The sequence below is a fragment of the Pseudoxanthomonas jiangsuensis genome (assembly GCF_010093185.1).
GTDB lineage: Bacteria > Pseudomonadota > Gammaproteobacteria > Xanthomonadales > Xanthomonadaceae > Pseudoxanthomonas > Pseudoxanthomonas jiangsuensis.
Genome location: NZ_PDWL01000020.1, coordinates 1 through 56406, shown reverse-complemented (window position 1 = coordinate 56406; position 56406 = coordinate 1). Strand labels below are relative to the sequence as shown.

Genomic DNA, 56406 nt, shown 5'->3' with positions numbered 1-56406 from the left:
GCAGCGGCGTGCCCAGTTCGACCACCGCCAGCGCCGACGGGTCGAAGGCGGCGGCCGCGGCGGCGCTGCGCAGGTCGCGGTGGCGCAGGACGCTGGCCGGGCGCAGCGGACGGCCGCCGTTGAAGCGCTCGCGCAGGAAGCCTTCGAGGCCGCCGCTGGCCGGGCCGAGCAGCAGCCGGTTCGCCGCGCCCGGCGCGCTGCCGGCCAGCAGCGCCCGCAACTGGGCCAGGTCGATGCGCTTGAGCGGGCTGTCGCGGTGGACCACGACGCGCGCGGCATTGAGCGCGAGCAGGTATTCCTGGTCGGGCGAGGACAGGTCGCCGAGCTGCCAGCCGGCCTCGCGCTCGCGCGCGTCGGGACGACGGGCGAGCATGGCCAGTTCGGCCTGGCCCTCGACCAGCCGGCGGAAACCTTCGCCGCCGCCTTCGCCGCCGATCTCCACCACCAGCGGCACGCCCTCGCGCAGGGCGTGGATCTCCAGCAGGCCAGGCGCGCGCGGCACCCGGCGGATGCCGGTGTACTCCATCGCCCGCAGCCAGTCCTCCACCAGCGCCGGCACCAGGCGCTCGCCCACGGTGTAGGAACCATGGATGCGCAGGCGCTCGGCCTCCTGCTCCTGTGCCCGCGCGGGCGCGGTCGGCACGCCGGCCAGCACGATCGCCAGCGCCAGCATGCGCGCGAACGAGAAACCCATCTGTCACCCCCTGTCGCAAAGCGCGGGAGTGTGGCCAGCGGCGATGACAGGGGCGTGACCCCTGCGCGGCGGCGGTGTGTGCGGCCGCGCAGGGCGTGGTGCGGCACGCCGGGCGGCCGCCCGGCGTCAGTGACCCGAAGCGGCGGCCGCCGGCGCGGGCGCCTGCGCGGCCAGCCGCGCGGCATGCGCCTGCGCCTGGCCGAGGATGCGCAGCACGTTGCCGCCCCAGATATCGGCGATCTGCTGCTCGTCGTAGCCGGCCTGCAGAAGCCGCTCGGTGATCCGCGGGATCTGCGAGATCTCGGACAGGCCGTCCACGCCGCCGCCGCCGTCCCAGTCGGCGCCGATGCCGACGTGCTTCGGCCCGGCGACCTGGAGGATGTGCAGCAGGTGCTGCATGTAGTCCTCGAAGGTGGCCTGCGGCACCGGGAAACGGCGGTCGATCTCGCGTCGGCGCGCGGCCAGCTCGCGCAGCTGGGCCGGGCTGGCGGCCTTCTCGCTGCGATCCCACAACGCGTCCAGCGCGGCCCGGCGCTCGGGATTGGCCGGGGTCTCCACCAGGTAGGCGCCGAACGCGTTGACCTGGATCACCCCGCCGTGCGCGGCCAGTCTGCGCAGGCGCGCGTCGTCGATGTTGCGCGGGTTCTCGTGGATCGCGTCTGCGGAACTGTGCGAGAGCACGAACGGCACCGCCGACAGCTCGATCAGCTGGTCGAACACCGCGTCCGAGGAATGCGACTGGTCGAGCAGGATCCCCAGCCGGTTGGCCTCGGCCACCAGCGCGCGCCCGGCCGGGCTCAGCCCGTGCCACTCGGCGCCCTCGCCCTGGCGCGGGTTGGAGGAGTCGCCGAACTCGTTGTTGCCGATGTGGGTGATGCCCAGCATGCGCACGCCCTGGGCGTGGAAGAACGACAACAGGCTGGGATCGGCCGCCAGCGGCGAGGCGTTCTCCATCGAAATGAACACCACCTTGCGCCCGGCGTCGACGATCCGCCGCGCATCCTGCGGGGTCAGCGCCAGCTCGAACTGCTGCGGATGGCGGGCGAGCATCTCGCGGATCTCCACCAGCCGGCCCAGTGCCTGGTCGCGCGCCTTGAGGTTGGCGGCGGCGCTGCGGTCGCCCTGGCCGGTGTAGATCACCCAGAAGCCGCCATCCAGCCCGCCCTCGACCATCCGCGGGTAGTCGACCTGGGAGTACTCGCCTTCGGCGCGGTGGTCGTCCAGCAGGCTCCAGCCCGGACGCGCGAAGTTGGCCGGGGTGTCCAGGTGGGTGTCCAGGGTCAGGATGCGCTGGTGCAGCTGCCTGGCCTGCGCGCCGACCTCGGCGGCGTGCGCGCCGGGCCAGGCCAGTGCGGCCGCGAGTCCGAGCGCGAGCAGGGAAGGGGCCAGCCGATGCTTGTCGTCCACGGGTTTCCTTTCAGAGCGCGATGCTCAGCGAGACCTGCCAGGTGCGGTCGGGACCGGGCCGGTAGGTGGCCGGGCCGCTCACGACCGGGTTGATCGTGCCAAGGTAGTCGCGGTCGAACAGGTTGTCGACGTTGAAGCGCAGCCGCGCGTTGCGCAAAAGGCCCTCGAAGGCCTCGCCGCCGAGGTCGACGTAAGCGTTCCACACCGCGTAGCCGCCGACCGACTCGGTGTTGACGTAGTTGCTGTAGCGCTGCCCGACGTAGCGCCCGGACAGGTTGAGCACGCCCCAGCGGCCGGCCTCCCAGGTCACCCCGGCCTGCGACAGCCACTGCGGGCTGTCGGGCACGCGGTTGCCGGCGATGGCGAAGGTGGAGAAGTCGTCCTTGAACTCGGCCCGGTTCCAGCTGAGGTTGCCGTTGAACGCGACCCTGTCGCCGAGCGCGCGCGGCTTCCAGATGCCGCTGGCCTCCGCGCCCCAGGCCTCCACCGCGCCCACGTTCTGGAAGAAGGTCTCGGTGGTGCCGCTGCCCGGCACCGGCGAGGCGTAGGACTGCAGGCGGTCGTCGAAGCGCGAGGCGTACAGCGCCAGCACCCCGTTGAAGGTGCCGCGGTTGCTGCGCAGGCCCAGCTCCAGGTTCTCGGCGGTCTCCGCCTCCGGGCCCGGCGCGGCCGGGCTGGCCTGCGAGTAGATGTCGTCGGCGCCCTGCGGCAGGGCCAGGGTCTGCGACCACGACGCGAACAGCTGCTCGCGGCCAAAGCTGTAGACCGCGCCGGCCTGCGGCAGGAAGCCGTCCTTCCAGCGGTCGCGGATCAGCGGCCGGCGCCCGGCGATGTAGTCGGCCGGATTGCGCTGGCCCTCGATCTCGTACGCCAGGTCCAGCGCCTTGACCCCGAACTCCAGCGCCAGGCGGTCGTCGAGCAGGCGCCAGGTGTCCTTCAGGTGCAGCTGGGTGCTGGTGCGGGTGGACCAGAAGTCGCGCTGCAGGTGCACCGGCTGGTCCAGCAGGGGCTGCCCGGCCGGGTTGCCGCCGACCTGGTTGTAGCGCGCCTGGGTGCGGTGGTAACGGTCGCGCTCGCGCCAGGCGCCGGCGTCGATGCTGTGCGCGCCGACCTGCCAGGTCAGCGCCGCCAGCGCGCCCTGGCGGGTGCCGGCGACGGTGGACAGGCCGTATTGCAGGCCCAGCGGCGCGTACAGCCCGGGGACGATCGCGCGCTGCGCGTTGTGGCTGGCCAGCGAGGTGGCGTAGGCCTCGGGCGAGACGCCGTAGCCGTCCTTGTCCTCGTAGTAGAGGGTGGAGCGCAGCTCCAGGTCCGGGCTGAGCACGAACAGGCCGTTGAGGCCGTAGAGGGTGTCGGTGCGCTGGTTGATCGCCTGCTGGTAGTACTGGTTGTAGCCGGTGGCGCTGTAGGCGATCCCGGCCACGCTCGGCGCCAGCGACGGCACGTAGCCCAGGTAGCCGAAGTAGCGGCCCTGGCGCCCGAACGCGTCGTTGGCCGTGCCCAGGTACTGGGCCTTGTTGATCGAGGGCGTGTCGTAGTCGAAGAAGTCGTTGTGCACGACCTTGAAGTCCACGCTGCCGCTGTCCCAGCGGTAGCGGGCCTTGCCCTCGATGTGCTCGCGGTCGATGGTGCCGGGCCCGCGCCACAGCCGGCTGTCGATCTTGGAGCGGCTGAGGTAGCCGGAGAAGCCGCCGTGCTCGCCACTCTCGAGCTTGACGAAGCTGCGGTTGAGGTCGTCCGGGCCGAAGGTCTGCGACAGCTGCACCCCGGCCTCCTCGGCCGGCGCCAGGCTCTGGTGCTGCACGATCGGGCCGAGCGAGGCGTAGCTGGGCGCGGACACGTCGCCGGCGCCCTGCGAGGCGGTCACCCGCCAGGTGTTCTCGTTGTCGACGTAGCGGAACACCGGGCTGCCGCCGAACTGGTCGCTGCGGCCCAGCGGGATGCCGTCGAGGACGAAGCCGATCTGGCGGAAGCCGAAGGCGCGCACGAACACCGAGTTGCCGAACTCGTACAGTCCCAACGCGTCGTTGGCCTGGACGTTGAAGCCCGGCAGCGACTCCAGCATCTTCAGCCCGGAGATGCCGGCCGGCGCCGAGAGCAGGGCCTCGTGGTCGATGGCGATGGTGTTGCGCACCTGGTCGGTGCCGATGGCGATGTCGGCCTCGGCCACCCGCGCGCCGGTGACCACCAGCGAGTCGAGCGTGGTCGGCGTGCGCGGGCCGGCGGCATCGGCGTCGGCCGGGGCGTCGGCGGCGAGGGCAGGCAGCGACAGCGCCTGGGAAATGGCGAAAGCGAGGACGAGCCGGCGGCGCGTCGCGGCCGGGCGAAGGGGCTGGGTCATGGCGGGCGATGTTCGGTGGGGAGGGGGCGGGACCGGCGATTCGTAACGACGGCGTGAACGCCCTCGAATCTAGGCAGTGGCCCCGCGCAGCGTCCATGCCGCAAACCGCTTCCGGTTATGACGATCCGGCAACAGGAAATGCGCGCCCGGCTCCTACGAACGGCGCAGGGCCACCCGCACCACCACGCCGGCCACCAGCCCCCAGAACGCGGCCCCGACCCCGAACAGCGACAGCCCCGACGCGGTCACCAGGAAAGTCACCAGCGCCGCCTCGCGCCCGTCCTCCTCGCCCAATGCCGACGCCAGGCTGTTGCCGAGCGTGCCCAGCAGGGCGATCCCGGCGATCGCCGCCACCAGCGCCTGCGGGAAGGCGGCGAACAACCCGGCCACGGTCGCCCCGAACAGGCCGATGGCCAGGTAGAACACGCCGGCCCACACCGCCGCCCGCCAGCGCCGCGCCGGGTCCGGGTGCGCGTCCGGGCCCATGCAGATCGCCGCGGTGATCGCCGCCAGGTTCAGCGCGTAGCCGCCGAACGGGGCCAGCAACCCGGTCGCCAACCCGGTCCAGCCGATCGCCGGCGACACCGGCACCGCGTAGCCGGAGGCGCGGATCACCGCCACCCCCGGCACGTTCTGCGAGGCCATGGTCACCACGAACAGCGGCAGGGCGACGCCGAACACGCTGGCCAGGCTGAAGGCGGGCGTGGTCCACACCGGCCGCGCCAGTTCCAGGCGCAGGCCGGCGGTGTGCAGCAGGCCCGAGCCGGCGGCCACCGCAATCCCGGCGAGCAGGGTCAGGATCACCGCGTAGCGCGGCCACCAGCGCCGCGCCGCCAGCCAGGCGGCGAGCATCGCCAGCACCAGCGCCGGCTGCAGCTGGACCGCGGCGAAGGCATCGATGCCGAAGCGCAGCAGCACCCCGGCGAGCATCGCCGCCGCCAGCGACAGCGGGATCCGCCCGAGCATCCGCTCGAAGATCCCGGAGAAGCCGGCCACCGCGATCAGCACAGCCGACAGCAGGAAGCCGCCGACGGCTTCCGCCATCGGCACCCCGGCCGCGCTGGTCGCCAGCACCGCCGCCCCGGGCGTGGACCAGGCGGTCACCACCGGCATCTTCCAGCGCCAGGACAGGCCGATGCAGGTCAGGCCCATGCCGATCCCCAGCGCCCACATCCACGAGGCGGTCTGCGCGGGCGTGGCGCCCAGCGCCTGCGCGGCCTGGAACACGATCGCCGCCGAACTGGCGAAACCGACCAGCACGGTGACGAAGCCGGCGGCGATGGCCGAGAGCGGGTTGTCGCGCGTCGCGGGCGCGGAAGCGGAAGGATCCATCGCCGCGATTGTCGCCGGCTCCTGCATGGAGCGCTAACGCCGCCGGCGCGATCCTGCCCCGGCCGGCCTTCCGGCCATTGACCCGGATCAAGGCCCCGCCGCCGCCCGCGGCGCAGGATGTCCTCACCATCCATCCCCGGAGAACAGGCAATGGACAGGACCATGAAGGCCGCGGTGGTGCGCGAGTTCGGCCAGCCGCTGGCGATCGAGGAAGTGAGCGTGCCCAGCCCCGGCCCCGGCCAGGTGCTGGTCAAGATCGAGGCCTGCGGCGTCTGCCACACCGACCTGCACGCCGCCGAGGGCGACTGGCCGGTCAAGCCCAGCCCGCCGTTCATCCCCGGCCACGAAGGCGTCGGCCATGCGGTCGCGGTCGGCCCCGGGGTGACCCACGTGCGCGAGGGCGACCGGATCGGCGTTCCCTGGCTGTACTCGGCCTGCGGCCACTGCGAGCACTGCCTCGGCGGCTGGGAAACGCTGTGCGAGCAGCAGCAGAACACCGGCTATTCGGTCAACGGCGGCTTCGCCGAGTACGCCTTGGCCGACGCCGGCTACGTCGGCCACCTGCCCAAGGGCATCGGCTTCGTCGAGATCGCTCCGGTGCTGTGCGCCGGGGTGACCGTCTACAAGGGCCTGAAGATGACCGACACCCGCCCCGGCGAGTGGGTGGTGATCTCCGGCATCGGCGGCCTGGGCCACATGGCCGTGCAGTACGCCCGCGCCATGGGCCTGAACGTGGCCGCGGTGGACGTGGACGACGCCAAGCTCGAGCTGGCCCGGCGCCTGGGCGCGACGGCGACGGTCAACGCCCGCACCACCGACCCGGCCGCGTTCCTGAAGCGGGAGATCGGCGGCGCCCACGGCGCCCTGGTCACCGCGGTCTCGCCCAGGGCGTTCGAGCAGGCCCAGGGGATGATGCGCCGCGGCGGCACCATCTCCCTGGTCGGGCTGCCGCCGGGCAGCTTCCCGCTGGACATCTTCGGCATGGTCCTCAACGGCATCACCGTGCGCGGCTCGATCGTCGGCACCCGCCTGGACCTGCAGGAATCGCTGGAGTTCGCCGCCGCCGGCAAGGTCGCCGCGACCGTGACCGCGGACCGGCTGGAGAACATCAACGCCATCTTCGCCCGCATGCACCGCGGTGAGATCGAAGGCCGGGTCGTGCTCGACATGGCCGCGTAGCAGGGCCGGAAACCGCCTGAAGAAAAACCCCGGGTTTCCCCGGGGTTTCCTGTTCCGCTTCGACCGCGGCGTGGCTCAGCCCACCGCCGGCTTCGCCACCGGCGCCTGCACCGCCAGCAGCTCGGCGATGCTCTGCGCCGCGTCGCGGCCCTCGGCCACCGCGGTGACCACCAGGTCGGCGCCGCGCACCGCGTCGCCGCCGGCGAACACCCGCGGATGGGTGGTCTGGTACGGCAGGCGACCGCTCCCGTCGGAAGCCGCGCCGCCGGCGACGATCCGCCCGTTCGGCGTGCCCTCGATGCCCAAAGCGGTCATCCACTCCGGCACCTCCGGCGAGAAGCCGAAGGCGATGATCACCACGTCGGCCTCGATCACCGACTCGCTGCCCTCGATCGCGACGGCATTGCGGCGGCCGCGCGCATCCGGCTCGCCGAGCATGGTCTCGACCACGCGCACGCCGCTGGCCCTGCCGTCGGCGCCGGCCTCGATCCCCAGCGGCTGGCGGTTGAACAGGAAGCGCACGCCTTCCTCGCGCGCGTTGGCCACCTCGCGCGCCGAGCCGGGCATGGAGGCCTCGTCGCGGCGGTAGGCGCAGGTGACCTTGCCGGCGCCCAGGCGGATCGCGCTGCGCACGCAGTCCATGCCGGTATCGCCGCCACCGAGCACGACCACGCGCTTGCCGGCCAGGTCGGGCAGGGCGATCTTGTCTTCCCAGCCGGCGATCGGCCGGCCCATGCTCGCGACGAGCTCAGGATCGTTGCCGGTGACGATGCGGCCGTTCTGGACCAGGAACGGCAGCGCCGGCAGCACGCCTTCCAGGTCCTGGCCCGGCAGTCCGCCGTCGGTGTAGCGGTAGGCGCCGGTGCCGAGGAACACCGCGTCGTACTCCTCCAGCAGCTGCTCGACGGTCACGTCGCGGCCGACCTCCACGCCCAGGCGGAACTCGATGCCCATGCCTTCCAGCACCTCGCGGCGCTTGGCGATCACCCCCTTGTCCAGCTTGAAGGTCGGGATGCCGAACTGGAGCAGGCCGCCGATCTGCTCGTAGCGGTCGTAGACCACGGCCTGGATGCCGGCGCGCGCCAGCCGGTCGGCGCAACCGATGCCGGCCGGGCCGGCGCCGACCACCGCGACCCGGCGGCCGGTCGGCACGACCTCCGACAGGTCCGGGCGCCAGCCCTGCTCGAAGGCGGTGTCGACGATGTACTTCTCCACCGCGCCGATGGTGACCGCGCCGAAGCCGTCGTTGAGGGTGCAGCTGCCCTCGCACAGGCGGTCCTGCGGGCAGACCCGGCCGCAGACTTCCGGCAGGGGATTGGTCGAGTGGCACAGCGCGGCCGCCTCGAGGATGCGGTTCTCCTGGACCAGCTGCAGCCACTGCGGGATGGCGTTGTGCACCGGGCACTTCCAGCTGCAGTAGGGGTTGCCGCAGTCCAGGCAGCGGCCGGACTGGTGCTGGGCCTCGGGCAGGCCGAACTTGCCGTACAGCTCGCCCCAGTCGCCGGAGGTGCGCAGCTCCACCGGGATGCGCCGTGGCATCTCGCGCGGCAGGTCGAGGAATTGGAAAACGTGCTTGCGGCTCATCGAAGGATTCCGGCGGTGTCCCTGCATTCGCGGGGACGGGTGACCGGTGTCCGCCGCGGAGCGGGGACACGGGATCCGGCCGCGCGCGGGCGGCAGGTGGATCGGTTCGGTCGTAAGGACCAGGGTCGTCGGGCGGTCGTGCGACCGGAGCGGCGCGCCTGGAGCGGCAGCGGCGGGGCGTCAGCCCCGGCGTGCGGGCGGCACGCCGGAGAGCGCGCGTTTCTTGCGGTTGCCATACAGCAGGGCCACGGCCAGCGGTCCGTGGCGGCCGCAGGAGCGGAGGGCGGAGGCGGAGAAGGGATGCGCGTTCACGCCGCCCTCCTCAGGGTATCGGCCAGCGACTCGATGCTGGCGGCCTTCGGCTTGACCAGCCAGAACTTGCCGACGTAGTCGCGGAACTCGTCCAGGATCTGCTGCGCCCAGATGCTGCCGGTCAGCTCGCGGTGGCGGGTGACCAGGCGGTGCAGGTGCTGGCGGTAGCTCTCGAAGCCCTCCGGGCTGATCCGGTGGATGTCGATCAGCTCGTGGTTGTAGCGGTCGACGAAGTCGCGGTCCTGGTCGAGCACGTAGGCCAGGCCGCCGGTGAAGCCGGCGCCGAAGTTGAGGCCGACCTTGCCCAGCACCAGCACGCAGCCGCCGGTCATGTACTCGCAGCAGTGGTCGCCGGCGCCTTCGATCACCGCCAGCGCGCCGGAGTTGCGCACGCCGAAGCGCTCGCCGGCGCGGCCGGCGGCGAACAGCTCGCCGCCGGTGGCGCCGTACAGGCAGGTGTTGCCCAGGATCGGGGTGTTGCGCGCCTCGAAGCGCGCGCCGCGCGGCGGACGCACCACCAGGCGGCCGCCGGCCATGCCCTTGCCGACGTAGTCGTTGGCCTCGCCCTCCAGCTCCAGGTTCAGGCCGCCGGCGTTGAAAGCGCCGAAGCTCTGGCCCGAGGTGCCGCGGAAGTGCAGGGTGATCGGCGCATCCTCCATGCCGTGGTTGCCATGCGCCTTGGCGATGGCGCCGGACAGGCGGGTGCCGATGCTGCGGTCGGTGTTGTGGATCAGGTAGCGGTGCTCGCCGCCGGTCTTGTTCGCGATCGCGCCGGCCAGCTGCACGTCCAGCTGGGTGGCCAGGCTGTCGGGCGACTCGTACAGGCGCGCGGCGGCGCAGCGGTCGTCGTCGCGTGGGGTCGGGGCCAGCAGCCGCGACAGGTCCAGGCGCACGCCGGCGCGCGGGGCCACGTCCAGCTGGCGCAGCAGGTCGGTGCGGCCGACGATCTCGTCCAGCGAGCGCACGCCCAGGTACGACAGCCAGCCGCGCACTTCCTCGGCCAGCAGCCGGAAGTAGTTCTCCACCCGCTCCGGCAGGCCGGTGAAGTGGTCCTTGCGCAGGCGGTCGTCCTGGGTGGCCACGCCCGTGGCGCAGTTGTTGAGGTGGCAGATGCGCAGGTACTTGCAGCCGAGCACGATCATCGGCCCGGTGCCGAAGCCGAAGCTGTCGGCGCCGAGCAAAGCGGCCTTGACCACGTCCAGGCCGGTCTTCAGGCCGCCGTCGGTCTGCAGGATGGTGCGGTCGCGCAGGTCGTTGGCGACCAGGGCCTGGTGCGACTCGGCCACGCCCAGCTCCCATGGCCCGCCGGCATAGCGGATCGAGCTGATCGGGCTGGCGCCGGTGCCGCCGTCGTGGCCGGACACGGTGATCAGGTCGGCGCCGGCCTTGACCACGCCCGCGGCAATGGTGCCCACGCCGGCGTGCGCGACCAGCTTCACCGAAACCAGCGCCTGCGGATTGACCTGCTTGAGGTCGTAGATCAGCTGGGCCAGGTCCTCGATCGAGTAGATGTCGTGGTGCGGCGGCGGCGAGATCAGGCCGATGCCCGGGCGGGCGTAGCGCAGCCGCGCGATCAGCTCGTTGACCTTGTGGCCGGGCAGCTGGCCGCCCTCGCCGGGCTTGGCGCCCTGGGCGACCTTGATCTGCAGCACCTCGGCGTTGACCAGGTACTCGGGGGTGACGCCGAAGCGGCCGGAGGCCACCTGCTTGATCTTGGAGCGCTTCTCGGTGCCGTAGCGGACCGGGTCCTCGCCGCCCTCGCCGGAGTTGGAGCGGCCGCCGAGGCGGTTCATGGCGATGGCCAGGGCCTCGTGCGCCTCGGGCGAGAGCGCGCCGAGCGAGATCGCGGCGCTGTCGAAGCGGCGCAGCAGGTCCGAGGCCGGGGCGACGTCCTCGATCGGGGTCGGGGTGTCGGCCCGCTTCAGCTCCAGCAGGTCGCGCAGGGCCGACGGCGGGCGCGAATGCACCGCATCGGTGTAGGCCTTCCAGTCCGTGGCCTCGCCCGAGCGGGTCGCCCTTTGCAGGGTCATGACCACGTCCGGGTTGTACATGTGGTACTCGCCGCCGTGGACGTACTTGATCAGGCCGCCCATTTCCGGCTTCTTCAGCTCGTTCCAGGCCGCCGACTGCAGCTCGCGGGCGTCGCGATCCAGGCGCTCGAAGCCGGCGCCGCCGACCCGCGACGGGGTGCCGCCGAAGCACAGGTCCACGACCTCCTTCTCCAGGCCGACGATTTCGAACAGCTGCGCGCCGCGGTAGCTGGCGACGGTGGCGATGCCCATCTTCGAGATGATCTTGGACAGGCCCTTGTACAGGCCCTTGCGGTAGCTGCGGCCGACCTGGGCGGTCTCGCCGCCCTTCTTCAGCTGCAGGATCCCGTGCCGGCCCATGTCGAACAGGGTCTGGTAGGACAGGTACGGGTAGACCGCGGTGGCGCCGTAGCCCAGCAGGCAGGCGACGTGGTGGGCGTCGCGCGCGGTGCCGGTCTCGACGATCAGGTTGACGTCGCAGCGCAGGCCGACGTTGCACAGGTGGTGGTGGACCGCGCCGGTGGCCAGCAGGGCGTGGACCATCGGCCGTTCCGGCACCGGGTAGCGGTCGGACAGCAGGAGCATGACCACGCCGTCGCGCGCGGCCTGCTCGACCTCGCGGCAGATCCGCTCGATCCCGGCCTTCAGCCCTTCCTCCGGGTCGTAGGACAGGTCGATCAGCCGGTTCTTCTCGGCGTACTGCGGCATCTTCATCAGCTGGCGCAGCTTGCGCTGGCTGAGCACCGGCGAGTTGAGGATGACGTGGTTCACCGTCTCCGGGCCGGCATGGAAGATGTTGGTCTCCTTGCCCAGCTGGGTGGCCAGCGACATCACGCAGTCTTCGCGCAACGGGTCGATCGGCGGATTGGTGACCTGGGCGAAGGCCTGGCGGAAGTAGTCGTACAGCGGCCGGTTGCGCTGGCTGAGCACCGCCATGGGGGTGTCGTCGCCCATCGAGCCGGTGGCTTCCTGCTCGGTCTCGGCCATCGGCCGCAGCACGTGCTCGACCTCCTCGGAGGTGAGCTGGAACAGCTTGTGGTAGCTGCGCAGGGTCTTCTCGTCGAACGGCTCCTCGGCCAGCGACGGGTCGATCAGCTCGGTCTGCAGGTAGGTCACGCCCTGGTGCAGCCACTGCTTGTACGGGGCGCGGCCGCGGTTGATCCGGTCCACCGCCTCGCTGTCGAGCAGGTCGCCGCGGCGCAGGTCGATGGCGATCATCTCGCCCGGGCCGAGCTTGCCCTTGCGCACGATCCGCTCGGTCGGCACTTCCCACACGCCGGCCTCGCTGGCGACGATGAAGTGGCGGTCGGAGGTCAGCAGCCAGCGCGAGGGGCGCAGGCCGTTGCGGTCCAGGGTGCAGGCGGCGTAGCGCGAATCCAGCGAGACGATCCCGGCCGGGCCGTCCCACGGCTCGGTGTTGAGGCCGTAGAACTCGTAGAACGCGGCCAGGTCGGCGTCCTTGAACTCCAGCGACTGGGTCGCCGGCGGCACCAGGATGCGCAGGGCCTGGATCAGGTCCATGCCGCCGGTGACCAGCAGCTCCAGCATGTTGTCCAGGCTCTGCGAGTCCGAGCCGTGCATGGACACGATCGGTTCGAGTTCGGCGATGTCGAACTTCGGGGTCTTCCACACCTTGCCGCGGGCCTGGGCCCAGCGGCGGTTGCCCTCGATGGTGTTGATCTCGCCGTTGTGGGCCAGCATCCGGAACGGGTGGGCCAGCGGCCAGCGCGGCATGGTGTTGGTGGAGAAGCGCTGGTGGAACACGATCGCGCTGGAGGCCAGGTCGCTGCGCTGCAGGTCCACGTAGAAGCGCGCCAGCTTGTCCGGCAGAACCATGCCCTTGTAGCCGATCGAGTGCGGCGACAGGCTGACCACGTAGTAGTCGGCGGCCTGGCGCAGGCGCTGCTCGCTGCGGCGGCGGGCCAGGAACAGGGCCAGGGCGAAGGCGTCGTCGTCCTGGCCGGGGCCGGCCTCGACGAACAGCTGCTGGATCGCCGGCAGGGTGTCGCGCGCCAGCTGGCCGCACACGCTTTCGTCGGTCGGCACCGCGCGCCAGCCCTTGACCGCCACTCCGACCCGGTGCAGTTCGCCTTCCAGGGTGTCGCGGCACTGCGCGGCTTCCGCCTCGTCGTGCGGCAGGAACACCAGGCCGGCGGCGAAGCGCGCACTGTCGCCGATGGCGATGTTCGCCTCGTGGGCGAGCGCGCGCAGGAACGCGGCCGGTTTGCGGATCAGCAGGCCGCAACCGTCGCCGGTCAGTCCGTCGGCGGCGACGCCGCCGCGGTGGGTCATGCGCGAGAGCGCGGCGATCGCGGTGTCGACCAGCGCGCGCGAGGGCTGGTCGTCGAGCTGGGCGATCATGCCGAAGCCGCAGGCATCGCGTTCGGAGGAAGAGTCGTACAACCCGTTCTGGACGGGCAGCCCGTGGCGGTTGCGGGGGGCCATGCGTGTTGCCTCGAAAAACATGCGTGCGGGGCGCTGATTCCCGAACGCGAGCGAAGGCGGCACCGCACACAGTTTCTCTCGAAACTTGCGCTACCTGAATGCCACCGGAATTCCGACTAAAGCACAGTTGCTGCGGTGCCGCAACCTGCGCTCATGAGGTCATGACGTATACGCATGAAACCGTCCGTACGGGCGATTTCCCCGGGGTGCCCGCGGGTGCGGACGATGTCCGCCGCGGCTCAGCCGCAGCGCAGGGCGACGACCTTGTCGTCGGCGTCCACTTCCAGGTTCAGGCGGGCGCCGTCGAATTCCATGGTCACCGCCTGGCCCGGCTTGAGCACCCGTGCGCGAGTGGCGCCGGCATCGATCCGCGCCTGCTCGACGGTGGCCTCGTCGGCCGCCTTGCCGACCAGGCCCTGGACCTGGCTGGCGTCGCAGGTGGGCGCCGGCGGTGGCACCGCGGCCGTGCCGTCGGCCGGCGCGGCGGCCGATTCGGCGGCCTGCTGCGCCGCCACCGCGGCCTCGTCGCGCTCGTCCTCGTCCGAAACCGGCGGCCCACCGGCCGAACAGGCGCCGAGCAGGGACAGCAGGACCAGGAGCGGAAGGCGTTGGAGGGTGCGTGCGCGCATGGGGCGGGTTCCGGAAGGCGGCGTCCTGCAACTTTGTATCACGGGCAACGGCCTGCGTTAACCGTTCACGCCACCGGCCCATTGCGCGGGTCGACGGGATCATGCATGCGGTGGCGGCCCTTCGACGCAGGCTTCGCGTCCAGGTGCGCACGACCCCTTGCGCGCTTGACGCGGTCGATGCGCCGCGCAGCCGAGACTGGAGGGAACTTCCGCACCGGCGACCGCATGGCTGCTTCCGCTCCCGTTTCCGAGACCGTGGCCTGCGCCGACCAGGCGGGCCTGCACTATGTCGCCGACAGTGAGCCCGGCATCGCCCGCCGACGCCAGGGCCGCGGCTTCGGTTATCGCGACGCCGACGGCCGGGCAGTGCGCGATCCGCGCACGCTGGCGCGGATCCGGGCCCTGGCGATCCCGCCGGCGTGGCGCGAGGTCTGGATCTGCAACGATCCGTGCGGCCACCTGCAGGCCACCGGGCGCGACGCGCGCGGGCGCAAGCAATACCGTTACCACCCGCAGTGGGCGCGGCATCGCGGCCGCAACAAGTTCGACCGCGTGGTCGCCTTCGGCCAGGCTTTGCCGGCCCTGCGCCGACGCCTGCGGCAGGACCTGGCGCTGGCGGGCTACCCGCGCGAGAAGGTGCTGGCGATCGTGGTCGCGGTGATGGACGAGACCCTCCTGCGGATCGGCAACGAGGCCTACCGCCGGCAGAACCGCTCCTACGGCCTGACCACCCTGCGCAACCGCCACGTCGAGTTCCTCGCCGGCGGCCGCGCCCGGATCGCCTTCCGCGGCAAGAGCGGGCAGGCGCAGGAGGCGGTGATCGACGACGCCCGCCTGGTGCGTCTGGTCCGTCGCTGCCGCGACCTGCCCGGGCAATGCCTGTTCCAGTACCGCGACGAGGCCGGCGAGCTGGTCCCGGTGCAGTCGGCCCAGGTCAACGACTACCTGCGCGCGGCGATGGGCGAGGATTTCACCGCCAAGGACTTCCGCACCTGGGGCGGGACCCTGGCGGCGATGCGCGCGCTGGCCGTGTGCGAGGCGGCAGCCGATGCACGCGAATGCGCCCGGCTGGAGCGCGAGGTGGTGGCCGCGGTCGCGGCCAGCCTGGGCAACACCCCGGCGGTGTGCCGCAGCGCCTACATCGATCCGACGGTGTTCGCGGGCTGGAAGGACGGCGGCCTGCAAAAGCGCTGCGCGCGCTGCCGCGGCCAGCGGCAATGGGAACAGGCGGCGCTGGGCTTCCTGCGCCGCGCGCACCGCGCCGCCGGCTAGCGCACCGCCATCCTGAGCGGAGCGTCAGCCGCCGCTCCGCTCAGCCGCAGCGCATCCCGGTGATGGCGTTGCGGTCGCCGGTCTCGATGGTCAGGCGCGATCCGCCGGCGGACGCGGTGTCGGGCAGGCTGCCGTCGGCCGGGCGCTCGGCCGCGCCGCCGACCACCTGCACCTCGGTGCTGTCGCTGTCGATCCGGGCGCGCTCGACGGTGGCGTCGGACGCGGCCAGGCCGACCGCGCCGCGGACCATGTCCAGGTGGCACTGGCCGGAAACGACGCCGTCGATCGGCTCGACCCGGGCGACGTGTGGCCCGGCGGCGCAGCCGGCGAGGACGAGTGCGGCCAGGACGCTGCCGGCAAGGCGAAGGTGCGGCATGGGAAGTCTCCTCGGGAACGGAATGCCAGCCTGTGCCGGCGGCCGTCGCCGCCGGATGAAGGCGCGGGTCCGCGGCGCCGGACCCGGCGCCGGTTGAAAATCCACGCGCGCCGGGTAACGATACCTCCGCGCTGCGCGCCGCCATGGCACGATGCGCATCCCGGCTGCCTGCCGGGACATCGGCATGCGAGGGGCTTGGGAGGGTCTCGAGAATGCGTAATCCGCTTCGCCGGTCGGCGACGACCGGCCCGGGCCGGCATGGCTTCGCCGCGCCCGCGCCGTCCGCCGCCGTTTTCGTCGCTTCCGCCGCCCATTCCACCCAAGGGGAGTAGTACCGCCATGCATGTCGCAGGACCACAGGATTCCGCCGCCGCCGCCGTGCCCGGTTCGTCGCGGCTTCTGCCGCTGGTGATCGCCCTGTTCTTCGCCTGGGGCTTCTGCACGGTGCTGGTGGACGTGCTGATCCCCAAGCTGAAGGCGACCTTCTCGCTGGGCTACGCCGAGGCGATGCTGACCCAGTTCTGCTTCTTCCTGGCCTACTTCGTGGTCTCGATCCCGGCCGGCCTGCTGATCAGCCGGATCGGCTACCTGCGCGGGATCGTGCTCGGCCTGCTGGTGATGGCCGGCGGCTGCCTGATGTTCGCACCGGCCGCCTCGATGGGCTGGTACCCCGCGTTCCTGGCGGCGCTGTTCGTGCTCGCCGGCGGCATCACCATCGTCCAGGTCGCGGCCAACCCGCTGGCCGCCGGCCTCGGCGACCCGGCGCGGGCGCACAGCCGGCTGACCCTGGCCCAGGCGTTCAACTCGTTCGGCACCATGCTCGGGCCGCTGTTCGGCTCGGCCCTGATCCTGGCCGCCGGCGTGTCCGAACCGAGCCCGGGGATGGATGCGACGGCGCTGGCCGCGTTCCGGGTCGAGCAGGCCGGCCACGTGCGGGTGCCGTACATGATCATCGCCGCGGTGCTGGTGCTGCTGGCCGCGCTGTGCTGGTGGATGCGGCGCTCGCCGGTACCGGAAGTGCGCGCGGTCGGCCACGGCGACTACCTGCGCCTGCTGAAGATCCCGAAGCTGAGCCTGGGTGCCCTGTCGATCTTCCTCTACGTCGGCGCCGAGGTCGCGGTCGGCAGCGCCCTGGTGAACTACCTGATCATGGCCGGGGCGACCTCCAGCGAGCATTCGGCCGGCAACCTGATCTCGGTGTACTGGGGCCTGGCCATGGTCGGCCGCTTCATCGGCTCGTGGGTGCTGCGCTTCGTCGCCCCGGGGCTGGTGCTGGCGGTGTGCGCCACCGGCGCGGCGGTCCTCGGCCTGCTGGCGGCCACCACCCTGGAAGGCACCGCAGCGGCGGTGGCGATCCTGTCGATCGGCCTGTTCAACTCGGTGATGTTCCCGACCATCTTCACCCTGTCGATCGACGGCCTGGGCGAGGACACCCCGGGCGGCTCGGGCATCCTCTGCCTGGCTATTGTCGGAGGCGCGATCGTGCCCCTGCTGATGGGCCTGGCCGCCGACCGCATCGGCCTGGCCCTGGCCTTGCTGGTGCCGGTGGCCTGCTACGCCTGCATCGCCGGCTACGGCCTGCTGGTGCGCGCCGGCGCACTCGACCGGGCATGAGCGTTGCGCAACTGCCGCCGCTGGTGGTCTTCGGCGAGGCGCTGACCGACTTCGTCCGCACCGGCGAGGACGGCTGGCGCAGCATCGCCGGCGGCGCCTGCTGGAACGTGGCGCGGGTGGCGGCGACCCTGGGCGTGCCCACCGGCTGGGGCGGCGCGGTCAGCGAGGACCTGTTCGGCCAGGAGATCGTCGCCCGCTCGCAGGCGGCCGGGCTGGACGCGCGCTTCATGCAGGTGGTGGCCAGGCCGCCGCTGCTGGCGATGGTCCACCAACTGCATCCGCCGCGCTATTTCTTCCTCGGCGAGAACAGCGCCGACCTGGCGTTCGATCCGTCGCGGCTGCCTGCCGGCTGGCAGGCAGCCTGCAGGATCGCCCACTTCGGCTGCATCAGCCTGGTCCGCCAGCCGCTGGGCGCGCGCCTGCTGGCGATCGCCGGAGCGCTGCACGCGGCCGGGGTGCCGGTCAGTTTCGATCCCAACTGCCGGGCGCTGATGGGGGCGGACTATCCGCCGCTGTTCGAGCGGCTGGCCGCGCTGTCCTCGGTACTGAAGATCTCCGACGAGGACCTGCGCCACATCTACCCGGTGTTGGATCCGGACGCCGCCTTGGCCCGGGTCCAGGCGCTGGCGCCGGACGCAGTACTGCTCTACACCCGCGGCGGGGATGGCATGACCGCATACGCGCACGGGCGCCGGATCGAGCAGCCGGCCTTCGCGGTGCCGGTGGCCGACACGGTCGGCGCGGGCGATGCCTGCATCGGTGGCTTCCTCGCCAGCCGTCTTCTGCGGCCGGGCGCGGACCTGGCCGAGCACGTGCGCTTCGCCGCGGCCACCGCGGCGGCGGCCTGCACCCGGGCCGGGGCGCATGCGCCATCGCGCCAAGAGGTCGAGCGGGTGCTGGCGCTGTAGGGCGCCTCAGAGCGCCTTCAGCACTTCGTAGCAGGCGCCCATGGTGTGGTAGTCGGTCTTGCCCGCCGGGCTCTTCTCGTCGGTGAGCTTGCGGTTGTCGCGGCCGAGGATGCGGTACCAGGCGCCGTGGCGGTGGTCGACGAAGTGGGTCCAGCTGTAGTCCCACAGGCGCTGGTACCACTGCCAGTAGCGCGCCTCGCCGGTGCGCGCGCCGAGCAGGGCGGCGGTGGCCAGCGACTCGGCCTGGACCCAGAAGTACTTGTCTTCGTCGTAGAAGCCGCCCTCGCGGTCGTTGCCGTAGACCAGGCCGCCATGCTCGGGGTCCCAGGCCATGGCCACGGCGCGGTCGAACAGGTCGCGCGCGCGCGGCAGGTGGGCGGGGTCGGGCGCATGGCGGTCGAGGATCAGCAGCAGCTTGGCCCATTCGGTCTGGTGCCCCGGCTGGAAGCCCCAGGGCCGGAAGATGTTGCTGCGGTCGCCGCGGTTGTACTCCCAGTCCGGCGACCAGTCGCGGCGGTAGTGCTCCCAGACCAGGCCGCCGGCGAGCGCGGCCTGGCGGCCGGTCATGTTCCGCGCCAGCAGTTCGGCGCGGCGTAGGTAGCGCTCCTCGCCACTGGCCTCGTACGCGGCCAGCCAGGCTTCGCAGGCGTGCATGTTGGCGTTCTGGCCGCGGTAGGCCGAGACGTTCCAGTCGGCGTCGGCCTCGTCCGCGTACAGCCCGTGCCGCGGCTCCCAGAAGTGGCGTTCCATCAGCTCCCAGGTCTCGGCGATCCAGGCGCGCGCCTCCTCCATGCCTGCTTCCAGCGCCTTGGCGTAGGCCAGGACCACGAACGCCAGGCCGTAGCAGTGGTTGGTCGCATCGACCACCTCGCCGTCGCGCAGCAGCCAGGCATAGCCGCCGGTGTCCGGGTTGCGGTGGGCCTGGCGCAGGAAGTCGATGCCGTGCCGGACCGCGTCGCGGTAGGCCGGCTCGCCGAAGTGCTGCCAGGCCATCGAGTAGTTGAAGACGAAGCGGGTGCTGCTCACCAGGTGCCGGGTGTGCGGGTCGTAGACCGTGCCGTCGTCCTTGAAGAACTGGAAGAAGCCGCCGGCCGGATCGATGCAGCGCGGGTGATAGAAGGCCAGGGTCTCGCGGACGTGGCCGAGCAGGAAGTCGCGCGAACGGAAATCGGGCTGGCGAAGCGGGGCGGCCTGTTCCTGGCTCATGCGTGGTCGTTTCCGCGGCGGATCGGGGAAGGAGATGCGTGCCCGGAAACCGCCGGATCGCAGGCAAGGTAAGGTTACCACCGGTATCGCGCACAGGCGTGCGGCAGTGCCGCATGCGGCACCGACGAAGATTCTGCGATCAGGACGAGTGCCGCCCGCGCGCTCAGGCGCCGGCGGGCGCCGAGGACTGGCGCTTGACCAGCGCGTGCTTCATCACCTGGTGCACGGCGTCGTGGTGGCGCCCGCCGCGGCGCGCGCGCAGCTCCTCCAGCATCAGCGACACCGCGGCCTTGCCCATCGCCGTGACCGGCTGGCGGATGGTGGTCAGCTCCGGCCACAGGGTGGTGGCCATCGGCGTGTCGTCGAAGCCGACGATGGTCAGCGCCTCGGGGATGCGCAGGCCCATGCCATGGGCCACGGCCATCGCCGCGGCGGCCATGTCGTCGTTGCTGCAGAACACCGCGGTCGGGCGCTGCGGCAGTTCGAGCAGCTGGCGGGCCGCGCCCAGACCGGAGCGGTAGGTGAACATGCCCACCGCCAGGCATTCCTCCGGCACCGCGATCCCAGCCTCGGCCATGGTGTCGAGGAAGGCCTGGCGGCGCAGCTGCGCCGGGGTGTGGGCCGGATCGCCCTGGATGAAGCCGATCCGGACGTGGCCCAGCTCGAGCAGGTGCCGGGTCATCGTCCGCGCGCCCTGGTAATCGTCGATCCGCACCGAGGACACGCCTTCGACCGGCGCGCCGGTGGCCACCGCGACCACCGGGATGCCGCGCTCGTCCAGCTCGCGCAGGGTCTGCGGCGAATCGCACAGTGGCGGCGGCAGGATCACCCCGTCCACCCCGGCCTCGAGCAGGCGCTCGGTGGCCGCGCGCTGGCTGGCGATGCCGCCGCACTTCTCCACCAGCACCTGGGTGCCGGCCAGGCTGCTCTGCTCGAGGATGCCGAGCATCAGCTCGTTGAGATAGGCCGCCGACGGATTGCTGTAGAGCACGCCGATGCGCGCCGTGCCGGCGGTGCGCAGCGAGCGGCCGGCGAGGTTGGGACGATAGCCGAGGGCCTGGACCGAAGCCTGCACCCGTTCGCGCAGGTCCTGGCCGACCCGGGGATTGCCGTTGATCACGCGCGAGGCGGTCATCGGCGAAACGCCTGCATGCTTGGCCACGTCGAGGATCGTCACCGAACCTGGCTTCTGGCGTTCGCGCTTGGGCATTCGCTCTGGTGGCACGGGTGCGGATGGCGCGCCTGGAGGGATTCGAACCCCCGACCAACGGCTTCGGAAGCCGCTACTCTATCCGGCTGAGCTACAGGCGCGTGGCCGGCTAGTGTAGCGGAAAACGCCGTTCCGGAACGCCGTTCCGTTTGCAGGCGGAGGAACGGGGCGGTGAGTCGATAGAATCCGCCCATGTCCTACGAACGCTACGAGACTCCCGTCCCGGTGCCCGTGCCGCGCTGGCGCGAGCGCCTGGGCCAGTACTGGAAGCTGGTCCGCGGCGACCGCCCGATCGGTTCGCTGCTTTTGCTGTGGCCGACCTGGTGGGCGCTATGGCTGGCCGCGGGCGGGATGCCGCCGTGGTGGACCCTGTTCGTGTTCACCGCCGGGGTCTGGCTGACCCGCTCGGCCGGCTGCGTGATCAACGACTACGCCGACCGCTGGCTGGACGGCAAGGTCGAGCGCACGAAGGAGCGGCCGCTGGCCACCGGCGCGGTCTCCGGGCGCGAGGCGCTGGCGGTGTTCGCGGTGCTGATGCTGGCCGCCTTCGCCCTGGTGCTGACCCTGAACCGGCTGACGGTGTGGCTGAGCTTCGCCGGCCTGTTCCTGGCCGCGACCTATCCCTATCTCAAGCGCTACACCTACCTGCCGCAGGTGTACCTGGGCATGGCCTTCGGCTGGGGCATCCCGATGGCCTTCGCCGCGGTCCAGGGCGAAGTGCCGGCGCTGGCCTGGCTGCTGTACTGCGCCAACATCCTCTGGGCCACCGCCTACGACACCTGGTACGCGATGGTCGACCGCGAGGACGACATCCGCGCCGGGTCGAAATCCACGGCGATCCTGTTCGGCGACTTGGACCTAGTGGCGCAGGGCGTGCTCTACGCGCTGGTGTTCCTGGCCCTGGCCCTGGCCGGGCGCAGCGCCCAGCTCGGTGCGGCGTACTGGGCGGGCCTGGCGTTGGCGCTGGCGCTGGTGGTCTGGGAGTTCCGGATCGCGCGCGGGCGCGAGCGCGGACCGTGCTTCCGCGCCTTCCTGCACAACAACTGGGTCGGCGCGGCGGTGTTCGCCGGGATTGCCGGGCACTACCTGCTGGCCGGGCGCGGCTGAAGATCAGCCGGGCAGCACGATGGCCGCGCGGGCGCGGCGCCGGATCCACCAGGCCAGGGCCAGCTGCAGGCCGCCGTAGACCAGCGCGCCGATCGCGACCCAGAACGCTACGGTCGCCAGGGCCAGCCCCGGCCGGGCCACGAACAGCACCCCGAGCAGCGCGGCCAGCACGCCGCTGAGCGCCAGCAGCCAGTTGCCGCCGAGCAGGTGCCGCAGCTGCACCGCGAATACGATCCGCGACAGCCCGGCGATCATCAGCCACAGCGCCAGCAGCCAGACCAGGACTTCGGCCACCAGGCGCGGGTCCACCAGCGCCAGCACCCCGAAGGCGATCGAACTGGCGGCGTAGACCAGCAGCAGCCAGTTCGGCAGGGCGATGTCCTTGCGGAACACGCTGAACAGGCTGATCGCGCCATCGACCAGGGCCAGCACGCCGAAGCCCATCACCATCACCAGCACGGTCGATTCCGGCTGGAACAGGGTGAACAGGCCGAAGCCGACGGCGGCCAGGCCGTAGAGCGCGAACGGCCACCAGCTGCGGTTCCGGGGTGTGGGGCGCGGCGTCGACATGGCCACGGGATACTCCGCCGTGCCGAAGCCTGTCAAATCCCTCCGATCAAGGCACCCGCGCGCAGACCCAGGCATCCACCCGCGTCACGCCTGCGCGGCGCAGGGCGGTGGCAGCCGCATGCAGGGTCGCGCCCGTGGTCATCACGTCGTCGACCAGGGCCACGTGTGCGGGCAGCGATACACCGCCGGCGACCTGGAAGGCGCCGCGCAGGTTGCGCCGCCGCGCCGCCGCGTCCAGTTCGGACTGGGCCGCGGTGGCGCGGATCCGGCGCAGCGCGCCGGGGTGCAGCGGCAGCTGCAGCCGCCGGGCCAGCGGCCGCGCCAGTTCCAGCGCCTGGTCGTAGCCGCGGCGGCGCAGGCGGCCGCGGTGCAGCGGCACCGGCACCAGCGCCTGCGGCCGTGCGGCCGTGGCGAAGGCGTCGGCCATCAGCCGCGCCAGCAGGCGGCCGGCGGCCAGGTCCTGGTGGAACTTGAAGCGCGGCAGCAGCCGGTCCAGCGGCGGGGCATAGACGAAGGCGGCCTGCACCGCGTCCAGCGGCGGCGGCCGGCGCTGGCAGGTTCCGCACACCCGGTCCGGGTGCAGGTCCGCGGGCGGCAAAGGCAGGGCGCAGTGCCGGCAGGCGTCGCGATTGGACGGCAGCGACCTTCGGCAGGCGGCGCACAGGTCCAGGCCGCCCTCGCCGGGCTCGGCGCAGAGCAGGCAGCGCGGTGGCAGCAGCTGGTCGGCGGCGGCCCGCAGCCACGTGCGCAGGCGCGACCGGATCGGGTCCGTGCCGTAAACCGGAGAAGCGCATCCGTGGTTGACAGGGCTGGGCATGCTTTCCAGACTGCCGGCGCCCGGCCTCGGCCGCCGTCAGGAAACCGCTCCCCGTGACTTCGGAAATCCGCCACGACTGGCGTCGCGAGGAACTGCTCGCGCTGTTCGACCTGCCCCTGCCCGAGCTGCTGTTCCGCGCCGCGGCGGTGCATCGCGAGAACTTCGACCCGGCCGAGGTCCAGGTCTCGACCCTGCTCTCGGTCAAGACCGGCGGCTGCCCGGAGGACTGCGGCTACTGCCCGCAGGCCCAGCGCTACCACACCGGGGTGGACGCGACCAAGCTGATGGACACCGAGCAGGTCCTGGCCAAGGCCCGCCAGGCCAAGGCCGCCGGCGCCTCGCGCTTCTGCATGGGCGCGGCCTGGCGCTCGCCCAAGGACCGCGACATCCCCAAGGTGGCGGCGATGATCGCCGGGGTGAAGGCGATGGGCCTGGAGACCTGCGCGACCCTGGGCATGCTCTCGCCCGGGCAGGCGCACGCGCTGCGCGACGCCGGCCTGGACTATTACAACCACAACCTGGACACCGCGCCGGAGTTCTACGGCGACGTCATCCGCACCCGTCAGTACCAGGACCGCCTGGACACCCTGGAGCACGTGCGCGACGCCGGGCTGAAGACCTGCTGCGGCGGCATCGTCGGCATGGGCGAGACCCGCGAGCAGCGCGCCGGCCTTTTGCAGGCGCTGGCCAACCTGCCGGCGCACCCGGACTCGGTGCCGATCAACCAGCTGGTCCAGGTCGCCGGTACCCCGCTGGCCGGGACCGAGGCGCTGGATCCGTTCGAGTTCGTGCGCATGGTCGCCGTGGCCCGGATCGCGATGCCGCGCTCGATGGTGCGGCTGTCGGCCGGGCGCGAGCAGATGGGCGACGAACTGCAGGCGCTGTGCTTCCTGGCCGGGGCCAACTCGATCTTCTACGGCGAGAAGCTGCTGACCACCGGCAACCCGGACACCGAGCGCGACCAGGCCCTGTTCGCGCGCCTGGGCCTGCGGCCCATGTCGCTCGTCCAGTGTGACCACGATCACGGAACCGAATCGGTTGCGGGCGGTACCGTGCATGCCGACATCACCGCCCCGGCGCCGGCCTGCGAGCGCGCCGCCTGAGCGGCCGCACGGCTCCCGGGGGGGAGGGACCCACATGGCGCGCACCGACATCCACGAACGCATCCTCGCCCAGCGGCGCCTGCGCACTGCCCAGGGCCGGCTGCGCCAGCGCCGCACCGTCGCCCGCCGCGACGGCGTGCGCCTGGAGGTCGACGGCCGCTGGCTGACCGGCTTCTGCAGCAACGACTACCTGGGCCTGGCCTCGCAGTTCGAGGTCGGCGCGGCGCTGCAGGATGCGGCCGCGCGCGAGGGCGCCGGCTCCACCGCCTCGCACCTGGTCTGCGGTCACCACGCCCTGCACGAGCAGCTCGAGCGGGAAATGGCCGACTGGCTGCAGGTGCCGCGCGCCCTGCTGTTCGGCAGCGGCTTCGCCGCCAACCTGGCGGTGCAGCAGGCGTTGCTGGAGGACGAGGACGTCTGCGTCCAGGACCGGCTCACCCCCGCCAGCCTGATCGACGCCACCCGCCTGGCCGGCTGCCGCCTGCGCCGCTACCCGCACCTGGACCCGGAAGGCGCGATGCGCCAGCTGCGCAACGCCCCGGGCGGCGCGGCCATGCTGGCGACCGACGGCGTGTTCAGCATGGACGGCGACGTCGCGCCCCTGCGCGCGCTGTCGCTGGTGGCGCGCACCCAGGAGGCCCTGCTGTACGTGGACGACGCCCACGGCATCGGCGTGCTCGGCCCGCAGGGCCGCGGCACCGTGGCCGAGGCCGGGCTGGGCGTGCGCGAAGTGCCCTTGCAGCTGGCGACCCTGGGCAAGGCCCTGGGCGGCTACGGCGCGGTGGTCGCCGGCGACGCCGACCTGGTCGAGCACCTGGCCGGCAGCGCGCGGCCCTACCTCTACACCACCGCGTTGCCGCCGGCGCAGGCCGCCGCCTCGCTGGCCGCGCTCAAGCTGGCCCGCCGCGACGACTGGCGGCGCGAGCGCCTGCGCGAGCTGATCGAGCAGTTCCGTACCGGCGCCGGCCGCCTCGGTCTGGACCTGATGGCCTCCTCGACCCCGATCCAGCCGGTGCTGTGCGGCGACGAATCGGTGGCCACCGCGATGTCGTCCTCGCTGGAGGACGCCGGTTTCCTGGTCACCGCGATCCGCCCGCCGACCGTGCCGGAGGGCCGCTCGCGCCTGCGCGTGACGCTCTCGGCCCTGCACACGCCACAGCAGGTGCAGGCGTTGCTGGTGGCGATCGCCGACGCCCGCGAGCGGGCCGACCGCGCCGCCGCCTGACGGCTTTCCCTTCCCCTGCGGGGTAAAGGCGTGTTGCTTGCGAGCCAGTGGCTCGCACACGCCTGAACGGCCGGCGCGCTGCGCCGGGCCGGGGCGCGGATCGAGGTGCTCCGAAGGGGCGGATGAGGGCCGGGCGTCCTGCGACAATGCGCGCATGCACATCGAAACCCATGGCCAGGGCCCGGACCTGGTCCTGATCCACGGCTGGGCCCTGCACGGCGGGGTGTTCGCGCCGCTGGTCCAGCGCCTGACGCCGCGCTTCCGCCTGCACCTGGTCGACCTCCCCGGCCACGGCCACAGCCGCGATCCGGACGAGAACCTGGACCTGCCCGCGGTGGTCAGCGCGATCGCCGCGCGGGTGCCGCCGGCGATCTGGCTGGGCTGGTCGCTGGGGGGCCTGTTCGCGCTGCGCGCCGCGGCCACCCTGCCGACCGTGCGCGGCCTGGCCATGGTCGCGGCCACGCCGCGCTTCGTCCGCGGGCCGGACTGGCCGCACGCGGTCGAGGCCAGCGTGTTCGCCCGCTTCGGCGAGGAGCTGGGCCGCGACTACGCCGGCACCCTGGACCGCTTCATCGCCCTGGACACGCTCGGTTCCGAGCATGGCCGCGCGGAACTGAAGACCCTGCGCGCGCTGCTGCACGCGCGCGGCGAACCGGATCCGGCCGCCTTGCGCGCCGGCCTGGCCCTGCTCGACGGCAGCGACCTGCGCCGCAGCCTGCCCGGCTTGCGCGTGCCCAGCCTGTGGCTGGCCGGCGGCCGCGACCGCCTGGTAGATCCGAAGGGCATGGCCGCGGCGGCGGCACGGGCGCCGGAGGCGCGCTTCGTCGAGCTGGCCGGCGCCGGGCACGCGCCGTTCCTCGGCCATGTCGACGCGGTGGCGGCGGAACTGGCCGCGTTCGCCGACAATATCGGCCCCTGAGTCCCGGCCGCACCGCTTTCCCGATGGAATCCCTGTTCGATCCCCGCCAGGTGCGCCGCGCCTTCTCGCGCGCCGCCGACGGCTACGACGCGGCCGCGGCGCTGCAGGCCGAGGTGCGCGCGCGCCTGCTCGAATCGCTGGAATACCTCGACGGGCGGGTGCCGACGGTGGCGCTGGACCTGGGCAGCGGCACCGGCCATGCGGCGGCGGCGATGAAGAAGCGCTGGCCGAAGGCGCAGGTTGTCGCCATCGACCTGGCCCTGCCGATGCTGCGCCAGGCCAGGCAGCAGGCCGGCTGGTGGAAGCCGTTCTCGCGGGTGTGCGCCGATGCGCGCGCCCTGCCGCTGGCCGAGGGCAGCGTGGACGTGGTCTTCAGCAACCTGTGCCTGCAGTGGGTCGAGGACCTGCCGGCGGTGTTCGCCGGACTGCGCCGGGTGCTCAAACCGGGCGGCCTGCTGCTGTGCTCGAGCTTCGGCCCGGAAACGCTGGCCGAACTGCGCGAGGCCTTCGCCCAGGCCGATGCCGCCCCGCACGTCAGCCCGTTCGCGTCCATCGCCCAGTTCGGCGATGCGCTGATGGCGGCCGGTTTCCGCGATCCGGTGCTGGACCGCGACCTGTTCACCCTCACCTATCCGGACCTGCCGGCGCTGATGGGCGAGCTGCGCGCGATCGGCGCGACCAACGCCCTGGCCAGCCGCCGCCGCAGCCTCACCGGGCGGGCGCGCTTCGCCGCGGCCGCGGCCGCCTACGAACCCCTGCGCGACGCCGAAGGCCGCCTGCCCAGCAGCTGGGAAGTGGTCTACGCCCAGGCCTGGGCGCCGGCGCCGGGTGCGCCGATCCGCGAGGGCGGCCACGAGATCGCGGCGGTGCCGCTGTCGGCGATCCCGATCCGCCGCCGCCAGCCCTGAGCGGCGACCGTCAGCCGGAAACCTGAGCGATCCAGTCCTGCAGGTTGTAGTAGTTGCTGACCCGCGCGATGCGCTCGCCGCGGATGTCGAAGAACGCGCCGCCGGGCAGCACGTATTCCTGCCCGCGCGCCGGCGGCAGGCCCTCGTCGTCCTTCAGGTACTGGCCGTGGACCACGTACTCGGCCGCGGCGCGGTCGCCGTCGGGCGAGGCCAGGACCACGATGTCCTCCAGCCGCTCGCGGTAGCTGGCGTCCATGCTCTGCATGAAGGCGGCGAAGGCGGCCTTGCCGTTCTCGCGCGCGCCCTGGTTGAGGTCATGGACCACGTCGTCGGCGAGCAGGGCGAGCATGGCCTGGCGGTCGCCGCGGTTGAACGCGGCGTAGTAGGCCAGCACCAGCTCGGTGGCGCGGTCCTGGCGGCGGGTGCCATCGATCCTCATGGAGCAGCGCCTGCGTGCGTGGGGGCCGACATGATAGCCCCGCGGCGCCGGCTCAGGCCGCGCGCAGGACCAGGTCGCGGTGGAAGAAGTAGACCTCCTGCAGCAGGAACTTCCACTGGGTCTGCACGCTGCGGAAGCGCGTGCTCGGGGTCGGCGAGCCGACCGCCTCGATCCCCAGCTGCCGGCACAGGCGCAGGGCGCGGGCCATGTGCAGCGGATCGCTGACCACGATCGCCCGGCGCAGGCCGTGCTCCTGCATCAGCGTGCGCGCCTGCTGCAGGTTCTGCAGGGTGGTGCGCGAGCTGGCCTCGATCAGGATCGCCGACTCGGGGATGCCGTGGCGCAGGGCGTAGCGGCGCGCGACCTGGGACTCGGCGAAGCGCGCGCCGGTGCCGTAGCCGCCGGTGAACAGCAGCACCGGCGCATGGCCGCGGCGGTACAGGTCCAGGCCGTGGCGGATGCGTTCCTCGAACACCGGCGAAGGCCGCGCGTCGTAGGCCGCCGCGCCCAGCACGATGATGGCGTCGGCCGCGCCGGCCTGGTCGCGCTGGCCGACCCAGACGATCCAGGCCGCCACCGCCGCCAGCCACAACAGCAACAGCAGCGCCAGCCGCCATAGCCAGCCCAGGGCGCCGCGGCGGCGCGCCCGGTGGCCGCGGTTCAGTGCCGCCACGGCAGCGCCTCCAGGTCGACGTTGCCGCCGCTCAGGACCACGCCGACGCGGCGCCCGGCGAAGCGCGCCGGCTCGGCCAGCACCGCCGCCAGGGCGATCGCCGACGAAGGTTCGACCACCTGTTTGAGCACCTGCCAGGCCAGCTTCATCGCCGCCACCGTGGCCGTGTCCTCGACCACCACCGCCTCGGCGCCGGCGGCGCGCAGCAGGGCGAAGTTCGGCGCGCCCAAGGCGCCGCGCAGACCATCGCAGAGGGTGTCGGGAACGAAGTCCGGATCGCGCGCGCCGGTGGCCAGGGCATGGGCGGTATCGGCGGCCCCGGCCGGTTCGGCCAGGACCAGGCGGCAGCCGGGCGCGACCGCCGCCAGCGCCAGCGCGGTGCCGGCGGCCAGGCCGCCGCCGCCGACCGGCACCACCATGATTTCGGGCGCGCCGGCCTCGCCGACCAGTTCCAGGGTCGCGGTGCCCTGGCCGGCGATCACCTGCGGGTCGGCGTAGGGATGGATCAGGGTGGCGCCGGTGGCGGCCTGGACTTCGGCGCAGGTGGCCTCGCGCGCGGCCTGGGTCGGCTCGCAGCGCCACAGGGTGGCGCCATGGCGCTGGATGTTGGCCAGCTTGGCGGCCACCGCGCCGGCGGGCACGACCACGTGGCAGGGGATGCCGCGGCCGCGTGCGGCCAGGGCCAAGGCCGCGCCGTGGTTGCCGGAGGAGTGGGTGACCACCCCGCGCGCGGCCACGTCGGCGGGCAGCGCCCACACCGCGTTGCAGGCGCCGCGGAACTTGAACGCGCCGCCGCGTTGCAGGTGCTCGGCCTTGAACGCCAGTTCGCAGCCGGCGATCGCGTCCAGGCTGTGCGAACGCAGCACCGGCGTGATTTGCGCGTGCCCGGCGATCCGCGCGGCGGCGGCGAGGACGTCGTCGGGAACGGGCAGGTCGGGAGCCATGCACGAAGGTTAACGTATCGGCGGCGTCGCCCAGAATGGAACGGCGGCTGTACCGTTCATGGCGGGTACGCCCGCGCAGGAAGGGTTAAGCACGGATTCAATGCCTGGCGCCGAAGCTGCAGGCTCGAGGCAAAGGGGGATGTCCCATGCGATTCCGACCGTTGACCGCGCTGGCACTGACCCTGGCGCTGGGCGGCTGCGCCACTTATGGCTACGTGGACGATGGCGGCGGCTACTACCGCGGCCAGCCTTCCACCGTCTACCGCTACTACGACGAATACGGCAATCCGTACGCCGGCCCGTACTACGGCTACAGCCCGGGCGTGTCGTTCGGGCTCAGCTATGGCTATCCCTCGTACTACTACCCGTACCGGGGCGGCTACTACGGTCGGCCGCCGATCTACTACCCGGTGCAGCCGCGCCCGCCGCGCCCCCCACGCCCGGATTACGGCCACGGCCACGGCCAGAACCACGGCAACGGACCGGACCGGCCGCCGCCGCCGGTGAGCGGCAACAACCGGCCGCCTCGCCCCGATCGCGCGCCCTGGCGCGACCTGGACCGGCTGCGCCGGGCCGACGGCCCGGGGCCGATGCCGCGCCAGGCCAACAGCCCGGGCCGGGCCGTGGTTCCGGCCAGCGTCCCGGCGACCCGGACCCTGTCCGCCCAGCCGCGCCCGTCGTCGGTTCCGCCGGCAGCCGCGCCGGTCCGGGTGCAGCGTCCGGCCCCGGCGATGGCGCCGCGTCCGGCGCAGCAGTCGCGGGCCGAACCGGCGAGGCCACGCAGCGCGGATCGTCCGGCCCAGTCGCGGCCCGAACCGCGTTCCAGGACTGTGAATCGCGACTCGCTGGAGCGCTGAAAATCCCCTTGCGTTGGCCTGCGTCTGGACGCAAGCTAATCCGCAGTGACCATGCGCGTCAGCTTCTGACCCGTCTGGCTGGTCCATGTCGATGTCCGGCAGGGAAATCTGGATCCCCCCTGTTCCGGCCCTGTCGGACGTCGGCACCCTTTCGCAGCCCGGCTTCGGCCGGGCTGCGTCTTTCCGGGATACCGCGGGCAAAAAAGGGGCCGGCAGTCCCCCGACTACCGGCCCCCGTGCTTCCCCGCCGCGCGCGTGGCTGGCCCCTGTTCCAATTCCAGCCGCGCCCCTGACGCATGCCGCGGCGGGTGCATGAGGGTTTCAGCAGGAACCATGCCAACCCGCGCGGGCGGAGCCGGGGGACACCGGCGGTAAAATCCCCGGCCTCCGGCCCGCCGCCGCTTCCGCCCCTTCATCCCGCGCCGTACCGCCATGCCCATGAACGACTTCCACCGCTACGACGTGATCGTGATCGGCGGCGGCCACGCCGGCACCGAGGCCGCGCTGGCGGCCGCGCGCAGTGGCACGCGCACCCTGCTGCTGACCCACAACATCGAGACCGTGGGCGCGATGAGCTGCAACCCGGCGATCGGCGGGATCGGCAGGGGCCATCTGGTCAGGGAGATCGACGCCCTCGGCGGGGCGATGGCGCACGCCGCCGACCTGGCCGGCATCCAGTGGCGCACCCTCAACGCCAGCAAGGGCCCGGCGGTGCGCGCCACCCGCTGCCAGGCCGACCGCGCGCTGTACCGCCAGGCGATCCGCCGGATCGTGGAGAACCAGCCTAACCTGACCGTGTTCCAGGCCGCGGTGGACGATCTGCTGATCGGCGAAGGCGCGGGCGACGCCGTGCGCGGGGTCGTGACCCAGACCGGCCTGCGCTTCGAGGCGTCCGCGGTGGTGCTGACCGCCGGCACCTTCCTCGCCGGCAAGATCCACATCGGCCCGACCCAGTACGCCGCCGGGCGCATGGGCGACCCGCCCTCGACCACCCTGGCCGCGCGCCTGCGCGAGCGCCCGTTCGCGATCGACCGGCTCAAGACCGGCACCCCGCCGCGGATCGACGGGCGCACGCTTGATTACTCGGTGATGGAAGCGCAGCCGGGCGACGATCCGCTGCCAGTGATGTCGTTCCTCGGCCGGGCCGGGCAGCATCCGCGCCAGGTGCCGTGCTGGATCACCCACACCTCCGAGCGCACCCACGAGATCATCCGCGGCGCGCTGGACCGCTCGCCGCTGTACAGCGGCCAGATCGAAGGCATCGGCCCGCGCTACTGCCCCTCGATCGAGGACAAGGTGGTGCGCTTCGCCGAGAAGGCCAGCCACCAGATCTTCGTCGAGCCCGAGGGGCTGGACGTGGCCGAGATCTATCCCAACGGCATCTCCACCTCGCTGCCGTTCGACGTGCAGCTGGAGCTGGTGCGCTCGATCCGCGGCTTTGAGCGTGCGCACATCACCCGGCCCGGCTACGCGATCGAATACGACTTCTTCGACCCGCGCGGGCTCAAGCCCACCCTGGAGACGCGGCTGGTGCCGGGACTGTTCTTCGCCGGCCAGATCAACGGCACCACCGGCTACGAGGAGGCCGCCGCCCAGGGCTTGCTCGCTGGCCTCAACGCCGCCCGCCACGTGCGCGGGCAGGACGGCTGGTCGCCGCGCCGCGACCAGGCCTACCTGGGCGTGCTGGTCGACGACCTGATCACCCACGGCACCAGCGAGCCCTACCGCATGTTCACCAGCCGCGCCGAGTACCGGCTGCAGCTGCGCGAGGACAATGCCGACCTGCGCCTGACCGCGATCGGCCGCGACCTGGGCCTGGTCGACGACGCGCGATGGGCGCGCTTCTGCGCCAAGCGCGAGGCGATCGAGGCCGAGACCGCGCGCCTGCGCGCGCTGTGGGCGACGCCGGGCAACGCCCTGGGCCGCGAGGTCGAGGCGCAGCTGGGCGTGGCGGTGAGCCGCGAGACCAATGCCCTGGACCTGATCAAGCGTCCCGAGCTGGGCTACGCGATGCTGATGACGGTGCCGTCGCTGGGCCCGGGCACGGACGATGCGCAGGTGGCCGAGCAGGTCGAGATCGGGGTCAAGTACGCCGGCTACCTCGAGCGCCAGCGCGAGGAGATCGCGCGCCAGCGCCGGCACGAGGAGACCGCGATCCCCGAAGGCTTCGACTACGCCGGCGTGCGCGGCCTGTCGGCCGAGGTCCGGCAGAAGCTCGAGCGCGTGCGCCCGCTGACCCTCGGCCAGGCCCAGCGCATCCCCGGCATGACCCCGGCGGCGATCTCGCTTTTGCTGGTGCACCTGGAGCGGGCGCGGCGCAGCCGGGTGGCCTGAGCGGCGCCGGGCCTGCCGCGACTTATGATGGCCGGGTCCGTCGCCCGGCCGGCGACGCCCTGCGGAACCGCCGATGTACAGGCTCTACGTCGCCAACCGGAACTACTCCTCGTGGTCTTTGCGGCCGTGGCTGCTGCTGCGGGTACTGGACATCGCCTTCGAGGAACGGCGGGTGCCGTTCCACGACGCCGCGGCCTGGGAGCGCCTGCGCGCTCTGGCCCCCAACGGCAAGGTGCCGTGCCTGGTGGACGGGATCACGGTGGTCTGGGAGTCGCTGGCGATCGTCGAATACCTGGCCGAGCGCCACCCCGGGGTGTGGCCGCAGGACGCGGTGGCCCGCGCCTGGGCGCGCAGCGCCGCGGCGGAGATGCACGCCGGCTTCGGCGAGCTGCGCAGCCGCTGTTCGATGAGCTGCGGGGTGCGCATCCGCCTGCACGAGACGCCGCCCGCGTTGCTGCGCGACCTGGCCCGGGTCTCGGCTCTGTGGAGCGAGGGCGTGGCGCGTTTCGGCGGGCCGTTCCTGGCCGATGCGGCGTTCAGCGCGGTGGACGCGTTCTACGCGCCGATAGCCTTCCGTTTGCAGACCTTCGGCCTGGAGCTGCCGGATCCGGAGGCCAACGCCTACGCGCAGCGCCTGCTGGAGCTGGAGCCGATGCAGGACTGGTACGCGCAGGCGCTGGCCGAGGACTTCCGCGACGCGCCGCACGACGCCGAGCTGGCCGCATCCGGCGTGCTGCTGCAGGACCTGCGGGTGGCCGAAGCCGGCTGAAGGGACGCCGGCGCCGCGGCCTTCAGCCGGCCGGCGCGCGCCAGCGCCGGTTCCACGGCATCCGCGCCAGCAAAAGGGCCATGCCGCAGAAGCCGGACAGGCCGGCGAACATCAGGCCGGCGCCGAGGAAGCCGGTCAGCAAAAGGAACCACGGGGACGCCAGCGCCGCCAGCACGCTGCCGAGCAGCAGCAGGCCGCCGACCGCGATCTGCACCTGGCGGTTGAGTTCCAGCGGCGCGCCGGCATCGGCCGCGACCGGCAGGCCGGCGCGCTTCCAGGCGTCCAGGCCGCCTTCGACGATGTAGGCCTCGCAGCCGTTCGCGGCCGTTTCCAGCGCTGAAGCATGCGCCTGGGTGCGCAGGCCCGAGCGGCAGTGGAACAGCACGGCGCGGTTGTCGGGCCGGGCCAGCTGCGGCGCTCGGTCCAGCTGCGCCAGCGGGATGCAGTACGCGCCGGGGATGCGCTCGCGCGCATGTTCGTCGGCGTTGCGGATGTCCACCAGCAAGGCGCCCTGGTCGAGCAGGGCGCGGGCGGCGTCGGGAGCGATGGTCTTCATCGATGCAGCTCGCGGTTCGGGGAGGAGGTGGAACGGGGAAGCGGCCGGTGCCCCGGCCCGCTCAGGGACAGAACACCGACTTGAGCGCGGCCACCAGGGTTTCCACCCGCGGGTCGGCGATCCGGTAGTGCATCGCCTGGCCCTCGCGGCGGCAGGCGACCAGGCCGTCTTCGCGCATCCGCGCCAGGTGCTGGGACAGGGCCGACTGGCTCAGCTCGACCTGCTCCAGTAGCTGGCCGACGGTCAGCTCGCCGTGGCCGATCAGCAGGCACAGCACCAGCAGGCGCTGGTCGTGGCCGAGGGTGCGCAGCATCGCCGCCGCTTCGGCGGCGCCCTGCTGCATGAACGTGCGGTCCTTGCGGGTGATGGGCGGGCTCATGTGGCTAGTATATTAGAAATATCTAATTTAGGATAGTCTAAACAAAGAGGCCGCCACTGCGGTCGCCACGAACCAGGAGAAGTGATGAGCACCCCGTCCTACCAGGAACTGACCCGCGACATCTCCCGCAACCTGACCGGGTTGCGCACCCACAATGCCGACGTGATGCAGGGCTTCGGCGCGCTGAGCAAGGCGGCGATGGCCGCGGGCGTGCTGGACGAGAAGACCAAGGAACTGATCGCCATGGCCATCGGCGTGGCCAGCCGCTGCGACGGCTGCCTGGGCTTCCATGCCAAGGCGCTGGTGCGGCTGGGCGCCACCCCGGAGGAGTTCCGCGAGATGCTGGGCGTGGCGGTCTACATGGGCGGCGGCCCGTCGCTGATGTACGCCGCGCACGCGCAGGCGGCGTACGACGAGTTCGCCAAGGCCGCGGCCGGCTGAGCGCAGATCGTCATCCCGTGCAGGAGCCGCCGGAACCGGCTCCTGCGGGAACAACCGGCCCTCAGGACCGGCGCAGGCCCTTCAGCGCATCGGCCATCGCGCTGTTGAACGGCGCGGCCTGCGGCTGCGGACGCGCGGCGCCGCCACGGCTGCGGTCTTGGCCGCGTGGATCGCGCTGCGGCGCGCCCGGCCGGCCGCCGTCGCGGCGTCCATCGCGCTCGCCCGCCGGACGTGCGGCCGGCTGCCCCGGTTCGTCGTCCAGGCGCCGGGTCAGGGCGATGCGCTTGCGCGCCACATCCACCTCCAGCACCTTGACCTTGACGATGTCGCCGGCCTTGACCACCTCGCGCGGATCCTTCACGTAGCGGTCCGACAGCGCCGAGATGTGGACCAGGCCGTCCTGGTGCACGCCGATGTCGACGAAGGCGCCGAACGCGGCGACATTGCTGACCACGCCCTCCAGGACCATGCCCGGACGCAGGTCCTTGATGTCCTCGACGCCGTCGGCGAACTTGGCCGCCTTGAACTCCGGGCGCGGGTCGCGGCCGGGCTTCTCCAGTTCCTTCAGGATGTCGCGCACGGTGGGTTCGCCGAAGCGCTCGTCGGTGAACTGGGCCGGCTTGAGCGAGCGCAGGAAGGCGGTGTCGCCGATGATCTGCTTCACCTGCCTGCCGCCAGCGGCGAGGATGCGTTCCACCACCGGATAGGCCTCCGGGTGTACCGAGGACGCGTCCAGCGGCTGCTCGCCGTCGGCGATGCGCAGGAAGCCGGCGCACTGTTCGAAGGTCTTCTCGCCCAGCCGCGGCACCTTGAGCAGGGCCTTGCGCGAGGGGAAGGCGCCGTTCTGGTCGCGGAAGCTGACGATGTTCTCGGCCACGGTCGTCGACAGCCCGGAGACCCGCGCCAGCAGCGCCGCCGAGGCGGTGTTCACGTCCACGCCCACTGCGTTCACGCAGTCCTCGACCCGGGCGTCCAGCGCGCGCGCCAAGCGGTACTGGTCGACGTCGTGCTGGTACTGGCCGACGCCAATGGCCTTGGGTTCGATCTTCACCAGCTCGGCCAGCGGATCCTGCAGGCGCCTGGCGATCGAGACCGCGCCGCGCAAGGAAACGTCCAGGCCCGGGAATTCCTTCGCCGCCAGTTCCGAGGCCGAGTACACCGAGGCGCCGGCCTCGCTGACCACGATCTTCTGCGCCTTCAGTTCCGGCACCAGCTTGAGCAGGTCGCCGGCCAGCTTGTCGGTCTCGCGCGAGGCGGTGCCGTTGCCGATCGCGATCAGCTGCACGCCGTGGGCCAGGCAGAGCTTGCGCAGCGAGGCCAGCGAAGCGTCCCACTGGCGCCTGGGCTCGTGCGGATAGATCGTGTCGGTGGCGACCAGCTTGCCGGTGGCGTCGACCACGGCGACCTTAACCCCGGTGCGCAGGCCCGGGTCGAGTCCGAGCACGGCCTTCGGCCCGGCCGGCGCGGCCAGCAGCAGGTCCTTGAGGTTGTCGCCGAACACGGCGATGGCCTCGGCCTCGGCCTTCTCGCGCGCCTGGTTGAACAGGTCCAGCAACAGGTGCAGGTGGATCTTGGCGCGCCAAGCCAGGCGGCAGGCATTGCGCAGCCAGGCGTCGGCAGGACGGCCGCGCTCGGCGATGCCGGCGTGCAGGGCGATCCGGCCTTCGGCGTAGGCATTACCGGCCTCCGCGTCGCTGCCCGGGTCGAGCTCGAGCTGCAGGAATTCCTCGCGGCGGCCGCGGAACAGGGCCAGCAGGCGGTGCGAAGGGATCTTCGCCAGCGGCTCGGCGTGGTCGAAGTAGTCGCGGTACTTCTCGCCGGCGGCCTCCTTGCCCTCGACCACCTTCGAGCGGATCACGCCCTCGCGCTCCAGCCAGCCGCGCAGCTCGCCGAGCAGGGCGGCGTCCTCGCCCCAGTGCTCGATCAGGATCGCGCGCGCGCCTTCCAGCGCGGCCCTGGCGTCGGCCACGCCCTTGTCGGCGTCGACGAAGCCGGCGGCGAACTCCTCCGGCACCCGCGCCGGATCGGCCAGCAGGCCGTCGGCCAGCGGCTCCAGCCCGGCCTCGCGCGCGATCTGGGCGCGGGTACGGCGCTTGGGCTTGTACGGCAGGTACAGATCCTCCAGCCGCGACTTGCTGTCGGCGGCCTCGATCTCGGCGCGCAGCTCGTCGCTCAGCTTGCCCTGTTCGTCGATGCTGGCCAGGATCGCGGCGCGGCGTTCCTCCATCTCGCGCAGGTAGCCCAGGCGCACTTCCAGGTTACGCAGCTGGGTGTCGTCCAGGCCGCCGGTGACCTCCTTGCGGTAGCGCGCGATGAAGGGCACGGTCGCGCCCTCGTCGAGCAGGCCGACGGCGGCCTGCACCTGCTGGGTCTGCGCGCCGATCTCTTCGGCGATGGTCTGGGCGATCTTGCGCGCGAGCGCGGCGGACATCTGGGTCATGGACGGCGGTTTCTGCGGCGGAAGAGCGGAGGCCGATTGTGGCAACCGCGCCGCGGCGATCCAAGCCGTTGACAAGCCCGTACGGAGCTCAGCGCCCCGCGGCCTGCGCCTCCGGGGCCAGGGTCTGCACCACCTTGCCCTGGGCGTCGAGGAACTCGATCGCGCCGTAGCCCTCTTCGGTGACGGTCAGGCGCAGGCGCGGCCGGTCCTGGCGGTCGGCCAGGGCGATCGCCGGGGTGCCGTCGGCGGCCACGGTCAGGGCGATCCGGGTGGCGGCGTCGGTGCCGGGCACGATCCGGTCGCCGAGCGCTGCTTCGCGGCGGATCGTGGCGCGCTGGTTCATGCTGAAGGCGATCGTGCCGTCCGGCATCACCCGCCAGCCGACCGCGTCGCCGTTGACGTGGTCCTGGGCCAGCACGGTGGCGCTGCCCTCGATGTCGGCCACGCCGTAGCCGCCGCGTTCGTTGCCCTGGGCGTCGAACACCACCATCCCGGCCACCGGGAAGGCGCGCTTGTACTGGATGCCGTCGATGATCGGCGCCGGGGTCGGCGAGGCCAGCGACAGCCGGATCACGTTGTTCTCGTCGACCACGTCGATCCGCCGCACCACCAGGCGTTCCTGGTCCACCGCCTCGACCCGGGTCTGCGGCGTGCGGTCGGCGATCATGCCTTCGAGCTTCTCCAGCGGGATGGCGCTGGGCGGATCGCCGGCCCAGGCGGGTGCCGAGGCGGCCAGGCAGAGGCCGGCGAGGGCGAGACGGAACGGGCCGGTCATGGGCATGCGGATCTCCTTGTCGTTGGAATTAACGCGGGCGGTCGCGACGGGACGCTCAACCGTCCAGCCCCATCTCGCGCAGCACGTGCGGTGCCGGATACACCTTCTCCATCAGCCAGCGCATGTAGCGCAGGTCCACGTGCACGGCGCGCTTGTAGCGCGGATCGAACCACCAGCTGGCGCTGACCGCCTCCCAGTTGCTGTCGAAGTTCAGGCCGATCAGTTCGCCCTTGGCATTGACCACCGGCGAGCCGGAGTTGCCGCCGGTGGTGTCCAGGTTGGTGAGGAAGTTCACCGTCTGGGTGCCCAGCGCCGGATCGACGGTGGCGCCGAAATCGCCGGCGGCGATCGCGTCCAGCAACGGCCGTGGCGCGTCGAACGGCACCTGGCCGGTGTTCTTCTCCACGATCCCGGCCACCGTGGTCACCGGAGCGAAGGCGACCGCATCGCGCGGCGCCAGCGCTTCCAGGCGGCCGTAGCTGACCCGCAGGGTGCCATTGGCGTCCGGATAGACCGCACCGCCGGCGCGCTGGCGCCAGGCAGTGAGCGCACGCATGTAGGCCGGACGCAGGCGCAGCTGCTCGCCCTCGCGCGCCTTGCGCTCGGCTTCCAGGCGCAGCTGCGCCGGCACCAGGCGCGCGGCCAGCGCCAGCAGGGGATCGGCCTCCATGGGCCGCGCCTGGCGCGCGGCTTCCAGGCGCGACAGCCGCGCCTGCTCGGTGCCCAGAGTGGTGGCGCCATACAGCGCATCGAGGGCCTGTTCCAGTTCTTGCGGAGTGCGGCCGAAGGCTTCGTCGAACTCGGCCACGCGCTGCTCCGGCGGCAAGGCCTGGTAGCGGCCGAGCAGGGTGGCCAGCAGGGCCTTCTCCACCTGCGGGTCGTAGCGGCGCTGGACTTGCTTCAAGGTGCCCTCGAGCAGGGCCAGGTCGCGCGCCTGGTAGCCGCTCTCGCGTCCCGCGTCGGGCTTGGCCGATTCGATCCGCAGCCGTTCCAGCAAGAGGGCCGAGCGCAAAAGCTGGGTCTGGCTGGCGACCAGGCCTAGCAGGAAGTCGCGCTCACGCACCTGCGAGCCCTGGGCCAGCACCCCGGCCAGGGCCTCGATGGCGCGGCGGTCGCCGCCGCCGGTCGCGGCGAGCATCGCCTGCTCGTCGGCCGCGCGCAGGCGGGCGGCGTCGCTGCGGCGCAGGCCGTCCAGCTCGCCGGCGGCGCGCTTGCGGTTGTTCTTCAGCGATTGCACCTGTGAGGCGTAGCGGGTGGCCGCTTCGGCATCGCCGGCGCTGCCGCGCCCGATCGCTTCCAACAGCTGGTCGAACACCGCGACCCGGGTCGGCAGGGTCCACTCGACCTGCTCGGCGAACTCGGCCGCGGTGCGGTGGCGGTAGGTGATGCCGGGATAGCCGGCGAGCATGGCGAAGTCGCCCGCCTGCGGCCCTTCGCGCGAGACCTGCAGGTGCGACGGCGGCTGGTAGGGCACGTTATCCGGGGAATACGCGGCCGGCCTGCCGTCGCGGCCGACGTAGGCGCGCAGCAGGGTGAAGTCGCCGGTGTGGCGCGGCCACATGAAGTTGTCGATCTCGTCGCCGTAGTTGCCGATCGCCCGCGGCGGCGCGTAGACCAGGCGCAGGTCGCGCAGCTCCAGCTGGCGGATGCGGTAGAACGCGGTGCCGTAGTACATGTTGGCCACGCTGCAGCGGATCCCGGCCTCGCGCTCGCAGTCGGCGACGATGCGCTTGCTGGCCGCGTCCACCGCTTCGTAGTAGGCGCGTCCCTTGAGCCCGCGCGCGCCGGCCAGGACCTGGCCGCTGACGTCGTCGAAGCCGACCGTGACCAGCACCCGGAAGTCGGGGTTGGCCGGCAGCTCGCCGGCGCGGTCGGCGGCGACGTAGCCGTTGTCGATCAGGTTGCGCTGCGGGCTGCTGTTGTACTGGATCACGCCGTAGGCGACGTGGTGGTTGGTCAGCACCAGGCCGTCGGCGGAGACGAAGGCGCCGGTGCCGCCGCCGGCGCGGACCACCGCGTTGAGCGGCGCCGCGGTGAGGTCGGCCAGCGTCGCCGGGTCGCCGGCATAGCCGGCCTGGCGCAGCTGCGCGGCCAGCTGCGGCAGCTGCGAGGGCATCCACATGCCTTCGTCGGCATGGGCGGCGGCACCCGTGCCGGCGAGCAGCAGGGCGGAAAGCAGGGTGACGCAACGACTGGGCGACATCGGCAAGTCCATCGGAATGCAGACCGGGGACGGTAGCGGCGCACGCCGGCGCGGACAACCGCCGCAGGTCACGGTTTCGACGGCGGCGGCCAGCCAACGTGAAGCATGCCGGTGCGATGCCTGCCGACGGGGGCCTACTTCTCCCGCCGCCAGTTGACCGAGCCGCGGGTTTCCACCGTGCTCGATTCGATCTCCAGGTCGAAGCCCTTGCGCAAAAGGTACTTCAGGATCAGCACCTGGCCGCTGCCGACCAGCGACACGCCGTAGCCGACGTAGAGCTTGGGCGAGAGGTACTTGCCCACGCCCACCACCGAACCGCCCAGCGCGCGCGACTGGGTCACGCCGGCGTCGTCGAAGCCCAGCCGCGAGCCCAGCTGCGCCGCCAGCAGGCCGGTGCCGGCCGACATCGCCGCCGAGGCCGCGGTGACCTGGTTGGCCTGGTCGCGGGTGGCGCCTTCCAGGCTGCGGCCGAGCATCAGGTAGGACAGCGCCTCGGACTGCGGCATCGACGGGTTCGACCACACCTCCACCCGCGGCTGCATCGCGTTGCCGGTGACGTCGATGCCGGCGCTGACGTCGCCGACCCGGCGCTCGGCGCGCAGGTTCACCCGTGGATCGCTGACCAGGTTGTTGCTCCAGGTCATCTGCCCGCGGGTAATCTGCAGCTCCTGGCCGTAGGCCTTGTAGCGGCCGTCCACGTCCAGCGCGCCGGTGGCGGTCATCTCGCGGCCGGGGCGCGCGCGCACCTGCAGCCGTCCCTGCAGGCCGCCGGCCAGGCCGTAGCCGGTCAGCTCCACGTCCTCGCCCAGGACCAGGGCCAGGTCCAGGTCCAGCGGCGCGTCGGGCGTTTCCTCCGGATCGACCGGGTCGAGCACGACCACGTCCTCGGATACCTCCACGCCCTGCTCGAAGCGTTCCAGGTTGATCCGCGCGCTGGGCACGGAGACCTCGCCGCGCAGGAGCATGGTCTTTCCCTCCAGGCTGAACTGCAGGTCCGGATCGGCCACCGCGTGCAGCATCGGCGTGTCCGCGACCAGCACGTTGCGGCCGTGGATGTTCAGCTGCAGGGGCGTGGCCTGGCCATACCAGGACAGGCCGCCGTCGACGTTGAGCGTGCCCTCGCCGGACTTCACCGAGGCGGCGATCCGGGCCGAGCCGTCCGGCTGCGCGTCCAGGCTGCCCTGGCCTTCGCTCAACGCCAGGCCCAGCACCGGCAGCTCGCCCTTGAAGTCCTCCAGCAGGAGCTGCCCGCCCAGCGAAGGCTGGCCACGGGTGCCGCGCAGGCTGACGTGGCCGCGGAGCACGCCCTGCGGGCGCACCAGGTCCGGCGAGAACAGCTCCAGCCAGAACAGCTGCGACATGTAGGTGTACAGCTCGCCGGTCAGCGGCGAGTAGTCCTCCCAGCCGGTGTCGAAGGTCGCGTCGACATAGCCGTCGCCCTTGAAGCCGCTGCCGAGCCGGCCCTGGATCTTCTGCGGATCGAAGTTCAGGTCGAGGCTGAAGTTGTCGTAGCGCACGATCTCGCGGCGGGTGCGATCGCCCAGGCGCAGGCCGCCGTCGGGCGAGGCCAGATGGACCTCGCCGGTCCAGCGGTTGGCCTGCGGGCGGACCGTCGCGTCCAGGGTCAGGTCGCCGCGCAGGATCAGGCTGCGGCCCTCGTTCTTCGGCAACCAGGGATGGACCAGGGTCAGCGGCAGGCGCTCGCTGTGCAGGCTCAGGCCCTGGCGCGGCCAGTCGGCCTGGGCGCACAGCGAGGCATCGCCGTCGCCGCCGGTGACCGCCAGGCAGGCCGGCTGCAGCTGGAAGCGGCCCTGGCCGTAGGCGAAGGTCGCCGGCGCCTGCAACGACCACGGCTGCCCACGCAGGGGTGCGATCCGCAGCCGTTCCACCTCGCCCTGCCAACCGGCGCCACGGCGGCGCAGCTGCCCGGCCAGGGCCAGTCGCGCGGCCTGTTCGCTGTCGACCTCGGCGTCCAGGCGCAGGTCCTCGACCGCGCCCTGCGCGCGCACGGCGATCCGCTGTACCGCCACACCGGCCTGCAGATCGCTGCCCTGCAGGGCCAGGTCGCCGCCGGTGCCGCGCCAGGGCAGGCGTCCGCGCAGCGAGACCGTGCCGGCGCTCCAGTCTCCCCAGCCCAGGCCCGAGCCCTGCAGGTCGCTTTCGATATCCGGGGTGGCGCGCGCGCCGGACAGGCGCAGGGAGCCCTGCAGGGTGCCGCGGGCCTCGGGCAGCAGGTCGTCCAGGCGCAGGGGCTGCAGCCGCGCGCTGACGTCGATCCGGTCGCCGACGCTGCCGCGGGCGTCGATCCGGCTGCCGCCCAGGGCCAATGCCAGCTGGCCTTCGCCAGCGTCGCCGCGCAGGAGGAAGCGGCCCGAACCGTCCAGCGCGCGTCCGCGCAGGCGGCCGCCGAGGTCTTCCAGTTCGACCTGAGCATCGAAGCCGTCGCCGCCATCGCGTGCGCGGCCGCGGCTGGCCAGGCGGCCGTTGACCTGGCCGTCCCAGCCGGGAAGGAAATAGCCCGGATCGAAGCCGTCCAGCGCCAGCGCCAGGTCCCAGTCCAGCACCGGATCCCAGCCGGCCTCGCCGCTGGCGTCCAGGGTGCCGGTCGGCATCCGCGCATGCAGGGCGTGGATCCGCGCGCGCGCCTGGTCGCCGCGCACGTCCAGATCCAGGGTCGCCCGCTCGCCTTCGCGCTGCAAAGCGGCCTCGCCGTAGGCGGCCCACAGCCGGGTGCCGCCGGCCAGGCCCAGCGCCGCATCCACGCGGACCGCGGGCGCGGCCGGGTCTGCGCCGCGCAGCTGCAGGCCCTCGGCATTGAGCGCGAAGCGGAAGCGCGCGTCCTGCGGATCGGTGAAGTCGGCGCGGCCGCGCAGCCGCACCCGGCCCTCGTACAGTTCCAGCGCCAGCGGGTCCACGTCCAGCACCTGGTTCTCCAGGCGCAGGTTCGAAGGTGCGATCACCGCTTCCTGCGCGCCCTGGCGGACCGTGCCTGACAGCTGCGCGGCGCCGCCGGTGCCCTGGGCGAGCAGGTCGAACACGAAAGGCTCGGCGATCGGCTCGCCGCCGGTCAGCAGCGCCGGATCCAGGCCTTCGCTGCGCGCGTGCAGGCGCCAAGCCGGCGCGTCCTCGTCGCCGCCCAGGCTGAGGGTGGCGCGCAGGGGCTGCGGCGCGCGGCCGCCGATGCCGACCTCCATCCTCGCCAGGTCGCCGCGCGCGACCAGGCCCAGCCGCGCCGGGCTGCGGCCCTGCGGCGCCGGGAACACCGCGGTCAGCTGCACGTCGCTGCGGTAGTCCTTGGCCGGTTCGTAGTCGCCATGCACGGCGAACAGGCCCAGGTCGCTGTCCACCTGCAGGCGTTCGGCATGCAGGGAACCGTTGGCGATGTCGATCCCGCCGCGCAAGCGGCGCACGTCGATCATGGGCTCGCCGCCGGAGCGCACCTTCAGTCCGTCGATCACGATCCGGTCGGCCTGGATCGCCAAGGGCATCTCGATCGCCGGCAGCGATTCGGGCCAGCGCGGCAGCTCGAACGGCTCGTCGCTACGGGCCAGGTCGAGTTCGGCGTCTTCCAGCTCGAATGCGTCCAGGCGCAGGCGCTTGCCCAGCAGGGGACGGATGTCCGGATCCAGGTAGGCGCGGCGCGCGCGGAAGCGGTAGTCGTCGTAGCGGAAGTCGAGGTTGTGCAGGGTCAGCGGCCCGGCCAGCGGGCCTTCGGCCTTTTCCCAGGTCAGGCTGGCGCCGATCGGCAGGCGCGCGACGATCTGCGCCAGCAGGACGTCGCGTCCGGCCACGGTCTGCAGCAGCCAGTACAGTAGCACCAGCGCGCCCAGCACCAGCGCCAGCACGCCCAGCCCGGACCAGGCCCAGAACCGCCGGCGCCGGTAGAAGCGCCGGCGCGGCGGTGGCGTGGCGGGCGCGGCCGCGCTCACAGGTTGGCCCCGAGGCTGAGATAGATCTGGAAGCCGGAGTCGGGATGGTCCAGGCCGTGGGCGATGTCGATCCGCACCGGGCCCACCGGCGAGCGCCAGCGCGCGCCGATGCCCACGCCCACGTGCGGGTCGAATTCGTCGTCGAAGGCGTCGCCGGCATCGACGAACACCGCTCCGCCCCAGGGGCCGCCGCCGAAGTAGCGTTCGTACTCGACCGATCCGGTCAGCACGTTCTTGGCGCCGAGGGCGAAGTCGTCGGCCGTGCGCGGGCCGACCTCGCGCCAGGCGTAGCCGCGGATGCTGCGGTCGCCGCCGGCGAAGAAGCGCAGGCTCGGCGGCATCGCCACCAGCTCGCTGGTCCAGGTGCTGCCGGCCTCGCCGCGCACGATCAGGCGGTCGCTCTGGCCCAGGCCCTTGAACCAGGTGGCGGTCAGCTGGCCCTGGATGAAGCTGGTGTCGGAGCCGACGTTCTCCACCCCGCCGCGCAGCACCGCGGTGGCGCTGATCCCGCGCCGCGGGAACAGGCGGTCGTCCACGTCGACGTAGGTGGCGGTCAGTTCGGGATAGAGCAGGGTGGAGTAGGTGTACAGGCGCTGGCCGGTGGCCAGGTCCATGTCGTAGCTCCAGCGCTCGCGCAGGGCGTTGAGCGAGGCCACCGCGGTCCAGTGCTGGTTGATCTCGCCGCTGCGGCTGGCGCTGAGCTTGACGTTGCGCAGGTCGATGTAGTCGGTCTGCTCGTCGTAGGCGCCCAGCGAGAAGGCGTACCAGCCGTCCAGCCAGGCGAAGGCCGGGATCCGGTACTGGGTGAGGAAGGTCTTGCGCTTCTGCGCCCAGTCCATGTCCCAGTTGAGCTTGTGGCCGCGGTCGTTGACGTAGCGCCGCTCCACCCCGAAGCGCACGCCGGTGCCGCTTTCGGTGCCGTAGCTCAGGCCGGCGGTGTAGATGTTGCGCTTGGCCAGCACCAGGTTCACCTCCACCGGCACCCGCAGGTCCTCGTCGGCTTCCTCCGGCTTGACCTGGATGTCGATCGCGCTGAAGTAGTCCAGCCGCACCAGCGATTCGCGCAGCCGGTCCAGCTTGCCCTGGTGGAAGTAGCTGCCTTCCTCCCAGGTCACCAGCTTGTCCAGCAGCCCGGGCCGGAAGTAGTCCTGGTGGAAGGTGGTCGGGCCCATGTCGTAGCGGAAGCCGCTGTCCCAGACCAGGTCGATGTCGGCGCTGGCGTCGGCACGGGTCACCCGCACCTGGCGCTGCATGAAATCGGCGTCGAAGTAGCCGCGCTCGGCCAGGCGTCGGGTGATGCCGTCCTTGTGGCCCTCGTACACGCCGTGGTCGAAGACCTCGCCGGGGACCGGATGGAAGGCCTCCAGGTCGCGCCGCAGGTACTGGTCCTCGCCGCCGGGGCCGACGATGGCCACGTGCGCGTCGCGCACCTTCACCGGCTCGCCCTTGTCGATGTGGATCGTGACCACGATCCGGTCGCCTTCGTCGCGCGGGGCGTCGACCCGGATCTGCGGCGAGTAGTAGCCGAACGGCTCCAGCGCCTGCCGCGCCTCCTTCTCGGCGCGCAGCAGCAGGTATTCCAGGCGCGATTCGCCGTGGACCTGGCCGAGGGTGTCGTCCAAGCCCAGGGCCAGGCGCACGTTCTGCTCGATCGCCTCGTCGCCCTCCAGGCCGACGATCTCGACCCGTTCGATGCTGCCGCGCGCCAGCGCCGGCAGGGCCGGGGCGAGCAGCAGGGCGAGGGCGAGGAGGCCGTTGCGGAGGATCGGGGGAAGCCGCATCGCCGCAGGATACCGGGAACCCGTTGCGGCAGGCTGAAGGGCGCGCCCATGGCCGGGGAACCGCATCCCGTGCCGCCAGAACCGGTACGGACGGCGCGCACCGCCAGACGCGGGGGACAGCCCCCGCCGCCGCCAGGCGGCTTAGGCCGACAGCTGCCCGATCGCCGCCACCGCGCCGAAGCGGTCGGCCAGGCGCTTGAGCAGGGCCAGGCGGTTGCCGCGGATGGCCGGGTCGTCGGCGTTGACCATCACCTGGTCGAAGAACGCGTCCACCTGCGGCCGCACCCGCGCCAGGCGCTCGAGCACGCGCACGTAGTCGCGCTGGTGCAGGGCCGCGGTGGTGTCGTCCAGGGCCGCTTCCACCGCCTCGCCCAGGGCGCGCTCGGCGGGCTCGGCGAACAGCGCCGGGTCCTCCATCGCCGGGATCGCGACGTCGGCCTTCTTCAGGATATTGCCGATGCGCTTGTTGGCCGCGGCCAGGGCTTCAGCCTCGGGCAGCCGGGCAAAGGTGCCGATCGCGTCGATCCGGGTGTCGAAGTCGTACAGCGAGGCCGGCTTCAGCTCGGCCACCGCGTTGAAGTGCGCGGCCGGCACGCCCTTGTCGGCGTAGTAGCCACGCAGGCGGTCGAGGATGAAGTCGTAGAGTTCCCCGGCATCGGCCTTGGCGGTGGCGCCGTCCTTGCCGGCCGGCAACGGGCCGATGGCATCGATGGCGTGTTCGAGCAGTTCCTTGAGCGAAAGGTCGTAGCCGCTCTCGATCACCGTGCGCGCCAGCCCCAGCGCATTGCGCCGCAGGGCGAACGGGTCCTTGTTGCCGGTCGGCTTCAGGCCCGCGGCGAAGCCGCCGGCCAGGGTGTCCAGGCGTTCGGCGATCGCCAGCACCTTGCCCAGCGGCGAGAGCGCGATGTCGTCGCCGGCGAAGCGCGGCTGGTAGGCCTCGTCGATCGCCAGCGCGACCTCGGCCGGCTCGCCGGCGGCCAGCGCGTAGTGGCGGCCCGCAATACCCTGCAGCTCCGGGAACTCGTTGACCATGCGCGACTGCAGGTCGTTCTTGCCCAGCTGCGCGGCGCGGCGCGCCAGCGCCGGGTTGGCGCCGACCTGGGCGGCGATGGACTCGGCCAGCGCCGCCACCCGCGCGACCTTGTCGGCCACGGTGCCCAGCCTGGCCTGGTAGGTGACGCTCTTCAGGCCGTCGCCCATCGCCGCCAGGCCCTGCTTGAGGTCCTCGTCGAAGAAGAACTTGGCGTCGGCGAAGCGCGGCCGGATCACCCGCTCGTAGCCCTTGCGCACCTGGGCGACGTCGCGCGACTCGATGTTGGCGATGCCGATGAACTTCTCGGTCAGCCTGCCGCCAGCGTCCAGCACCGGGAAGAACTTCTGGTTGATCTCCATGGTCTCGATCAGCGCTTCCTGCGGCACCGCCAGGAATTCGCGCTCGAAGCCGCACAGGACCGCCGCCGGCCACTCGGTCAGGCACACCACCTGCCCGAGGTTGTCGTCGGTGATCCGGGCCTGGCCGCCCGCTTCCGCGGCGGCCTTCTCCACCTCGGCCACGATCCGGGCGCGGCGCTCGCTCGGGTCGACCAGCACCCGCGCCGCGGCCAGGGCGGCGATGTAGTCGCCGGGCTGGCCGATCCACACCGGCTTGTCGTGCTCGAAGCGATGGCCGCGGCTCATCCGGTCCGAGGCCACGCCCAGCACCTGAGCCGGCACCACCTGGTCGCCCAGCAGCAGCACCAGCCAGTGAACCGGGCGGGCGAAGGCATAGTCGTGGCCGCCCCAGCGCATCGGCTTGGGGATCGGCATGCCGGCGATGGCCTCGGCCACCACCTCCGGCAGCAGCTGCGCGGTCTGCGCGCCAGCGCGCCGCGAGCGGTGCACGAAGCGCTCGCCCTTGGCGTCGCTGGTGCGCTCAAGCGCGGTCCACTCGACCCCGGCCTTGGCGGCGAAGCCTTCCAGCGCCTTGGTCGGCCGGCCTTCGGCGTCCAGGGCGATGTTGAGGTACGGCCCCAGCACCTCGGAGGCCTGCTCGGGCTGCTCCACGGCCACCGCCGGCAGCAAAACCGCCAGCCGCCGCGGGGTGTACAGCGGCCGCGCGTCGCCGGTCTCCAGGGCGATGCCGCGCTTCTCCAGCGCGGCGACCACGCCGTCGAAGAAAGCCTGGGCCAGGCCCGGCAGCGCCTTGACCGGCAGTTCCTCGGTGCCCAGTTCGATCAGGAGGGATTTCTGTTCGCTCATGTCGGTGATGACCTTGCTTTTCCCTTCTCCCTCCGGGAGAAGGTGGCGCGTAGCGCCGGATGAGGGTGCGGGGAGGGGCGGACCGTCGGTCGCCGACCCTCTCCCTGTCCCCTCTCCCAAGGGGAGAGGGGCTTACGCTGTTTCTGTCTTCAGCCCCGGGAACCCGAGCTTCTCGCGCTGGGCGTGATAGGCCTCGGCCACGCCTTGGGCCAGCTTGCGCACGCGCAGGATGTAGCGCTGGCGCTCGGTCACCGAGATCGCACGGCGGGCGTCGAGCAGGTTGAAGCTGTGGCTGGCCTTGGTCACCTGCTCGTAGGCCGGCAGCGGCAGGCCGGCCTCGACCAGCTTCAGCGCCTCGGCCTCGCAGGCGTCGAAGCGGTGGAACAGCTCGGCCACGGCGGCGTGCTCGAAGTTGTAGGCGCTCTGCTCGACCTCGTTCTGGTGGTAGACGTCGCCGTAGGTGACCACACCCTGCGGGCCGACCGTCCACACCAGGTCGTAGACGTTGTCCACGTTCTGCAGGTACATGCACAGGCGCTCGAGGCCGTAGGTGATCTCGCCCAGCACCGGCCGGCACTCCAGGCCGCCGGCCTGCTGGAAGTAGGTGAACTGGGTCACCTCCATGCCGTTGAGCCACACCTCCCAGCCCAGGCCCCAGGCGCCCAGGGTCGGCGATTCCCAGTTGTCCTCGACGAAGCGCAGGTCGTGCACCCGCGGGTCGATGCCCAGCGCCTTCAGCGAGCCCAGGTACAGCTCCTGGATGTTGTCCGGGTTGGGCTTCATCACCACCTGGTACTGGTAGTAGCGCTGCAGGCGGTTGGGGTTCTCGCCGTAGCGGCCGTCGGTGGGACGGCGCGAAGGCTGCACGTAGGCCGCGTTCCACGGCTCCGGGCCGAGCGCGCGCAGGAAGGTGGCCGGGTGGAAGGTGCCGGCGCCCACCTCCAGGTCGAGGGGCTGGATCAGCACACAGCCCTGTTCGGCCCAGTAGGCGTTCAGCGCCTGGATCAGTCCCTGGAAGGTCGGTCCGGTCATCGGCATTTATTGCGGTGCGGAAAAGCGGGCTAGTATAGGGCGCAGCCCCGCCGCCATGCGGGTTTGCGCCGTTTCAACCGCCACTTTCCGCTGGTTCGCCCTGCCCGTGAACGCCGCCCGCCGCGCGCCCTTCCTGATCGTCGAGACCGGCCAGCCGGTGGACAGCCTCAAGCGCTATGGCCGCTTCCCGCACTGGATCCGGGTCGCCGCCGGGCTGGCTGCGCGCGAGGTGGTCGAGGTCAACGCCGAGCGAGGCGACCCGTTGCCTTCGCCGCAGGACCTGGCCGGGGTGATCGTCACCGGTTCGGCCGCGTTCGTCACCGACCGCGCCGAGTGGAGCGAGCGCACTGCCGGCTGGATCCGCGAGGCGGTCCAGGACGGCACCCCCCTGCTGGGCATCTGCTACGGCCACCAGCTGCTGGCCCACGCCCTCGGCGGGCAGGTCGACTACAACCCGGCCGGGCGCGAGTCGGGCACGGTGTTCATCGACCTGCATCCGCCGGCGTTCGAGGACCCGCTGTTCGCGGCTATGCCGGCGCGCTTCGCCGCCCACGCCACCCACCTGCAGACCGTCCTGCGGCCCCCTGAAGGGGCCACGGTGCTGGCCCGTTCCGAGCAGGACGGCTGCCACGCCTTCCGTTGGGGCGGGCAGGCCTGGGGGGTGCAGTTTCACCCGGAATTCGCCACCCACCACATGCGCGGCTACGTCAACGCCCGCGCCGAGTGCCTGCGCAACCATGGCCGCTGCCCGCGCACGGTCGCCCGCGAGGTCAGCGCCGCGCCGCAGGCCCGGCAGCTTCTGCGGCGCTTCGTCCAGCATGCGCGCGGCACCCCCGGGCGCCAAGGCCGGGCGTGAACGCTTCCGAAGCCGATCGCCGATAATCCCACTGCCGCCGCTTGAGGCCGGCATCCCTCTCGCAACAACCCGCGCCTGGCGACCAGGCGCAGCAACGGAACAGGAATGGACACGATTCGCAGGCTGCCGGCTTCGGCCGGCGCGGAATGGCTGCTCGGCGGCTTCGCCCTGCTGCGGCAGGCGCCGCTGGCGCTGGGCATGCTCGGCGCCCTGTGGGGCGTGCTCGGTGCGCTGGTGATCGCCTTCGCCCTGGCGGTGCCGGCGCTGGCGGCCGCGTTGCAGCTGTTGCTGGCCCTGGCCGGGCCTTTGCTGTTCGCCGGCCTGGTCTGGGCGGTGCGCGAGCTGACCCAGGGCCGGCCGCCGCAGCCGGGCCATCTTCTGCACGGCCTGCGCGAAGGCCTGGTGCCGCCGCTGCTGGCGACCCTGCTGCCGCAGCTGGCCGCCGGCCTCTTGCTGGGCGTGCTGCTGCTGGTCCTGATCGGCACCGACCAGCTGCAGCAGATGTACGCGGTCAGCGAGGAGCTCAATGCCCTGGCCCAGTCCGGCGCCCAGCCCAGCCCGGAACAGGTCGAGGCGCTGGTGTCCGGGTTGCCGGCGGGGCGGATCCTGCTGTGGCTCCTGCTGGGCCTGGTCGCCGCGGTGATGGTGGCGATGACCGTGTTCGTCTCGGTGCCGCGGATCGTGTTCGACCGCCGTGGCGGCCTGGCAGCGATGGGCGACAGCCTGCGCGCCAGCGTGCACAACCTGCCGGCCCTGCTGGTGTTCTTCCTGCTGGCCTTCATCGCCCTGTCGGCGATCTACTTCGCCGTGCTGCTGTTCAGCCTGGTCCTGCAGTTGCTGGCCGGCCCGCTGCTGGCGGCCTGGGTGGCGCAGATCCTGATGATGGCGGTGATCATGCCGCTGCTGGCCGGCGCGGTGCTGACCGCCTGGAGCCAGCTGTTCGGCGATCCCGGCGCCGCAAGGGCGGTGGCCGCAGACCCCGCCGTGTCCGGCCACTTCGAAGCCTGAGCGCGCCGGCTCAGTCCACGCGCCGTTCCACCAGCCGGGCCGCCAGGATCCCGGCCTCGTACAGCAGGCACATCGGCACCGCCAGCAGCAGCTGCGAGACCACGTCCGGCGGGGTGATCACCGCGGCCAGGACGAAGATCCCGACCACCGCGTAGCCGCGCCCGGCGCGCAGCTGGTCGGGAGTGACCCAGCCCAGCAGGACCAGGATCACCAGCGCCACCGGCAGCTCGAAACTGGCGCCGAAGGCCAGGAAGATCACCAAGACGAAGTCCAGGTAGGCGTTGATGTCGGTCATCATCGCCACCCCGTCGGGCTTGATCGCGGTGAGGAAGCCGAACACCGACGGCAGCACAACGAAGAACGCGAACGCGCAGCCGGCGTAGAACAGCGCCACCGCCGACGCCAGCAGCGGCACCGCCAGCCGTTTCTCGCGCTGGTACAGGCCCGGGGCGACGAACGCCCAGGCCTGGTACAGCAGCCATGGCGCACTGGCGACCAGTGCGGTGAAGAACGCAAGCTTGATCGGGGTGAAGAACGGCGAGGCCACCTCGACCGCGATCAGCTGGCCGCCGGCCGGCAGCTTGTCCAGCAGGGGCGCGGCCAGCAGGGCGTAGAGCTTGTTGGAGAACGGCAACAGCGCCAGCAGCACCACCATCAGCCCGGCCAGCGCCCGCATCAGCCGCGAGCGCAGCTCCAGCAGGTGCTCCATCAGGCTGCTTTCGGCCTCGTGTTCAGGGCTGGCGGGGTTCATCGCCTTCCTTCGCGCCGGTGTCGGGGGAGGGGGCCGGAGTGCCCGCCGCATCGATCGGGTCGGCCGGCAGCGAGGCCGCGTCCTCGACCTCGCGGCGCATGCCTTCCAGGCCCTGGCGCGCGGTCTCGGCCTCCTCGCGCAGGGAAGCCTCGGCCTGGCGCAGCGAGGCCTGGGTTTCCTGCAGGCTGCGCTTGAGTTCCTCGGCTTCCAGCTCGCGTTCCAGCTCGGCCTTGACCGAGTACCACTGCGCGCGCGCGCGCCGTACCCACAGCCCGGCGAAGCGGGCCGCCTTGGGCAGCCGCTCCGGGCCCAGGACCACGAGGGCGACCACCGCGATCAGCAGCAGTTCGCCGAAACCGACGTCGAACATCCGCGCGCGACCGACGCGGGCTCAGTGCTGGGCGCGGTCGCGTTCGGACTCGTCCTGCGACTCGGCCTTGCGCTCGCTGCCGAGCTGGCCGGCCGGCTTGTCCGGGTCGCGCATGCCTTCCTTGAAGCCCTTGACCGCCTCGCCGAGGTCCTTGCCGGCGTTGCGCAGGCGCTTGGTGCCGAAGACCAGCAACACCACCACCAGCACGATGATCCAGTGCCAGATGCTCAGACCGCCCATGGCGCGCTCACACGTCTAGAGGAACAGGGACACAGGATAGCGCGCAGGCGGGCCTGGCGGGCGGCGCGGATCAGGGCAGCGGCTCGCTGCGGACGGTGTCGTCCACCGGCTCGAAGCCCTGGCTCGGCGCCGGACCGGTCGTGGCGGCGGGGGCCGGCTGCGCCGGCGGGATCGCCGAGGTGGTCGTCCCGGGCGCCTGCACCACCACCGGGCCCGAGACCGGCGCCACCGCGCCGCCGGCCGTGCCGCGGGTGACCCGCGCGCTGTGGGTGGCCTCCTCCAGCTGGTCGCGGAAGGCGACGACCGCCGAATCCGGGGCGGTCGCGAGGCGGTCCTCGAACACCATCCGCGGGGTGGTGCTGCCGCCGTAGACGGCCGTCTGCGCGTCGCGGTCGATCTGCAGCACCGCGCCGTCCAAGGCCACGCCGGCGAACAGGCCGCGGGCGCGCGACCACGACCAGATCTCGGCCTTCAGCTGGCCGTCGGTGGCCGCGGCGGCATTTCGCCCGACCGGGCCGGCGGCCACCCCGGCGTCGGCGCCGAGGGTGAACTTGCCGTTGACGATGTCGTCCAGGCTGCGGTCGTTGCGGAACACCAGGACCACGTCCGCCGACTGCACCCCGACCTGGAAGCCGATGCTGCCGCCGGTCAGCTTCACGAACACCGGGTTGGACCAGGTGCCGTCGGCGGCCTTGACCGCCATCAGGCCGTGGCCGCGGCGGCCGCCCAGGACCAGGCCGGCCTTGATCGTGTCCGGGATCACCACGATCCCGCGCGCCTCGTCCAGCAGCTTGTCCGGGATCGCCTGCTCCGGGATCTGCTGGATCTCGGTCAGCACGCGCAATGCGTTGCGGGCGCGCTCGCTTTCCTCGGGGCCGGCCACCGCCTGCCCGGCGGCGACCAGCAGGGCCAGCGGCAGCAGGAAGCGGATCATCGGGCGCGGCATCGGCATGGGGGGGACTCCTGTCGGTTCGGACGGGCGGCGGCAGCCGCAGATACCGCGAACTTAGAGACGCCGGAATGAATCGCCGCTGAGGCCGTGCGGGCGGGGCCGGGGCAGGAGCGGCGGGCGGTTGCAGTCTGTCAGAATGGTGGGATGCACGAAGCCGCCGACACCGCCCTGCTCGCGGTCAACCTGGGAACCCCCGACGCGCCCACCGCGCCCGCGGTGCGCCGCTACCTCGGCGAGTTCCTCTCCGATCCGCGGGTGGTGTCGATCCCGGCCCTGCTCTGGAAGCCCCTGCTGTACGGCCTGATCCTGCCGCTGCGCAGCCCGCGCTCAGCCGCCAACTACGCCAAGGTGTGGATGCCGGAAGGTTCGCCCCTGCTGGTCCACACCCGCCGCCTGGCCGACGCCCTGCAGGCGCGGCTGCCGGACTGGCAGGTGCTGCCGGCGATGCGCTACGGCCAGCCCGCCCTGCGCGCGATCCTGCGCGACCTCCGCGCGGCCGGGATCCGCCGGCTGGTGGTGCTGCCGCTCTATCCCCAGTACTCGACCACCACCACCGCCTCCGTCGCCGACCTGGTGGCGGAGGAGACCCAGGGCATGGACGTGACCCTGATCGAGGACTATTCGGTCGATGCCGGCTGGGTGGCGGCGGTCGCCGCCTCGATCCAGGCCCATCGCGCCCGGCACGGCGCCGGCGGCCACCTGCTCTTCTCCTTCCATGGCCTGCCGCAGAGGATCGCCGATGCCGGCGACCCGTATCCGCAGCGCTGCCAGGACAGTGCCGCCGCCATCGCCGCGGCGCTGGGCCTGGAGGCCGGGCAATGGTCCTTGTCCTACCAGTCGCGCTTCGGCCGCGAACGCTGGCTCGAACCGTCCACCCTGTCCGAACTGGACCGGCTGGCCGCCGCCGGGGTACGCCAGGTGGACGTGGTCTGCCCGGGCTTCGCGGTCGACTGCATCGAGACCCTGGAAGAGGTCGCCCTGGGCCTGGCCGAGCACTTCCAGGCCAAGGGCGGCAGGCTGGACTACATCCCCTGCCTCAACGATGCGCCTGCGCATGCCGATGCGCTGGCCCACCTGGCCCTGTGCGCCGCCGGCAGCGAAGCATGACCCCGCGCGAGGTCGAGTACCCGGTCGCCTGGGGCCGGCTGGCCGGGCTGCGCCTGGAGCGCCCCGGCCGGCCGCGCGTGATCGCCCTGCATGGCTGGTTGGATAACGCCGCCAGCTTCCTGCCGCTGCTGCCACATTTGCCGGAACTGGACCTGCTGCTGCTCGACCTGCCCGGCCACGGCCGCAGCGGCCATCTCCCGGCAGGCGCGGAGTACAGCCTGGCCACGCATCTGCATGCCGTGCTGGACGCGGCCGATGCCCTGGGCTGGGAGCGCTTCGATCTGCTCGGGCATTCGATGGGCGCGGCGATCGCCGCCCTGGTGGCGGTCGCGGTGCCGGCGCGGGTGGGGCGGCTGGCGCTGATCGAAACCTTCGGGCCCCTGTCCGAGGCCGTCGGCAACACCGCCACCCGCCTGCAGCAGGGCGTGGCGGCCGCCCGCGCCTTGCCGGGCAAGTCCCTGCGGGTGTTCCCGGACCTGGCCGTCGCGGTGCGGGCGCGGATGCAGGCCAACCAGCTCTACGAAGCCAGCGCACGCCTGCTGGTCGAACGCGGGACCCGGCCGGTCGCCGCCGGCCACGTCTGGTCCAGCGATCCGCGCCTGACTCTGCCCGCCGTGCAGCGCTTCGCCGAGGCCCAGGTCCTGGACCTGCTGGCGGCGATCGCCTGTCCGGTGCGCCTGCTCTATGCCGATCCGGCCCAGCCCTATTTCCCGGACGACCTTCGCCGTGCGCGCCTGCAGGCACTGTCCGGCCTGGAGCCGACCGTCCTGCGGGGTGGCCACCACCTGCACATGGACCAGCCGGCCGCGGTGGCGGCGGTGTTCGAGCGCTTTCTGGGCTGAACATCGACAAGCCGTGCCGGCGCGGGCGAGGATGCGGGCCGATGCATGGCACTGGACGAGGCCCCATGGCGCTCTACCCGCTGTTCGCCGATCTGTCCCGGCGCGAGGTCCTGGTGGTGGGCGGCGGCGAAGTGGCCGCGCGCAAGATCGCCGCCCTGCTCCGCGCTGGCGCGGCGGTGCGCGTGCATGCGCACGCGATCGAACATCCCGACATCGCGGCGGCCCTCGATGCCGGCAGACTCGTGCGCCTGTCGGGCGATTTCGACCCGGCCTGGCTGGATGCCGTCTGGCTGGTGGTCGCGGCCACCGACGATGCCGCGTTCAACGCCGGCCTGGCGGCCGAGGCCGGCCGCCGCCGCCGCCTGGTCAACGTGGTCGACGATGCGGTCCTGTCCACCTTCCAGGTGCCGGCGGTGGTCGACCGCTCGCCGCTGGTGGTCGCGATCTCCTCCGCCGGCGCCGCGCCGATGCTGGCGCGGCGGGTGCGCGAGCGGCTGGAGACCCTGCTCGATCCCGGCCTTGGGGTCCTCGCGGGGCTGTTCGGACGCCACCGCGAACGCATCCGCGAAGCCCTGCCCGACCTGGCGATGCGCCGGCGCTGGTTCGAGCGGATGCTCGACGGCCGGCTGGAGGCGGCGCATGCCGCGGCCGGCACGGAGGGCGTGGAGGCATCGTTCCTGCACGAACTGCGGGCTGCCGCAGACGGACTGTCCGCCACGGGCTGGGTGGCGCTGCTGCCCGCCAGCGGGGACCCGGACCTCTATACCCTGCGTGGATTGCGCGCACTCAACGAGGCCGATGCGATCCTGCTGGCCCCGGGCCTGGACGACGCGGTGCTCGAGCCGGCACGTCGCGATGCGCACCGCTACCGGCTGGAGGCCGGCCAGGCGGCGGCGCATGCGCTGAAGCTGGCCGCGGAAGGCGCCCGGGTGGTCTACCTGCACACCATGTCGGACGGCACCGACGCAGCGGATACGCCCGACGCCGTGCAGCGCGCCTGCGCGGACGCGGGCATCGCCTGCAACCGCATCCCCGGCGTACAGGCAGGCGCGGCCCCATCGCGTTGAATCGTTCGCTGCGCGGCGTGCGCCAAGGGGCTTCCCAACCCTGGCGCATCCATGCACAATTCGCGCCCCTTGCAGCGGTGTCTTCTTCGGAAGCGGGGCTGCGGGGTTGGAGGAAGGCGGCACATCGGCATGACTGAGGTGTTGCAGTTCTTCGGAAGGGCCCTATAATGGGCGGCTCCCCGGCGGCAACGGACTTCGGTCTAACGCTGGGGCGGTTCGAAAGGCCTCATCACGA

General features: G+C 72.3%; 46 protein-coding genes, 1 tRNA gene and 1 pseudogene (1 of these 48 only partly in view). 18 read left to right on the top strand and 30 right to left on the bottom strand.

Annotated features, from left to right (window positions below; all coding sequences use genetic code 11):
- The 4 genes from CSC62_RS12675 to CSC62_RS12660 form a co-directional block, all read right to left on the bottom strand.
- Positions 1-694: the 5' portion of an OmpA family protein gene (locus CSC62_RS12675; protein WP_162406939.1), read on the bottom strand. The gene continues 623 nt to the left of window position 1, outside the view; 694 of the gene's 1317 nt are visible here — the first part of the coding sequence; it begins with the start codon at positions 692-694; its stop codon lies off the left edge, out of view.
- A 126-nt stretch (positions 695-820) separates the two neighbouring features.
- Positions 821-2101 (bottom strand): dipeptidase, encoded by a 1281-nt coding sequence (locus CSC62_RS12670; protein WP_425502029.1) that lies wholly within the window; start codon positions 2099-2101, stop codon positions 821-823.
- A gap of 10 nt (positions 2102-2111) precedes the next feature.
- Complete coding sequence (locus tag CSC62_RS12665) at positions 2112-4442, bottom strand: TonB-dependent receptor (protein ID WP_162406937.1); 2331 nt, start codon at positions 4440-4442, stop codon at positions 2112-2114.
- A gap of 153 nt (positions 4443-4595) precedes the next feature.
- Entirely contained in the window at positions 4596-5774 is a 1179-nt protein-coding gene (locus CSC62_RS12660; protein WP_162406935.1) for a benzoate/H(+) symporter BenE family transporter, read from the bottom strand.
- Positions 5775-5924: 150 nt separating this feature from the next.
- Here CSC62_RS12660 and adhP point away from each other — a divergent pair, with 150 nt between their 5' ends.
- The gene (gene adhP / locus CSC62_RS12655; protein ID WP_162406933.1) at positions 5925-6953 is read left to right on the top strand and encodes an alcohol dehydrogenase AdhP; all 1029 of its coding nucleotides are present in this window, start codon (positions 5925-5927) and stop codon (positions 6951-6953) included.
- Positions 6954-7028: 75 nt separating this feature from the next.
- Here adhP and CSC62_RS12650 read toward each other — a convergent pair whose 3' ends face one another.
- The 4 genes from CSC62_RS12650 to CSC62_RS12640 form a co-directional block, all read right to left on the bottom strand.
- Positions 7029-8537, bottom strand: a complete 1509-nt coding sequence (locus tag CSC62_RS12650; RefSeq protein WP_162406932.1) for an FAD-dependent oxidoreductase — start codon at positions 8535-8537, stop codon at positions 7029-7031.
- A 180-nt stretch (positions 8538-8717) separates the two neighbouring features.
- Entirely contained in the window at positions 8718-8849 is a 132-nt protein-coding gene (locus CSC62_RS18190; protein WP_281353320.1) for a hypothetical protein, read from the bottom strand.
- Complete coding sequence (gene gltB, locus CSC62_RS12645; protein WP_162406931.1) at positions 8846-13324, bottom strand: glutamate synthase large subunit; 4479 nt, start codon at positions 13322-13324, stop codon at positions 8846-8848. Before gltB ends, CSC62_RS18190 begins: the two co-directional genes overlap by 4 nt.
- A gap of 239 nt (positions 13325-13563) precedes the next feature.
- Positions 13564-13953, bottom strand: coding sequence for an I78 family peptidase inhibitor (locus CSC62_RS12640; protein ID WP_162406930.1), 390 nt, complete (start codon positions 13951-13953; stop codon positions 13564-13566).
- A 105-nt stretch (positions 13954-14058) separates the two neighbouring features.
- Between CSC62_RS12640 and CSC62_RS12635 the strand changes: the two genes are divergently transcribed.
- Positions 14059-15225: a DNA topoisomerase IB gene (locus CSC62_RS12635; RefSeq protein ID WP_425502028.1), complete on the top strand. Its 1167-nt coding sequence runs from the start codon at positions 14059-14061 to the stop codon at positions 15223-15225.
- Positions 15226-15265: 40 nt separating this feature from the next.
- On the opposite strand, the gene CSC62_RS12630 is transcribed toward CSC62_RS12635, so the two are convergent.
- Positions 15266-15601, bottom strand: a complete 336-nt coding sequence (locus tag CSC62_RS12630; RefSeq protein ID WP_162406928.1) for a hypothetical protein — start codon at positions 15599-15601, stop codon at positions 15266-15268.
- Positions 15602-15940: 339 nt separating this feature from the next.
- On the opposite strand from CSC62_RS12630, the gene CSC62_RS12625 reads away from it, so the two are divergent.
- Both CSC62_RS12625 and CSC62_RS12620 read left to right on the top strand, forming a co-directional pair.
- Positions 15941-17215 carry a sugar MFS transporter gene (locus tag CSC62_RS12625; RefSeq protein ID WP_162406927.1) on the top strand — a complete coding sequence of 425 codons (1275 nt, stop codon included), beginning with the start codon at positions 15941-15943 and terminating at the stop codon, positions 17213-17215.
- Positions 17212-18123: a carbohydrate kinase family protein gene (locus tag CSC62_RS12620; RefSeq protein WP_162406926.1), complete on the top strand. Its 912-nt coding sequence runs from the start codon at positions 17212-17214 to the stop codon at positions 18121-18123. The genes CSC62_RS12625 and CSC62_RS12620 overlap by 4 nt, the downstream gene beginning before the upstream one ends.
- Positions 18124-18129: 6 nt before the next feature.
- On the opposite strand, the gene CSC62_RS12615 is transcribed toward CSC62_RS12620, so the two are convergent.
- From CSC62_RS12615 to CSC62_RS12605, 3 genes are all read right to left on the bottom strand, one after another.
- Positions 18130-19329, bottom strand: coding sequence for an AGE family epimerase/isomerase (locus tag CSC62_RS12615; protein WP_162406925.1), 1200 nt, complete (start codon positions 19327-19329; stop codon positions 18130-18132).
- A gap of 163 nt (positions 19330-19492) precedes the next feature.
- Positions 19493-20539: a LacI family DNA-binding transcriptional regulator gene (locus CSC62_RS12610; protein WP_162406924.1), complete on the bottom strand. Its 1047-nt coding sequence runs from the start codon at positions 20537-20539 to the stop codon at positions 19493-19495.
- 24 nt (positions 20540-20563) lie between these two features.
- Positions 20564-20640, bottom strand: a tRNA-Arg gene (locus tag CSC62_RS12605).
- 91 nt (positions 20641-20731) lie between these two features.
- Between CSC62_RS12605 and ubiA the strand changes: the two genes are divergently transcribed.
- Positions 20732-21646, top strand: a complete 915-nt coding sequence (gene ubiA, locus CSC62_RS12600) for a 4-hydroxybenzoate octaprenyltransferase (RefSeq protein WP_162406923.1) — start codon at positions 20732-20734, stop codon at positions 21644-21646.
- A gap of 3 nt (positions 21647-21649) precedes the next feature.
- On the opposite strand, the gene CSC62_RS12595 is transcribed toward ubiA, so the two are convergent.
- Entirely contained in the window at positions 21650-22216 is a 567-nt protein-coding gene (locus tag CSC62_RS12595) for an HdeD family acid-resistance protein (protein WP_162406921.1), read from the bottom strand.
- Between the two features lie 46 nt (positions 22217-22262).
- A complete protein-coding gene (locus tag CSC62_RS12590; protein ID WP_246194408.1) occupies positions 22263-23033 on the bottom strand; it encodes a ComF family protein in 771 nt (256 codons plus the stop codon).
- 53 nt (positions 23034-23086) lie between these two features.
- Here CSC62_RS12590 and bioB point away from each other — a divergent pair, with 53 nt between their 5' ends.
- The 4 genes from bioB to bioC all read left to right on the top strand — a co-directional run bounded on the left by bioB (position 23087) and on the right by bioC (position 27188).
- Complete coding sequence (gene bioB / locus CSC62_RS12585; protein WP_162406919.1) at positions 23087-24136, top strand: biotin synthase BioB; 1050 nt, start codon at positions 23087-23089, stop codon at positions 24134-24136.
- A 34-nt stretch (positions 24137-24170) separates the two neighbouring features.
- A complete protein-coding gene (gene bioF / locus CSC62_RS12580) occupies positions 24171-25361 on the top strand; it encodes an 8-amino-7-oxononanoate synthase (protein WP_162406917.1) in 1191 nt (396 codons plus the stop codon).
- A 154-nt stretch (positions 25362-25515) separates the two neighbouring features.
- Entirely contained in the window at positions 25516-26280 is a 765-nt protein-coding gene (bioH, locus tag CSC62_RS12575) for a pimeloyl-ACP methyl ester esterase BioH (protein ID WP_162406915.1), read from the top strand.
- Positions 26281-26303: 23 nt separating this feature from the next.
- Positions 26304-27188, top strand: a complete 885-nt coding sequence (gene bioC / locus CSC62_RS12570; RefSeq protein ID WP_162406913.1) for a malonyl-ACP O-methyltransferase BioC — start codon at positions 26304-26306, stop codon at positions 27186-27188.
- Positions 27189-27198: 10 nt separating this feature from the next.
- On the opposite strand, the gene CSC62_RS12565 is transcribed toward bioC, so the two are convergent.
- The 3 genes from CSC62_RS12565 to CSC62_RS12555 are packed head-to-tail and all read right to left on the bottom strand — an operon-like array spanning position 27199 to position 29244.
- A complete protein-coding gene (locus tag CSC62_RS12565; RefSeq protein ID WP_162406911.1) occupies positions 27199-27627 on the bottom strand; it encodes a ketosteroid isomerase-related protein in 429 nt (142 codons plus the stop codon).
- 52 nt (positions 27628-27679) lie between these two features.
- Positions 27680-28291, bottom strand: coding sequence for a YdcF family protein (locus tag CSC62_RS12560; protein ID WP_162406969.1), 612 nt, complete (start codon positions 28289-28291; stop codon positions 27680-27682).
- Complete coding sequence (locus CSC62_RS12555) at positions 28288-29244, bottom strand: pyridoxal-phosphate dependent enzyme (RefSeq protein WP_162406909.1); 957 nt, start codon at positions 29242-29244, stop codon at positions 28288-28290. The genes CSC62_RS12560 and CSC62_RS12555 overlap by 4 nt, the downstream gene beginning before the upstream one ends.
- A 146-nt stretch (positions 29245-29390) precedes the next feature.
- Here CSC62_RS12555 and CSC62_RS12550 point away from each other — a divergent pair, with 146 nt between their 5' ends.
- From CSC62_RS12550 to CSC62_RS12540, 3 genes are all read left to right on the top strand, one after another.
- Positions 29391-30101 carry a hypothetical protein gene (locus tag CSC62_RS12550; RefSeq protein WP_211369001.1) on the top strand — a complete coding sequence of 237 codons (711 nt, stop codon included), beginning with the start codon at positions 29391-29393 and terminating at the stop codon, positions 30099-30101.
- Positions 30102-30539: 438 nt separating this feature from the next.
- A complete protein-coding gene (gene mnmG, locus CSC62_RS12545; RefSeq protein ID WP_162406907.1) occupies positions 30540-32435 on the top strand; it encodes a tRNA uridine-5-carboxymethylaminomethyl(34) synthesis enzyme MnmG in 1896 nt (631 codons plus the stop codon).
- 73 nt (positions 32436-32508) lie between these two features.
- Entirely contained in the window at positions 32509-33204 is a 696-nt protein-coding gene (locus CSC62_RS12540) for a glutathione S-transferase (protein ID WP_162406905.1), read from the top strand.
- Between the two features lie 22 nt (positions 33205-33226).
- On the opposite strand, the gene CSC62_RS12535 is transcribed toward CSC62_RS12540, so the two are convergent.
- The gene (locus CSC62_RS12535; RefSeq protein ID WP_162406903.1) at positions 33227-33760 is read right to left on the bottom strand and encodes a rhodanese-like domain-containing protein; all 534 of its coding nucleotides are present in this window, start codon (positions 33758-33760) and stop codon (positions 33227-33229) included.
- Positions 33761-33821: 61 nt separating this feature from the next.
- Positions 33822-34139: an ArsR/SmtB family transcription factor gene (locus tag CSC62_RS12530; RefSeq protein WP_162406901.1), complete on the bottom strand. Its 318-nt coding sequence runs from the start codon at positions 34137-34139 to the stop codon at positions 33822-33824.
- Between the two features lie 84 nt (positions 34140-34223).
- Between CSC62_RS12530 and CSC62_RS12525 the strand changes: the two genes are divergently transcribed.
- Positions 34224-34580, top strand: a complete 357-nt coding sequence (locus CSC62_RS12525; protein ID WP_162406899.1) for a carboxymuconolactone decarboxylase family protein — start codon at positions 34224-34226, stop codon at positions 34578-34580.
- A 61-nt stretch (positions 34581-34641) separates the two neighbouring features.
- Here CSC62_RS12525 and CSC62_RS12520 read toward each other — a convergent pair whose 3' ends face one another.
- From CSC62_RS12520 to glyQ, 7 genes are all read right to left on the bottom strand, one after another.
- Positions 34642-37020 carry a Tex family protein gene (locus tag CSC62_RS12520; RefSeq protein WP_162406897.1) on the bottom strand — a complete coding sequence of 793 codons (2379 nt, stop codon included), beginning with the start codon at positions 37018-37020 and terminating at the stop codon, positions 34642-34644.
- An 88-nt stretch (positions 37021-37108) separates the two neighbouring features.
- On the bottom strand, positions 37109-37801 hold the full coding sequence (locus tag CSC62_RS12515) for a hypothetical protein (RefSeq protein WP_211369000.1): 693 nt from the start codon (positions 37799-37801) through the stop codon (positions 37109-37111).
- 49 nt (positions 37802-37850) lie between these two features.
- Positions 37851-39998 carry a S46 family peptidase gene (locus CSC62_RS12510; protein ID WP_162406895.1) on the bottom strand — a complete coding sequence of 716 codons (2148 nt, stop codon included), beginning with the start codon at positions 39996-39998 and terminating at the stop codon, positions 37851-37853.
- Positions 39999-40132: 134 nt separating this feature from the next.
- Positions 40133-43927 carry a translocation/assembly module TamB domain-containing protein gene (locus CSC62_RS12505; protein ID WP_162406893.1) on the bottom strand — a complete coding sequence of 1265 codons (3795 nt, stop codon included), beginning with the start codon at positions 43925-43927 and terminating at the stop codon, positions 40133-40135.
- Complete coding sequence (locus CSC62_RS12500; RefSeq protein ID WP_162406891.1) at positions 43924-45708, bottom strand: autotransporter assembly complex protein TamA; 1785 nt, start codon at positions 45706-45708, stop codon at positions 43924-43926. The genes CSC62_RS12505 and CSC62_RS12500 overlap by 4 nt, the downstream gene beginning before the upstream one ends.
- A gap of 141 nt (positions 45709-45849) precedes the next feature.
- Positions 45850-47946, bottom strand: coding sequence for a glycine--tRNA ligase subunit beta (glyS, locus tag CSC62_RS12495; RefSeq protein ID WP_162406889.1), 2097 nt, complete (start codon positions 47944-47946; stop codon positions 45850-45852).
- A gap of 132 nt (positions 47947-48078) precedes the next feature.
- Positions 48079-48978 (bottom strand): glycine--tRNA ligase subunit alpha, encoded by a 900-nt coding sequence (glyQ, locus tag CSC62_RS12490; RefSeq protein WP_425502027.1) that lies wholly within the window; start codon positions 48976-48978, stop codon positions 48079-48081.
- 106 nt (positions 48979-49084) lie between these two features.
- On the opposite strand from glyQ, the gene CSC62_RS12485 reads away from it, so the two are divergent.
- Both CSC62_RS12485 and CSC62_RS12480 read left to right on the top strand, forming a co-directional pair.
- Positions 49085-49834: a glutamine amidotransferase gene (locus CSC62_RS12485; protein WP_162406885.1), complete on the top strand. Its 750-nt coding sequence runs from the start codon at positions 49085-49087 to the stop codon at positions 49832-49834.
- Positions 49835-49939: 105 nt separating this feature from the next.
- Entirely contained in the window at positions 49940-50842 is a 903-nt protein-coding gene (locus CSC62_RS12480; protein WP_162406883.1) for a BPSS1780 family membrane protein, read from the top strand.
- A 10-nt stretch (positions 50843-50852) separates the two neighbouring features.
- On the opposite strand, the gene tatC is transcribed toward CSC62_RS12480, so the two are convergent.
- The 4 genes and pseudogenes from tatC to CSC62_RS12460 form a co-directional block, all read right to left on the bottom strand.
- Positions 50853-51593: a twin-arginine translocase subunit TatC gene (tatC, locus tag CSC62_RS12475; RefSeq protein ID WP_162406881.1), complete on the bottom strand. Its 741-nt coding sequence runs from the start codon at positions 51591-51593 to the stop codon at positions 50853-50855.
- A 135-nt stretch (positions 51594-51728) separates the two neighbouring features.
- Positions 51729-51963 (bottom strand): annotated as a pseudogene (tatB, locus tag CSC62_RS18080) (Sec-independent protein translocase protein TatB); the annotation flags it as partial.
- Between the two features lie 21 nt (positions 51964-51984).
- Positions 51985-52203, bottom strand: a complete 219-nt coding sequence (gene tatA / locus CSC62_RS12465) for a Sec-independent protein translocase subunit TatA (RefSeq protein ID WP_162406877.1) — start codon at positions 52201-52203, stop codon at positions 51985-51987.
- 70 nt (positions 52204-52273) lie between these two features.
- The gene (locus tag CSC62_RS12460; RefSeq protein ID WP_211369003.1) at positions 52274-53149 is read right to left on the bottom strand and encodes a lipid-binding SYLF domain-containing protein; all 876 of its coding nucleotides are present in this window, start codon (positions 53147-53149) and stop codon (positions 52274-52276) included.
- Positions 53150-53299: 150 nt separating this feature from the next.
- Here CSC62_RS12460 and hemH point away from each other — a divergent pair, with 150 nt between their 5' ends.
- The 3 genes from hemH (at position 53300) to CSC62_RS12445 (ending at position 56171) form a co-directional block, all read left to right on the top strand.
- The gene (gene hemH / locus CSC62_RS12455) at positions 53300-54262 is read left to right on the top strand and encodes a ferrochelatase (RefSeq protein ID WP_162406873.1); all 963 of its coding nucleotides are present in this window, start codon (positions 53300-53302) and stop codon (positions 54260-54262) included.
- Positions 54259-55104, top strand: coding sequence for an alpha/beta fold hydrolase (locus CSC62_RS12450; RefSeq protein WP_162406871.1), 846 nt, complete (start codon positions 54259-54261; stop codon positions 55102-55104). The genes hemH and CSC62_RS12450 overlap by 4 nt, the downstream gene beginning before the upstream one ends.
- A 65-nt stretch (positions 55105-55169) precedes the next feature.
- Positions 55170-56171: a siroheme synthase gene (locus CSC62_RS12445; protein ID WP_162406869.1), complete on the top strand. Its 1002-nt coding sequence runs from the start codon at positions 55170-55172 to the stop codon at positions 56169-56171.
- Positions 56172-56406: the final 235 nt, after the last annotated feature.

Coding starts and splice junctions, on each gene's coding strand:
- tatC (WP_162406881.1), bottom strand. CDS start 51,593: ATGAACCCCGCCAGCCCTGAACACGAGGCCGAAAGCAGCCTGATGGAG.
- bioF (WP_162406917.1), top strand. CDS start 24,171: ATGGCGCGCACCGACATCCACGAACGCATCCTCGCCCAGCGGCGCCTG.
- bioH (WP_162406915.1), top strand. CDS start 25,516: ATGCACATCGAAACCCATGGCCAGGGCCCGGACCTGGTCCTGATCCAC.
- CSC62_RS12460 (WP_211369003.1), bottom strand. CDS start 53,149: ATGCCGCGCCCGATGATCCGCTTCCTGCTGCCGCTGGCCCTGCTGGTC.
- CSC62_RS12595 (WP_162406921.1), bottom strand. CDS start 22,216: ATGTCGACGCCGCGCCCCACACCCCGGAACCGCAGCTGGTGGCCGTTC.
- CSC62_RS12535 (WP_162406903.1), bottom strand. CDS start 33,760: ATGAAGACCATCGCTCCCGACGCCGCCCGCGCCCTGCTCGACCAGGGC.
- hemH (WP_162406873.1), top strand. CDS start 53,300: ATGCACGAAGCCGCCGACACCGCCCTGCTCGCGGTCAACCTGGGAACC.
- glyQ (WP_425502027.1), bottom strand. CDS start 48,978: ATGACCGGACCGACCTTCCAGGGACTGATCCAGGCGCTGAACGCCTAC.
- CSC62_RS12630 (WP_162406928.1), bottom strand. CDS start 15,601: ATGCCGCACCTTCGCCTTGCCGGCAGCGTCCTGGCCGCACTCGTCCTC.
- CSC62_RS12610 (WP_162406924.1), bottom strand. CDS start 20,539: ATGCCCAAGCGCGAACGCCAGAAGCCAGGTTCGGTGACGATCCTCGAC.
- CSC62_RS12650 (WP_162406932.1), bottom strand. CDS start 8,537: ATGAGCCGCAAGCACGTTTTCCAATTCCTCGACCTGCCGCGCGAGATG.
- CSC62_RS12635 (WP_425502028.1), top strand. CDS start 14,059: ATGCGGTGGCGGCCCTTCGACGCAGGCTTCGCGTCCAGGTGCGCACGA.
- CSC62_RS12665 (WP_162406937.1), bottom strand. CDS start 4,442: ATGACCCAGCCCCTTCGCCCGGCCGCGACGCGCCGCCGGCTCGTCCTC.
- CSC62_RS12540 (WP_162406905.1), top strand. CDS start 32,509: ATGTACAGGCTCTACGTCGCCAACCGGAACTACTCCTCGTGGTCTTTG.
- bioC (WP_162406913.1), top strand. CDS start 26,304: ATGGAATCCCTGTTCGATCCCCGCCAGGTGCGCCGCGCCTTCTCGCGC.
- CSC62_RS12530 (WP_162406901.1), bottom strand. CDS start 34,139: ATGAGCCCGCCCATCACCCGCAAGGACCGCACGTTCATGCAGCAGGGC.
- CSC62_RS12445 (WP_162406869.1), top strand. CDS start 55,170: ATGGCGCTCTACCCGCTGTTCGCCGATCTGTCCCGGCGCGAGGTCCTG.
- glyS (WP_162406889.1), bottom strand. CDS start 47,946: ATGAGCGAACAGAAATCCCTCCTGATCGAACTGGGCACCGAGGAACTG.
- CSC62_RS12520 (WP_162406897.1), bottom strand. CDS start 37,020: ATGACCCAGATGTCCGCCGCGCTCGCGCGCAAGATCGCCCAGACCATC.
- gltB (WP_162406931.1), bottom strand. CDS start 13,324: ATGGCCCCCCGCAACCGCCACGGGCTGCCCGTCCAGAACGGGTTGTAC.
- CSC62_RS12450 (WP_162406871.1), top strand. CDS start 54,259: ATGACCCCGCGCGAGGTCGAGTACCCGGTCGCCTGGGGCCGGCTGGCC.
- CSC62_RS12500 (WP_162406891.1), bottom strand. CDS start 45,708: ATGCGGCTTCCCCCGATCCTCCGCAACGGCCTCCTCGCCCTCGCCCTG.
- CSC62_RS12525 (WP_162406899.1), top strand. CDS start 34,224: ATGAGCACCCCGTCCTACCAGGAACTGACCCGCGACATCTCCCGCAAC.
- CSC62_RS12565 (WP_162406911.1), bottom strand. CDS start 27,627: ATGAGGATCGATGGCACCCGCCGCCAGGACCGCGCCACCGAGCTGGTG.
- CSC62_RS12660 (WP_162406935.1), bottom strand. CDS start 5,774: ATGGATCCTTCCGCTTCCGCGCCCGCGACGCGCGACAACCCGCTCTCG.
- CSC62_RS12555 (WP_162406909.1), bottom strand. CDS start 29,244: ATGGCTCCCGACCTGCCCGTTCCCGACGACGTCCTCGCCGCCGCCGCG.
- CSC62_RS12590 (WP_246194408.1), bottom strand. CDS start 23,033: ATGCCCAGCCCTGTCAACCACGGATGCGCTTCTCCGGTTTACGGCACG.
- CSC62_RS12550 (WP_211369001.1), top strand. CDS start 29,391: ATGCGATTCCGACCGTTGACCGCGCTGGCACTGACCCTGGCGCTGGGC.
- ubiA (WP_162406923.1), top strand. CDS start 20,732: ATGTCCTACGAACGCTACGAGACTCCCGTCCCGGTGCCCGTGCCGCGC.
- CSC62_RS12615 (WP_162406925.1), bottom strand. CDS start 19,329: ATGAGCCAGGAACAGGCCGCCCCGCTTCGCCAGCCCGATTTCCGTTCG.
- CSC62_RS12640 (WP_162406930.1), bottom strand. CDS start 13,953: ATGCGCGCACGCACCCTCCAACGCCTTCCGCTCCTGGTCCTGCTGTCC.
- tatA (WP_162406877.1), bottom strand. CDS start 52,203: ATGGGCGGTCTGAGCATCTGGCACTGGATCATCGTGCTGGTGGTGGTG.
- CSC62_RS12480 (WP_162406883.1), top strand. CDS start 49,940: ATGGACACGATTCGCAGGCTGCCGGCTTCGGCCGGCGCGGAATGGCTG.
- CSC62_RS12625 (WP_162406927.1), top strand. CDS start 15,941: ATGCATGTCGCAGGACCACAGGATTCCGCCGCCGCCGCCGTGCCCGGT.
- adhP (WP_162406933.1), top strand. CDS start 5,925: ATGGACAGGACCATGAAGGCCGCGGTGGTGCGCGAGTTCGGCCAGCCG.
- mnmG (WP_162406907.1), top strand. CDS start 30,540: ATGAACGACTTCCACCGCTACGACGTGATCGTGATCGGCGGCGGCCAC.
- CSC62_RS12515 (WP_211369000.1), bottom strand. CDS start 37,801: ATGCCCATGACCGGCCCGTTCCGTCTCGCCCTCGCCGGCCTCTGCCTG.
- CSC62_RS12510 (WP_162406895.1), bottom strand. CDS start 39,998: ATGTCGCCCAGTCGTTGCGTCACCCTGCTTTCCGCCCTGCTGCTCGCC.
- CSC62_RS12620 (WP_162406926.1), top strand. CDS start 17,212: ATGAGCGTTGCGCAACTGCCGCCGCTGGTGGTCTTCGGCGAGGCGCTG.